General features: G+C 63.9%; 37 protein-coding genes and 1 tRNA gene. 13 read left to right on the top strand and 25 right to left on the bottom strand.

All coding sequences use genetic code 11. The annotated features are described in order from the left end of the window. A partial coding sequence (locus EII26_RS10445) for an IS30 family transposase (protein WP_124889106.1) occupies positions 1-444 on the top strand: 444 nt, incomplete at its 5' end. A gap of 158 nt (positions 445-602) precedes the next feature. Here the strand turns inward: EII26_RS10445 and EII26_RS10450 are convergent. Continuing rightward, a tRNA-Ala gene (locus EII26_RS10450) sits at positions 603-678 on the bottom strand. Positions 679-1,138: 460 nt separating this feature from the next. Between EII26_RS10450 and EII26_RS10455 the strand changes: the two genes are divergently transcribed. Next, positions 1,139-1,609 carry a ferritin-like domain-containing protein gene (locus EII26_RS10455; protein WP_255415962.1) on the top strand — a complete coding sequence of 157 codons (471 nt, stop codon included), beginning with the start codon at positions 1,139-1,141 and terminating at the stop codon, positions 1,607-1,609. Between the two features lie 96 nt (positions 1,610-1,705). Here the strand turns inward: EII26_RS10455 and EII26_RS10460 are convergent, their stop codons facing one another. The 15 genes from EII26_RS10460 to EII26_RS10530 form a co-directional block, all read right to left on the bottom strand. After that, complete coding sequence (locus tag EII26_RS10460; protein ID WP_342447312.1) at positions 1,706-2,497, bottom strand: amino acid ABC transporter ATP-binding protein; 792 nt, start codon at positions 2,495-2,497, stop codon at positions 1,706-1,708. Further along, positions 2,470-3,312: an amino acid ABC transporter permease gene (locus EII26_RS10465; RefSeq protein ID WP_199735180.1), complete on the bottom strand. Its 843-nt coding sequence runs from the start codon at positions 3,310-3,312 to the stop codon at positions 2,470-2,472. The genes EII26_RS10460 and EII26_RS10465 overlap by 28 nt, the downstream gene beginning before the upstream one ends. Positions 3,313-3,346: 34 nt before the next feature. Then, entirely contained in the window at positions 3,347-4,177 is an 831-nt protein-coding gene (locus EII26_RS10470) for a transporter substrate-binding domain-containing protein (protein ID WP_158612277.1), read from the bottom strand. Positions 4,178-4,346: 169 nt separating this feature from the next. Beyond that, positions 4,347-6,383, bottom strand: coding sequence for an excinuclease ABC subunit UvrB (uvrB, locus tag EII26_RS10475; RefSeq protein WP_233572713.1), 2,037 nt, complete (start codon positions 6,381-6,383; stop codon positions 4,347-4,349). A gap of 114 nt (positions 6,384-6,497) precedes the next feature. Then, entirely contained in the window at positions 6,498-8,525 is a 2,028-nt protein-coding gene (gene ftsH / locus EII26_RS10480) for an ATP-dependent zinc metalloprotease FtsH (protein WP_124889110.1), read from the bottom strand. Positions 8,526-8,751: 226 nt separating this feature from the next. Then, positions 8,752-9,336, bottom strand: a complete 585-nt coding sequence (hpt, locus tag EII26_RS10485; RefSeq protein ID WP_446718758.1) for a hypoxanthine phosphoribosyltransferase — start codon at positions 9,334-9,336, stop codon at positions 8,752-8,754. Further along, a complete protein-coding gene (gene tilS / locus EII26_RS10490; RefSeq protein WP_124889111.1) occupies positions 9,321-10,442 on the bottom strand; it encodes a tRNA lysidine(34) synthetase TilS in 1,122 nt (373 codons plus the stop codon). Before tilS ends, hpt begins: the two co-directional genes overlap by 16 nt. Before the next feature lie 6 nt (positions 10,443-10,448). After that, on the bottom strand, positions 10,449-12,515 hold the full coding sequence (locus tag EII26_RS10495; RefSeq protein WP_158612278.1) for a lytic transglycosylase domain-containing protein: 2,067 nt from the start codon (positions 12,513-12,515) through the stop codon (positions 10,449-10,451). Between the two features lie 66 nt (positions 12,516-12,581). Further along, on the bottom strand, positions 12,582-13,427 hold the full coding sequence (locus EII26_RS10500; RefSeq protein ID WP_158612279.1) for a 4-(cytidine 5'-diphospho)-2-C-methyl-D-erythritol kinase: 846 nt from the start codon (positions 13,425-13,427) through the stop codon (positions 12,582-12,584). A gap of 76 nt (positions 13,428-13,503) precedes the next feature. After that, the gene (locus tag EII26_RS10505; protein WP_124889114.1) at positions 13,504-13,737 is read right to left on the bottom strand and encodes a Veg family protein; all 234 of its coding nucleotides are present in this window, start codon (positions 13,735-13,737) and stop codon (positions 13,504-13,506) included. Between the two features lie 172 nt (positions 13,738-13,909). Continuing rightward, positions 13,910-14,227 carry a hypothetical protein gene (locus EII26_RS10510; RefSeq protein WP_124889115.1) on the bottom strand — a complete coding sequence of 106 codons (318 nt, stop codon included), beginning with the start codon at positions 14,225-14,227 and terminating at the stop codon, positions 13,910-13,912. Continuing rightward, positions 14,224-14,994: a hypothetical protein gene (locus tag EII26_RS10515; RefSeq protein WP_124889116.1), complete on the bottom strand. Its 771-nt coding sequence runs from the start codon at positions 14,992-14,994 to the stop codon at positions 14,224-14,226. The genes EII26_RS10510 and EII26_RS10515 overlap by 4 nt, the downstream gene beginning before the upstream one ends. An 85-nt stretch (positions 14,995-15,079) precedes the next feature. After that, positions 15,080-15,865: a hypothetical protein gene (locus tag EII26_RS13145; protein ID WP_158612280.1), complete on the bottom strand. Its 786-nt coding sequence runs from the start codon at positions 15,863-15,865 to the stop codon at positions 15,080-15,082. Positions 15,866-15,993: 128 nt separating this feature from the next. Further along, the gene (locus tag EII26_RS10525) at positions 15,994-16,971 is read right to left on the bottom strand and encodes a tetratricopeptide repeat protein (protein ID WP_158612281.1); all 978 of its coding nucleotides are present in this window, start codon (positions 16,969-16,971) and stop codon (positions 15,994-15,996) included. 167 nt (positions 16,972-17,138) lie between these two features. Then, positions 17,139-18,176 carry a FlgT C-terminal domain-containing protein gene (locus tag EII26_RS10530; protein WP_158612282.1) on the bottom strand — a complete coding sequence of 346 codons (1,038 nt, stop codon included), beginning with the start codon at positions 18,174-18,176 and terminating at the stop codon, positions 17,139-17,141. Positions 18,177-18,437: 261 nt separating this feature from the next. On the opposite strand from EII26_RS10530, the gene EII26_RS10535 reads away from it, so the two are divergent. The 7 genes from EII26_RS10535 (at position 18,438) to EII26_RS10565 (ending at position 26,114) form a co-directional block, all read left to right on the top strand. Next, the gene (locus tag EII26_RS10535) at positions 18,438-18,809 is read left to right on the top strand and encodes a desulfoferrodoxin (protein ID WP_199735182.1); all 372 of its coding nucleotides are present in this window, start codon (positions 18,438-18,440) and stop codon (positions 18,807-18,809) included. Between the two features lie 4 nt (positions 18,810-18,813). After that, positions 18,814-19,299, top strand: coding sequence for a ferritin (locus EII26_RS10540; RefSeq protein ID WP_124889121.1), 486 nt, complete (start codon positions 18,814-18,816; stop codon positions 19,297-19,299). Between the two features lie 75 nt (positions 19,300-19,374). Beyond that, positions 19,375-19,914: a flavin reductase family protein gene (locus EII26_RS10545; RefSeq protein ID WP_124889122.1), complete on the top strand. Its 540-nt coding sequence runs from the start codon at positions 19,375-19,377 to the stop codon at positions 19,912-19,914. Positions 19,915-19,929: 15 nt separating this feature from the next. Continuing rightward, complete coding sequence (locus EII26_RS10550) at positions 19,930-20,742, top strand: TIGR02757 family protein (protein WP_199735184.1); 813 nt, start codon at positions 19,930-19,932, stop codon at positions 20,740-20,742. A gap of 172 nt (positions 20,743-20,914) precedes the next feature. Then, entirely contained in the window at positions 20,915-23,437 is a 2,523-nt protein-coding gene (gene ptsP / locus EII26_RS10555; protein WP_124889123.1) for a phosphoenolpyruvate--protein phosphotransferase, read from the top strand. Next, positions 23,434-24,381, top strand: coding sequence for a 1-phosphofructokinase family hexose kinase (locus tag EII26_RS10560; RefSeq protein ID WP_124889124.1), 948 nt, complete (start codon positions 23,434-23,436; stop codon positions 24,379-24,381). Before ptsP ends, EII26_RS10560 begins: the two co-directional genes overlap by 4 nt. A 14-nt stretch (positions 24,382-24,395) precedes the next feature. Further along, positions 24,396-26,114: a PTS fructose transporter subunit IIC gene (locus EII26_RS10565; protein WP_124889125.1), complete on the top strand. Its 1,719-nt coding sequence runs from the start codon at positions 24,396-24,398 to the stop codon at positions 26,112-26,114. 34 nt (positions 26,115-26,148) lie between these two features. Here the strand turns inward: EII26_RS10565 and mutL are convergent, their stop codons facing one another. The 4 genes from mutL to mutS all read right to left on the bottom strand — a co-directional run bounded on the left by mutL (position 26,149) and on the right by mutS (position 33,319). Next, positions 26,149-27,978, bottom strand: a complete 1,830-nt coding sequence (mutL, locus tag EII26_RS10570; protein ID WP_124889126.1) for a DNA mismatch repair endonuclease MutL — start codon at positions 27,976-27,978, stop codon at positions 26,149-26,151. Between the two features lie 53 nt (positions 27,979-28,031). Further along, positions 28,032-29,048, bottom strand: a complete 1,017-nt coding sequence (locus EII26_RS10575; protein ID WP_124889127.1) for a ParA family protein — start codon at positions 29,046-29,048, stop codon at positions 28,032-28,034. Continuing rightward, positions 29,045-30,253, bottom strand: coding sequence for an ATP-binding protein (locus EII26_RS10580; protein ID WP_124889128.1), 1,209 nt, complete (start codon positions 30,251-30,253; stop codon positions 29,045-29,047). The genes EII26_RS10575 and EII26_RS10580 overlap by 4 nt, the downstream gene beginning before the upstream one ends. A gap of 477 nt (positions 30,254-30,730) precedes the next feature. Beyond that, positions 30,731-33,319, bottom strand: a complete 2,589-nt coding sequence (mutS, locus tag EII26_RS10585) for a DNA mismatch repair protein MutS (RefSeq protein ID WP_233572710.1) — start codon at positions 33,317-33,319, stop codon at positions 30,731-30,733. 183 nt (positions 33,320-33,502) lie between these two features. On the opposite strand from mutS, the gene uxuA reads away from it, so the two are divergent. The 4 genes from uxuA (at position 33,503) to EII26_RS10605 (ending at position 36,771) form a co-directional block, all read left to right on the top strand. Next, positions 33,503-34,585 (top strand): mannonate dehydratase, encoded by a 1,083-nt coding sequence (uxuA, locus tag EII26_RS10590; protein WP_124889129.1) that lies wholly within the window; start codon positions 33,503-33,505, stop codon positions 34,583-34,585. 49 nt (positions 34,586-34,634) lie between these two features. After that, the gene (gene dinB / locus EII26_RS10595; RefSeq protein ID WP_124889130.1) at positions 34,635-35,717 is read left to right on the top strand and encodes a DNA polymerase IV; all 1,083 of its coding nucleotides are present in this window, start codon (positions 34,635-34,637) and stop codon (positions 35,715-35,717) included. Positions 35,718-35,858: 141 nt separating this feature from the next. After that, positions 35,859-36,302: a MarR family winged helix-turn-helix transcriptional regulator gene (locus tag EII26_RS10600; protein ID WP_124889131.1), complete on the top strand. Its 444-nt coding sequence runs from the start codon at positions 35,859-35,861 to the stop codon at positions 36,300-36,302. 64 nt (positions 36,303-36,366) lie between these two features. Then, positions 36,367-36,771: a pyridoxamine 5'-phosphate oxidase family protein gene (locus EII26_RS10605; protein ID WP_124889132.1), complete on the top strand. Its 405-nt coding sequence runs from the start codon at positions 36,367-36,369 to the stop codon at positions 36,769-36,771. Positions 36,772-37,280: 509 nt separating this feature from the next. Here the strand turns inward: EII26_RS10605 and EII26_RS10610 are convergent. The 5 genes from EII26_RS10610 to EII26_RS10630 all read right to left on the bottom strand — a co-directional run bounded on the left by EII26_RS10610 (position 37,281) and on the right by EII26_RS10630 (position 42,666). Beyond that, positions 37,281-37,757 (bottom strand): GNAT family N-acetyltransferase, encoded by a 477-nt coding sequence (locus EII26_RS10610; RefSeq protein ID WP_233572711.1) that lies wholly within the window; start codon positions 37,755-37,757, stop codon positions 37,281-37,283. Positions 37,758-38,131: 374 nt separating this feature from the next. After that, positions 38,132-39,064 (bottom strand): NAD-dependent epimerase/dehydratase family protein, encoded by a 933-nt coding sequence (locus EII26_RS10615; protein WP_124889133.1) that lies wholly within the window; start codon positions 39,062-39,064, stop codon positions 38,132-38,134. Positions 39,065-39,106: 42 nt separating this feature from the next. After that, positions 39,107-40,291 (bottom strand): glycine C-acetyltransferase, encoded by a 1,185-nt coding sequence (locus tag EII26_RS10620; RefSeq protein ID WP_124889134.1) that lies wholly within the window; start codon positions 40,289-40,291, stop codon positions 39,107-39,109. Between the two features lie 236 nt (positions 40,292-40,527). Continuing rightward, a complete protein-coding gene (locus EII26_RS10625) occupies positions 40,528-41,412 on the bottom strand; it encodes a DnaJ C-terminal domain-containing protein (RefSeq protein ID WP_233572712.1) in 885 nt (294 codons plus the stop codon). 156 nt (positions 41,413-41,568) lie between these two features. Then, entirely contained in the window at positions 41,569-42,666 is a 1,098-nt protein-coding gene (locus EII26_RS10630) for an NADH:flavin oxidoreductase/NADH oxidase (protein WP_124889135.1), read from the bottom strand. Positions 42,667-42,998 lie beyond the last annotated feature (332 nt).

Raw genomic sequence — 42,998 nt, forward strand, 5'->3', positions numbered from 1 at the left:
ACCGTCCTGGGCAAGCCAGGTTCTGGGGGCCTGGTTACTGTGGTTGACCGCACAAGCCGCTTGCTGCTGGCGGCAAAGATCGAAGACAAGACTGCGTCTGCTGTTCAAGCTGCCCTGATCCGTCTGCTCAAGGGGATGGAGTGCCGTAGCCTGACGACAGACAACGGAAAGGAGTTTGCTCGACATAAGGAGATAGCCACAGCCCTGGGGGCTCCTGTCTACTTTGCCCATCCCCATAGCCCCTGGGAACGGGGTACAAATGAAAACACAAACGGACTCATTCGCGAATATTTGCCCAAGGGGCTCGATTTTCGAGAGGTGCGGAACGATGTTGTTCTACGGATTGTAGAACGGCTGAACAACCGTCCCAGAAAGTGTCTCGGCTTTCGTACCCCGAATGAGGCTTTTTTCAATTTGCCTGTTGCGTTTAGATTGACAATCTAGCAGGGAAAATACTTCTCATAGCTATAAGCTACCTGAACCCCCGGCCGAGCCGGGGGTTTTCAAAACACAACGAAAAGGGCGTTTTCCTCGTAACAAGGAAAAACGCCCTTTTCTCTAATCTTTTCATCGACCGCTTAATTTTCGGTCGAGGATATCCTTGGTGGAGCTAAGGGGATTCGAACCCCTGACCTCTTGAATGCCATTCAAGCGCTCTCCCAGCTGAGCTATAGCCCCACGGCAAAACAGGAGAAATTATAGGGACAACAGAGGTTTTTGTCAAGAACAAATTCCACCCACGGATGGCCTTTCGGGGCAGAATGTACTATTGCAGCAGCCAAGCGATCTGGTTCCCACACCAGATGCCTTAAGACGCCTCACTCCGCCCTCATCCCCTTCGCAGATAACGGATACAACGGCAGCTTTTCGTTGCGCCTCGCCCCATTTCGGCTCTTCATCGGAGAGCGTGACAAACCGCAGCGAGCCCCTCAACCTTTTCTTCGGTTGTGCCGGCTGCTTGTCACCAACTTCGCAGATCTTAGGAACGTCGCTGAACTCGGGGCTATCGTTGGTGGACATCAAAAGCCAGCTATCAGCCTAAACACAAAGCCTGCACATAGTTCAGAAATGAAATTAGGTATAATACAGGCGGGGTTTCACTGTCTTCCCCCAAAAAGCCGAGGGAGAGATGACTGGAATGGGAGAGCCTTTTCGCGTATCCGATCTCTTGGATACCTTGATACGACTTGAGGAAAGGGGCAGCGCCTTCTACGAGGACCTGGCCGCGAGGACAAAATCGGAACGGGCGCGGGCGCTCTTCGAAGAACTCAGCAGAGAGGAACGAGAGCACGAAGCCCTGTATTCCGCCCTCAAAAAGGAGTTCGGCGATGGCGCTCCTCCGGATTCGGACCGTATCCGTCACCTGGACACACTGATTCGCCAGAGCTTTGCCTTCGAGGAGTTCAGGCCCATCCTCAAGGACTCCGACAAGGCATGGGAACAGGCCATCGATTTCGCCATACAGCTCGAAAAGAACACCGCGGCCTACGTCCGGGAGATCCGCAGCATCCTCCGGACCGAGGCCCCGGAGGTCTTCGAGGCCATTCTGGCCGAGGAGGAACGGCATCTCAGAATGCTGGCGGACTACAAAAACGAGGCTGGATTCTGAAAAGGGAGAGCCCGACGGACCGAAGCCCGGGGCTCTCCCCAACTCTATCCAGGACCATCCGGCCGGAGCTCTCGCCCTCCATCGCCAATCGAGCGGTCAGCGGCGCAGGACCTTGGACAGAAAATCTGCGGTACGCGGCTCCCGCGGCCGGTCGAAGACCTCCTCCGGCGTCCCCTCCTCGGCGATGCTTCCCCGGTCCATGAAGAACACACGGTCGGCAAACTCCCGGGCAAACCCCATCTCGTGCGTGACCAACAGCATCGTCATGCCGTCCCCGGCGAGCTCCTTCATCACCGCGAGCACCTCGCCGATCATCTCGGGATCGAGCGCGGAGGTCGGCTCGTCGAAAAGCAGCACCTCCGGACTCATCGCGAGGGCCCGGGCGATGGCGACCCGTTGCTTCTGTCCTCCGGAAAGCCTTTCAGGCCATTCGTCCACCTTGTCCTCCAGCCCCACGCGCCGCAGCAGTTTCTCCGCCAGGGCGTCCGCCTCCTTGGGACCGCACAACCCCAACGAGACCGGAGCCAGCGTGATGTTGCGCCTAACGCTCAGGTGAGGAAAGAGGTTGAAGTGCTGAAAGACCATGCCCATGTGCCGACGGACCCGGTCGATATTGCAGCCGGGAGCGGTGATATCCTCTCCCCGAAAGAGAATGGTGCCGGAGCTCGGCTCCTCCATCCGGTTCAGGCAGCGCAGAAAGGTGCTCTTGCCCGAGCCCGAGGGACCGATGATCGCCAATTTCTCCCCTCTCTCGATCGTGGTTTCGATGCCGTTCAGGACGGATACCCCGCCGAACTCCTTGCTCAGGCCGCGAACCTCGATCAGAGGCCTGCCGCCCCCAGCCGCACGCTCCCCCATCCTCAGGACCTCCGGCTGCGATGCAGCCACTTTTCCAGCCTGCGGACCAGCTCCGTCAGAACCAGCACCATCGCCAGATAGATCAGGGCCACCATCACCAATGGCTGGGAATGCTCCAGCGTCAGCGCTTGGATGTTCTGTCCGGCGCGCGTCAGATCGTCGATGCCGATATAGCCGGCCACCGAGGTCTCCTTCAGCAACGTGATGAACTCGTTGAACAGCATGGGCACGACGTTCCGGAACGCCTGGGGCAGGACGATGCGCAGCATCGTGACCCGATAGGACAGCCCAAGGGAACGTCCGGCCTCCATCTGCCCGGGATCGACGGCCTCGATCCCGCCGCGGAAGATCTCCGCGACGTAGGCCCCGGAGTTCAGGCCGAAAGCCAGGATGGCTATGTGGAGGGTGTTGACGTCGCGTGCCGTGGCGAATATGGAGAAGTTCCAGATCAGAAGCTGCACCATCACCGGCGTCCCACGCAGAACGGTGATGTAGAGGTTGGCGAGGGCGTTCAGAAGGCCGATCCGCGCCCCCCCTCGATAGGCTACTCGGATCACGCTGATGACCAGACCGAGAACGAGACCGATCAGGGTGGCAAACAGCGTCATGCTCAGGGTGGCCTTCAAGCCGTCGAGCAACATCCTGTAGCGCCCGTCCAGGATGAAATTCTGATGGAACTTCTCCCCGAAATCCCTCCAGGCACCGGGAGAGAAGAAACCGCTGTGGATCAGGATCGCGACGAGGAGCACCCCGCAAACGAGAAGGCTGGCGTCACCCCGTCCGGGCCGGCTCCATCCACGGGACACCCCCCTGTCGCCGAAGTCGAGGGGGGAGGGGGACGTCATCGGAACGCGCCCCCCTCCCCCAGATTCCATTCCGTCATTTTCCCGCGGGGGCCTCGTAGTCGTCCGCCCGGACCACGGCCACCTGCCTGGCTCCCTCGACATAGTTGGCCGAGAAATCCATGTTCTTCTTCCGATCCTCGGTGACGGTGATCCCGGCGCAGATCATGTCGACCTTGCCGGAGGACACGGCCATGGGGAGCGCGTCGAAGTTCATGTTCTCGATCACCAATTCCTTGTCCAGACGCTTGGCGATCCCTGCCGCCATCTCGATGTCGATGCCGATGTAACCGCTGCCCACCTTGAGCTCGTAGGGAGCGAAGCCGGCCTCCGTCCCCATGATCAATTTGCCGCCTCTGGCGCCCTTGTTCAGGTCGATGTCCTCCGGTTTGACGGAAAAATCGCCGTTGTACTTGTCGATGATGGCCGCCAGGGTTCCGTCCGCCTTCATCGCGGCAAGGGCTTCATCGACCCGCTCACGAAGTTCCGTGTTCCCCTTCCTGAAGCCGATCGCGTAGCTCTCCTCGGAGAGCGACTCATGCATCAGGGCCAGGTTTTCCACACTTCGCAGGAATCTTTGGGCCGGGGCCTCGTCCATGATCACCGCCCGAACCTTCCCCTGACGCAGTGCCGCAATTGCGTCCACGTACTTCTCATAGGTGGTCAGCAGCGCCTTGCTGTCCTCGCCCAGCAGGTCCTCGGCCAGAAAATGACCGATCGTACCGCGCTGCGCCGCCAGCTTCTGATCCTTCAGCTGATCGATGCCCGTCAACTTTTCCGCACCCTGGGAAGCGCCGGCCAAAAGCACCAGCACCGCCCACAAGGTGAACACGGCAAAACCTCCAAAAGCCCTCCCCGATTTTCTCATGGCAACCACCCTTCCCTGCATCGGTATCGGTCCCGAAACCAGGCGACAAGATCCTCACGCAACCCCGTCGCGCTTATGAGTTTGCATTATAGCATCCAAAAGGGATAAAATATACCAAAATAAACTTTTCGCTCCCCATGCAACATCGATACACTCTCACGACATCCCGTCACGGCCTTTTTCGGCGGCGGCCTCCGGCTCTCGGACTCGGCATGCGGCCCCTTCCCGTTTCCTCCGGCGCCCCGCCGCGGGACTCCGCAATCAGGTCGCGCAACGTCGCGGCGCGTTCGAAATCCAGCCGCTCGACGGCCTCCCACATCGCGCGCTCCAGCTCCGCCACCGACAGTTTCGGGGCCTCGTCGGGCTTTCGGTCCCCCCGTCCGGGGCCGTCCAGCGAGTAGGCCTCCAGCAGCTCCTGCGGGAGAAGGCTCTTGACCTCCTTCTCGATGTTGCGCGGGACGATGCCGTGCTTCTCGTTGAAATCCATCTGCTTCCGGCGGCGTCGTTCCGTCTCCTCCACGGCCCTGCGGATGCTCTCCGTCTCCGCATCGGCATAGAGGTAGACCGTGCTGTCCACGTTTCGGGCCGCGCGCCCCATGATCTGGATCAGGGACCGGTAGGACCGCAGATACCCCTCGCGGTCCGCATCGAGGATCGCGACCATCGTCACCTCGGGCAGGTCCATGCCCTCGCGCAGCAGATTGATGCCCACCAGCACCTGGACGTCCCCTTTGCGCAGATCGCGGATCAGCTCCGCGCGCTCGAAGGTGTTCAGCTCCGAGTGAATGTAGCGCACCTTGAACTTGAGTTCCCTCAGGTAGTCGGCCAAGTCCTCGGACGAGCGCTTCGTCAGGGTCAGCACCAGTGCGCGCTCTCCCTTTTCCGCCACCGTGCGCAGGCGCTCGATCAGGTCGTCGATCTGCCCCTTGGCGGGCAGAACCACCACCTCCGGGTCCGGAATGCCGGTGGGGCGGATCACCTGTTCCACGACCTGCGTGGAGTGCTCCAGCTCATAATCGCCCGGCGTGGCGGAGACGAAGACCGCCGTATGCAGGTGTCCCTCGAACTCGTGCCACTCCAGCGGACGGTTGTCCAGGCAGGAGGGCAGACGGAACCCGTTGTCCACCAAGACCGTCTTGCGGGCGCGGTCGCCGTTGTACATGCCCCGCACCTGGGGCAGCGTGATGTGGGATTCGTCCACGATCATCAGAAAATCCCGGGGGAAGAAGTCGACCAGCGTGCCGGGCGGATCGCCGATGTTCCTGCCGTCGAGGTAGACGGAGTAGTTCTCGATTCCCGAGCAGTACCCCACCTCGGAGAGCATCTCCAGGTCGTAGCGCGTGCGCATCCGGATGCGCTGGGCCTCCAGGAACTTGCCCTCGTTGGCGAAGCGCTCCTCCATCCGGGCCAGCTCCGCCTCGATCAAGGGCTTGGAGCGCTCGATGGCGTCCGTCTGGGTGACGTAGTGCTGGGCGGGGAAGATGGACGCCTCCGGCATCCGCTCCACCAGCTTGCCCGTCAGCGGGTTCACCAGGTCCACCCGCTCGATCTCGTCGTCGAAGAAGGTGACGCGGATGCAGTTCTCGTCGTAGGCGGGAAAGATCTCGATGGTGTCGCCCCGGACGCGGAACTTCCCGGCCTCCAGCACCGTATCGTTGCGCTCGTAGTAGTTCTCCATCAGGTGCTGCAGAAAGGCGCGGTGCTCCCAGCGGTCGCCCTCCGCGAAGGAGAAGATGGCGTTTTCGTAGTTCTCGCGCTTGCCCAGGCCATAGATGCAGGAGACGCTGGCCACGACCAGGACGTCGCGCCGCTCGATCAGAGCCTTGGTCGCGGCCAGCCGAAGCCGTTCGATGCGTTCGTTGACGGAGGCATCCTTCTCGATGTAGGTGTCGCTGGACGGGATATAGGCCTCCGGCTGATAGTAGTCGTAGTAGCTGACGAAGTAGTGGACGGCGTTTTCCGGGAAGAACATCTTGAACTCGCTGTAGAGCTGGGCCGCGAGCGTCTTGTTGTGCGCCAGAACCAGGGTGGGCCGGTTGACCGCCGCCACGACGTTGGCCATGGTGAAGGTCTTGCCGCTCCCCGTGACGCCCATCAGCGTCTGGAAGCGGTCCCCGCGGTTCAGCCCCTTCGTCAGGGCTTCGACGGCCTCCGGCTGGTCGCCCGATGCGGGCCAGTCCGAGTGCAGGACGAAATCTTTACGGATCAATGTCATGGCCTCCCAATCGAGACGAATTTCAGTTGAGACGAAGAGGGCGGGGGCCAGAATGATGCCGGCCCTCGCCCTTCATTTTAAAGCATCGACGTCCGCGCTCGCGAATCAGCCCACAAGGCCGTCCTTGGGCAGACCGTCGGTCCGGTTCTCCGGCAGAGGGGGCACCTCTCCCTCGGCGACCGCCGTCTCGGCGGTTTCCTCCGTATCCCCCCTGGGCTCCTCCGCCCCGGAAACGGACTCGGAGGAAGCCTCCTCCGTCTTGGAGACCGAGCCGTTCCCGTTCCGCCGCTCCGGCTTCGGAGGCAGTTCCTCCCCGTTCATCAGAGCGTCGAACTCCTTGCCGTCCAAGACCTCCCGCTCCAACAGGACGGCGGCGATCCGGTCCAGAAGTTCCCGCTTCTCCGTCAGGATCTCCTTGGCCTTCGCGTAACAGGAGTCGATGATCGCCTTGACCTCCTGGTCGATGGCATAAGCCACCTCCTCGCTGTAGTCCCGATCCTCGGAGATGTCGCGTCCCAGGAAGATCTCCTCGTGCTTCCGCCCCAGCTTGACCAGCCCCAGCCGCTCGCTCATGCCGAGCTCCGTCACCATCTGGCGCGCCGTCCGGGTGGAGCGGTCCAGGTCGTTGGCCGCTCCGCTGGTGACGTCGCCGAAGACCAGCTCCTCCGCGACGCGGCCGCTGAGCAGGATACTGATGCGGTTCAGCAGGTCCGAGCGGGACGTGAGGAAGCGGTCCTCCTCCGGCAGCTGGAGCGTATAGCCCAGCGCGGCGTGCCCGCGCGGGATGATCGAGATCTTGTGCACGGGGTCGCTCTCCGGCAGCATCTTGGCGACGATCGCATGCCCCACCTCGTGGTAGGCGATGATCTTCTTCTCCTTATCGCTGATCAGGCGGCTGCGCCGCTCGGGGCCGGCCATCACGCGCTCGATCCCCTCCTCGAACTCCTCCATGCCGATCTTCTCCCTGTCGTGCCGGGCGGACAGCAAAGCCGCCTCGTTGACGAGGTTCTCGAGGTCCGCGCCGACGAAACCCGGCGTCCTCCGGGCCAACACCCCCAGATCGACGTCGTCGTCCAGCTTCTTGTTCCGAACATGCACCTTCAGGATCGCCTCGCGGCCGTTGACGTCCGGACGGTCCACCACGATGTGCCGGTCGAAACGCCCCGGGCGCAACAGTGCCGGATCCAGAATGTCCGGCCGGTTCGTCGCGGCGATCAGAATCGTGCTGCTGTCGTCCTCGAAGCCGTCGAGCTCCACGAGAAGCTGGTTCAGGGTCTGCTCGCGCTCGTCATGACCGCCGCCGAGTCCCGCGCCCCTGTGCCGCCCCACGGCGTCCATCTCGTCGATGAAGATGATGCAGGGCTGGTACTTCTTGGCCTGGTCGAACAGGTCGCGCACACGAGCCGCCCCCACGCCGACGAACATCTCGACGAAATCCGAGCCGCTCACACTGAAGAAGGGCACGTCCGCCTCGCCCGCCGCCGCACGGGCCAGAAGCGTCTTACCGGTACCGGGAGGTCCCAGCAGCAGCACGCCGCGCGGCACCTTGGCCCCCAGCTTCGTGAACTTCGCCGGATCCTTGAGGAAGTGGATGACCTCCTGCAATTCCTCCTTCGACTCGTCGCATCCCGCGACGTCGTCGAACGTCACCTTCGGACGGTTGTCCAGAAAGAGCTTGGCCTTGCTCTTGGCAAAGGACATCACCTTCCCGCCGCCGCCCTGCATGTTGTAGAGGAAGAAGATCCAGACGCCGATCAGCAGGAGGGTCGGGAACAGGGAGGAGAGCATCGTAACCCACCAGGAGGTCTTCTGGGGCGCTTCGATATTGACGATTGCCCCCTTCTTGGCCGCCACCTCCGCCAGATTTCCGACCTCCACCCCGTAGGTCAGGAAACGGGTGCCGTCCTTGAACTCCCCCTTCAGGACGGCGGAGCTGGATTCGCCCGGCAACGTGTTGTTGCGGATCTGAAGGCTGCGGACCCTTCCCCCATCGAGCTCCGACAGAAAAGAGCTGTAACTGATCTCGGTGTGCTGCTTCTGGACCTGTTCCGGGGTAAGGAACATGTTGACCACGCTGACCACCAGAAGAATGAGGATCAGGTAAAGGCCCAGATTTTTTACTATTCGACCCAAAACATCGCCGCCTCTCCAACAAGCTCCCCCCCAAGGGGGCGGAAACCGAAAAAGTATCCAAAAACACTACGTCGTGCTTTACAATGCAAGCAACGCCGCCCACCGCGGAACAAACCGACGGGCACGCAACGGACGGAACGCGAACTTTATGATTTTATCATCAAGCCCCCGGAGGCTGAAACGAGAAAACACGGATATATTCGCCCCGGGAAAGCGTACGGCCCCCTCAAAACTCCACGGCCCGGATATCCGGAAGATGGCGCCACCTTCCGGCGCAGTCCAAACCATAGCCGACGACGAAGGCATCCGGCAGCGAGAAACCGCAATAATCCACATGGACGGCCACCTCGCGCCGCGCGCTCTTGTCCAGCAGCACGCAGGTCCTCAGACTGGCGGGCCTGCGCGCATGCAGGAGCTCCAGAAGGTAGGAGAGCGTCAGTCCCGTGTCGATGATGTCCTCGACGATCAGGACGTCCCTGCCCTCGATGCTGCTGCCGATGTCGCGAAGAATACGGACGACGCCGCTGCTTTTCGTCGCGTTTTCGTAGGACGAGACGGACATGAAGTCGACCCGTACGTCCAGATCCTCCGGCATCCGCCGCACGAGGTCGCTCAGAAAGAAGACGGCACCGTTCAGGATACCGACGACAAGCAATTCCTTGCCCCGCGCATCCGACGCAATCTGAGCGGCCAGCTCGGAGACGCGCCCGGCGATCTCCTCGCTCGAAAACAACACCTTGCCAATTCGATATTCCTGATTCACCTTGTCCCCAGCCTCCTCGACAACCTCGGTATTCACGATTTTCGACACAGGCCGCCCCCCTCGGGACGGGGCGCCGCCGAACGGGCCCAGGTGACCCGGCGGGCGTCGCCACAAACCGTTATTCCCCCGCCCCAGGCGAACGAGAACCGTTCTCTGCCCTCCAGCAGGCGGGCGAGCTCAAGACTCCGGACTCGGGAGAGGGCGGTCAGCCCCAGCCGTCGCGCCAGCGCGCGGATCAGAAGCACCCGGTCCGAATCCGGCAGACCGGCGAGACGGCTCCGGGCAATTCCGGCAGGAAGGCCCGATTCTTCCACCCCCGCGGCCGCAAGCAGCTCCGTCCCGCGCCGTTCCTCGTCCTCGCGGTACGCGCGCATCTCCTCGGCGAAGGCCGCCAGATGCTCGACGGCCCGTTCGTTGACCCGCTCCTCCACGAGAGGCAGAAGGCTGTGGCGCAGAAAGTTCCGCGTGTGCCTCAGATCCTCGTTCGAGCGATCCTCCCTCCAGCAGAACCCTCGACAACGCAAAATGTCCCTGAGGAACTCCCTCCCCAGGGACAGGAGCGGACGAAAAAAAATGCCTCGCCGCTCGGGCATTCCCACACTGCCGCGCACTCCGGTGCCGCGCAGAAGGTTGAAGAGCACGGTCTCGGCAACGTCCTCGCGGTTGTGTCCCAGCGCAACCCCGCAGGCGCCGCATTCTTCGGCCAGGTCGGACAGGGCCTCGTAACGCATCCGCCGCGCGGCGGACTCCAGCGACTCCCCCCTTCGGGCGCCGCCGGGCACGTCGACCCGGGCCTCCCGAAATTCCACCCCCCAGCCGAGGGCGGCCTGACGGACAAAGCGCGCATCCTCGTCGGACTCCGCCCCTCGGATGCCGTGATTCACATGAGCGGCCACGACGGGCCCCGCATAGAAGGTCCTGAGGAGCCAGAGCAGCGCCATGGAATCCCCCCCCCCGGATACCGCCGCCAGAACCGGCCCGGAGGGAGGCAGCCAGCCCTGACGCCTCCCGACGCGTTCCAGGCGCTTCGCCAGGGAGTGCAGGGAGAGCGGGTAAGGGATATCCCGGCCCCGCTCCCGTTCTCGCTCAAAGGGCGTCAGGCGTCCCCACGCCGAACGATAGAGCGAGTCGCGATCCTCCCTCCGATCCGCCATCGGCCCTCAGTCCACGGTCTCCGTCTCGTCTTCGAGGGGAGCGGCCTCCGGGGCGTCCTCCGCCGCAGGAACGGCGATGTCCCCGCTCGCAAGTTCCTCCGTGCCGTACAGCATACGATAGACCGCCAGATTGCCGGACACCTTCTGGACGTAGTCGCAGGTCTCGTTGAAACGGACCTCCTCGATCCAGCGATCGGGGGACATCTTGTCCCTGCCGTCCTTCAGCCACTTTCGCGCGTTGCCGGACCCCGCATTGTAGGCGGCCATGACCCAATCCTTACGGGCGAAGGACTTGCTCAGCCAGGCCAGGTGCGAGGTCCCCATCGCGATGTTGTCCGCAATGTCGTAGATATTGTATTGCTTCAACCCCATGCGCTTGGCCTCGCCCTTGGCCGTCCCCGGCATGAGCTGCATCAGCCCCGACGCCCCGGCCCAGCTCGTGGCCCTGGGTTTGAAGGCGCTCTCCTGCCGCATGACGGCCCAGACGAAATGGTTCTCGACCCCATAGGTCCCGCAGGCCTTCTCCACCTGGGTTCGGAAGGGGCGGGGATAAAGCGCCTCCAGATCGGAACGGTAAAGGGTCGTTCCCGAGGTCATCAGGCCGGTCATTCGGCGTGCCTGTTCGTAGGCCTCCTCCAGCCCCAGCCAGCGAGCCAATTTCAAGGAACGATAGAGATCCCGCGCCGAGGTCCCGGGGGCCTGGAGCCTCAACCGCGCGTAGAGGACGAACCCCCAAAGCTCCAAATCCCGGGGCTTGGAAGCCAATGCGGGATTCTCCCCGTCCAGAATTTTGATCGTCCCGGGACGGCCCATGAAGGTGTAGATGGAGAGAGGATGGTTGCGGGCCAGGGCGTCCAGGGTCTTTTCGGCCTCGGCCGCCTTGCCTGCGGCCCGCTCCGCATGGGCGATCCAATAGAGAATCCGGGCCTTCCGCGAGGCATCGGAGCCGGGCGCATAAGCCTGTCTCCAGAGACGGACGGCCTCGCTGGGGTTTTTGGCGTTCAGGCTCGCCCAGCCCCGGCGCCAGAGCACCTCGAAGGCGTAGGCCGTGTCCGGGTACCCCCGAAGCAGCCGGTCCTCCAGCTTCCCCTTTTGGTCCTCGTCCACAAGGCCGCTGAGCACCAGCAGAGCACGGGCCTGAGGCTTGCCCTTGCGCGCCTTGACGATACGCTCCAGCACAGGGACGGCATCCTTCTTGTCGTCCCGCGCGAGGATTCCGATGCGCCGCACGGACGACTCCGCGTAGGCGTTGCCGGCCTCGGCCAGGGACCCCCACAAGGCCAGCGCCTCCGCCCTGCGTTTCAGCCGATGCAAGGACCAGGCACGGTAATACGCGGCCCTCCGGCCCTCCGCAGAGGCGATCGGGACGGACGCCAGCCGTTCGACCGCCGTCTTGTCGTCCTTCTTCAGATGGGCATAGACCCCGAGGGCAACCCGGACCGACTGAGGCCAAGGCTTCTTATGCAGGGACAGGACCTCGGCAGCCGCCTTGTTGCCCGCCTGAAGCTTCAGGAGGCTCAGGGCCTGCGCGGTCCGATCCCCCGGCAGGCGGACAAGCCGCGAGAGAACATAAATTCGGCGCTCCTTCGTATCCGCGGCCTGGAGCATCCGCTCCAGGGCCACCTGCACCGCTCGGGGCTCTCCGTCCTTCCGGAGACGATACTGAGCCGAGGCGATGTAGTATCTCAGGTCCTTCGGCGCGGACCTCCAAAGCCGCTCGGAGAGGGCAAGGGCCTCCTCCGTCCGCCCCGTCCTCTCGTACCCCAGAAGCAGCGTCATATCCGCATAGGGCCGAACCGACTGGGGGAAGGAGGCGCCGTGAGCCTCCAGAACGGCGACCGCTTCGGTCCACTTGCCGCGCAGGCGCAGAGCGTTCGCCATCAGGGCATGCTCCCGGGGCGAGGCATCCCGCTTCGAGGCATAGGCCTTGTCCATGGCAGCCCAGGCGCGCCGCCAGAAGAGATCGTACATCGGGGTGTCCGCCGCCTCGACCCCATGGACCCCACAAAGCAACGCCAGCAGCGCCGCACAGGCGAGCCGGCAGACCTTCGTCTCAAAGAATTTTTTCAGCACTGGCATCTCCTTAACGGTATACGATTCGTCCCCTCCCCCGGTACTCCGCCGAAAGGAGGAAACCGGTCAATGAAACGACGGCAAATACAGGACCTGCCGGACCCAGTCGGGCCAATCGGGAGCGCGTCCCTCCCCCTCGAAGAGGGCAAAGGCGGCCCCGCCGCTGCCCGTTATCCCCCAAGCCATGCAGCCCAGCCGCTCGAAGCGGTCGAAGAGCCGACGGTAATCGGGGAAACGCTCCAGGAGGGGCGGCGCAAAATCGTTGGGGAGGAGCCCCACGCGCTCCCCCCTCCCCAGCGCCTCATGAAGCCGCATCGCCTCCGCGCGGGCATCGGGCTCGGACAGCGGATAGCCATCGGGATGCCGAAGATCCAGGTCGCCGTAGGCATTTTTCGTCCCCACGCTCCAGTCGGGAAACACCACCCACCCCCGGAGGGGAAGGGGGACGACGGGCTCGATCCGATCCCCGATCCCCGCCACCAGGGCTGCGGAACAGCCCGAGAAGAGAAAGGGCACGTCCGCCCCGGTACGGCGCACGACCTCCGCCCATCGTCCTTCCCCCCCATCGGCCGCAAGCCATCTCAGGAGCGCCGCCGCATTGCCGCTTCCCGCCCCCAGCCCGGCCCCCGGATAAAGGCTCTTGACGAGCTCCACGTCCAGGCAGGGGACGGAAAGACCGGCGCTCCGCGCCAGTCGAAGAGCCTTGAAGACGATGTTCTCGCCCTCGAGCGCCATCCCCTCCACCCGAACCCGATCCTCGCCCACGGGGTCGGGCAGGACGGATACGCGGAGCACCTCGCCCGAGGGAATCCGGAGGAACAGCGAGACGAGATTGTGATAGCCGTCCTCCCGCCGTCCGGTCACCCGAAGGGACAGGTTCATTTTCGCATAGGCGGGCAGAATAACGCGCATGGCACTCACTCCTCGGTTTCGGAAAGGCCGACCGGGGCGCATAAAAAATACCCCCGACCAGCCGGGGGTATTGTACCTAAACGCGACTCACAATTTCAAGTTCGACCTCTCGGGTCAGTATCTCCGCGTAGCTGAAGGAGACGGTGCTCGCCCTCGATTCATCGTACAAGGTGAAGAGCTTGGGGTAGACATCCAAGAGAATTCCCTCCGTCTCCTCGGTCCGGTTCCTCCCCTTGGACGTGCGACAGCGGACCAGCTGTCCCTTATAGGAAAAGATTTCAGCTTTGATGGACGTGAGCGTTCTCGGCACGAAACATCACTTCCTCGACCTCGACTTCTTTTAAGTATAACACAAAGAGGAGAAAGAGGAAAAAAGTACGATCATCCGAGCCGCACGTCAAGGACGCGACGGGCCTTACGGGGCACCCGAAGCCTCGTGCATCTCAAGCCCCTCCGCAGTCCCCGCAGGGCGGATCTCGAGTTCAGCTCCCCTGGGCCGGGACGTGATCCGGCAACGGATGGCCGCGCAGAATCACCGGCGTATGGATGACCATTCCCCTCGGCATGACATACCGGTTTTCCCCCTCCCGATCCAGCAGGACGGGATAACCGTCGCGCGTCACGGTTCCCAGCGCCTCGGGATTGCGGCGGGGACGAACGTCCATCGTAAAGCCGTCCCCGCAATCGGGAACGGTGATGACCGCGGGGGCGGCCGAAACCGGAGGATGGGCGGCAAACGCAGCTCCCGCCAGGGCGAGCGCACCGACGAGGGCGAGACGGAGCCGAGCCGAGCCGCTCATCGGGACGGGACCACCTCTCCCATCCAGTAATACCCCCACTCGGTGGCCTGCTGGGCCAGCACTGGCATGTCGGCCTCGTACCAGACGAACCGATTGCGTTTGACCATGCGGGACATCTCATAGAGCTGCCCCTTGAGGGCATCCACCGGGCGCTGAGACTCCCGGGGGGTTATCTGAAACCAGCTGCGCCCCGTCCAGACGTAAATCGCCTTCGGAAAGTTGCCCTTCCAGGCGACGGGAACGGCGGGGTTGTGCAGGACTCCCATGCGATCGACGCTGCTCTTCCAGTTTCCGATGGCCATGAAGCGGGGGTTGAAGCTCCAGTCCGGCACCCAGGTGGAGTGCGTCCCGCCCCCCGCGGAACGGGACGGCGGCAGCGAGGGCTGACGGACGACCGAGGCATTCGGCGGAGGGACCTTCACGAACGACGAGATCTGGGCCGGCCGAACCCATGGGGTGATCCCCGCCATGGAGGGGACCACCGATCCGACGATGTAGTTGGTCGGGTTCAGATTGGGTCCTGCGGATGTACCGTACACCCAGACGCCGTCCCGGTTCTTCGTCACCGGATAACCGTCGAAGGTCACGTACCAGTTCTTGGGCATGTTGTAGGGACGGTACACGTAAAACTGCATCCCCGCATAGGAGGGCTGAGCGACCAACAGGGGCTCGGCCACGTAGACCTTGCCCTCCGACACGGCCGGGCGGGCCAGGGCGGCAAGGGCCAGACAGAGGATAAAGCCGGAACGCCGAAAGAATACGGGCAACACGATCACTCCCAGTTACAGCTAGAACATGCCGCCGGGACCGGAACGCAGCGCCGCCCCGGCAGCTCCCTCGATCTTCGCCCCCTCATCGGGCGGGGACGATCTGTCCCATCCATCGGTAGCCCCAGAGCGCTGCGTGCTGGGCCAGGACGTTCATGTCCTGATCGGTCCAGACCAGGTTGTTCCTGTTGGACATACAGGTCAGCTCGTACAATTTGCCGCGCAGCACGTCCACGGGGGACTCCCATTCGTCAAGGTCGATCTGGTACCAGCTTCTCCCCGTCCAGGCATAGATCACGTCGGGACGGCGCCCCTTCCAGGCGACGGGAACCGCGGGCTTGCTCAGCACCCCGATACGGTCCACGCTCCTCCCCCATCCCCCGATCGCCACGAAATTGGGATTGCGCACCCAGCAGGGCACATAAACGGGCGTCATGACGGCAACGGGAGCGACCGGGACCACAGGCGCGACGGCCGCGACCGGAGCGACGGCCGTCCTGACGACCGGAACCGGCGAGACGACGGGAGCACAGACGGGAGCGGGAACCCAGGGGACCAACCCCGCAACGGAGGGAACGACCGACCCCACGATGTAGGCGGTCGGGACGATCGACGTTCCGACGCAGGAACCGTAGACCCAAATGCCGTCGGCATTCCTGAATACGGGATACCCGTCGTAGGTCGCGTACCATCCGGAGGGGATGTTATAGGGACGATAAACGTAGAACTGCATCCCCGCATAAGCGGGCTGGGTGATCAGAATGGGATCCGGGGAGCTCACCCACACCTGCGCCGCAACGGCACAGGTGGCAACCGCCAACACCATGGCCAGCGCCCAAAATGCCTTGAGCACCAAACGTCCGACTCTCATCTCTCATCGCTCCTTCTCTGAGATAGACCTCCAAACAGCTCCTCGGGCCCCTCGCCCTGCCTGAGGAGAAAGCCCCTGCGAAATCCTTTTCGCCCGGGACTTCCCCCAAACCCATGTTTTCAATGCTTTCAATGCGTCTCCGACGGCGACGGAGGAAGGTGGACGGGCTGGTCCCCCGAGACGGCGCCCCCCTCTATCGAGGCCCCGTCGTTTCCGGGCAGAGGGGGCCGATAAACCGGCCCCTCTGCCGCCGAAGCCGGGGACGGGGGGACGCTCGGCGCTCCGGTCCCCGCACCGGGCATCGGCGGCTGATAGACGGGGGAGGCGCCCGGCCGAACGTCGCGGGGTTCGGCCGGGGCCGCCAAAGGCGCCGCGTGGACGGAGACCTCCCCCACCGAAGGCGATACGGCCTCGGGGGACAGGGCGACACCGATCGGCGGAGGCGCAGCCAGGGGAAGAACCCGAGACTCCGGAGGAGTGTAGACGGGATCGCCGCCCTCCATCATGCGCTCCCGGCCGGGCGGAACGTAGACCGACGGCTGCCAGGCATCCCCACCGAAAGATGCGGCACCGGGCTCCGGAGGAACGTAGAGCGGCACCTTGGGCAGCTCCGGATCGATCGGAGGCCGAACCGGCCGACGCCGCGCCTGAGGCGCATCGGGAGGGATGATGGCGATGCCGTGGTCATTCGTGGGGACGGGATAGATGCGGGCCGGCCGCCGGGGATCCCACAGGGGAACCCGATCCCCGTCCCCGGGATAGGCGACCACCCGGGAAAACGGCTCGAAGCCGGGGTCGAGCGCCATCGCCTTTCTGTAAAAGAATTGGGCCTGCTCGAACTGGGCGGTCTTCTCGTGGTACATCCCATACCAGTACCAGGCCTCCGGATTGCGCCGCTCCTCCTGAACTCCCTTCTGAAGCCAGGGACGCGCCGCCTCGTAGCGCTCCTGCCGCATGAGGGCGATGCCCTGCTGCAGGGAGGAGAGACGGGGGTGCGGGGCCGCCTTCTTCTTGTTGGCCGCCGGTGCCGGTCTGGGCTTCTTTCTCGCTTTTTTCGGCTTGGGGGCCGGTTTTTTGATCGGAGCCCTGCGCACCGATTTTTTCAAGGGTGGGGGCGGGACGTCCGCCGAGACGTTTCCGTTGGCAAAAATCGGCGCGCAGTCAAGCGCCACGAGGCACACAAAGAGGCACAAGAGGACGCCCCAAAACCTCGGTCTCCTCACACACCGCATTTCAGCGCTGCTTTCCCGCCGTCTCTCGACCGTCATGACGTTCAGCTCCTCGGCCCCGTGACCTTGATGACGATGTCCTTCAACTGTATGGGCTCCTTCCGGTTGTCCTTCACGACGCGAACGACGGAGTTCCGCTCCTGAACGGAGATCACCTTCACCTTGCCGATCACGTTCCGGAGCACCACGACGGGGTTCTCCGGGTCGACGGTGACGTAGGTATCGCCCCGGACGACCTCCAGGACATCCCCCACACGCAATGCGTCCTGGCGCCCGATCGAGATGATGAACTCCCGCTTGCGGCGCTTCGACCTGGCGGTGGGGGACAGGATCCGCCCCACCGTCGTGAAGGACGGGGAGAAGGTATCCCTCCCCTCGGCCGCCGCCGTCGGGTCGTTGCGCCTGAGGGCATTGGCAACCTGCCCCATGGCCTGAGCCTGAGCGTCCTCGATGGCCTTCTTGAGGGCGTGCCACTGCGAGGAGGTCCGGAACTGCTCCCACGTCGGGCGGCTCATCCGCTGTCCCCGATCCTTGCCCCCGGTCAACCCCAGAAGGTCGAGCCCATCCTTGAAGGGGAGCGGGAGGGAGACGAGAGCCGCGTCCAGCCAGTAGAGCTTATCTCCATCGAAGGTGAAGCGCTTGTCGGCCCCCTCGGCGACCCTCATGGCGAACTGCTGCGCGCGGACGGAGTCCATGATGCGGATCCGCAGGCTCACCCTCCCCTTCTCCAGTTTGCCCAGGACGTTGCGCTCCTCGAACACCGCGTCGAAGAGCTCCATCTGGAGCGCCATGTCCCCCGGACGGCGGGGCATGGCGAACCAGCGGTTCATGCCGGTTTCGTCCAGCACCTGAACGTCGATCAGGGGGGACCGCTTGAAGAGCACCTCCAGATAATCCGTCATCTTGCGTTCAAGGACGTCGTAAGGGTAGAACTTGCTCTCCCACACCTGCATTCCCGTGGAGTTCTCCGTGGGCAGGATCACCACGTGCAGACGCCGCGGCTCCGCCGCCATGCAGACGGAGACCAGCGAGAAGAACAGGGACAGCGCCAGACAGGATTTTAAAAGCCCCTTCTTTTTCATGGGTTTTCGGGTCACTCCCAAGTCCAAAGATGCAAAAAGCCCAAGACGCTCCGCCTCGGGGACCCCGGCGCGGGAGCGATCTGCAGAGCCTTGGATCATTTCTTCGTCTTTATTGTATCGTATCCGAGGCTTAAATCACGGGTCGATTTTCTCAAGTCCGTATTTTTTCGCCTTGTGCCAAATCGGAATTTGATGTACTCTTTCGGACGAGGGAAACAGGTACTCCAAACACCAGACAAGTACGGAAAGGGGCGTTTCTTAATGGAGAGACTGAGTATACTCAAATGTGACAAATGCGGCTGCATGGTGGAGGTGCTCAACACCGGCTGTGGAGAGATTTCCTGCTGTGGAGATGCCATGAAGCTGCTGAAGGAAAACACCACCGACGCCGCTCAGGAGAAGCACGTGCCCGTGTTCGAGGGCAGCGAGGTCAAGGTGGGGAGCGTCGCCCATCCGATGGCCGAGGAGCACTACATCGAGTGGATCGAGGTCATCTGCGGCGACAAGATCTGCCGCCGTTTCCTGAAGCCGGGCGAGGAGCCGAAGGCCGAATTTTCCGGTTCCTGCAACTGCTCCAAGACCATCGCCCGGGAATACTGCAACCTGCACGGACTTTGGAAGGGAGAGAAATAGCCCGATGATCTCTGAGAAAATGGTGGCTGCGATTAACGATCAGATCAAGGCCGAGTTCGATTCCGCCTATATCTACCTGGGCATGGCCGCGTATTTCGAGGACAGCAACCTGCCCGGCATGGCTCATTGGATGAAGAAGCAGTATCACGAGGAGCTCGAGCACGCCGAGAAGCTCATCGAGCACCTCTACGAGCGGGGAGCCCGCGTGAAGATCGCCGAGATCGCCAAGCCGAGGGAGAGCTACGACGGCCCTCTGAGCGTCTTCAAGGAGTCCCTCAAGCACGAGCAGTACGTGACGGACCGCATCCACAAGCTGATGGACCAGGCGATCCAGGAGAAGGACCACGCAACCTGTTCCATGCTCAAGTGGTTCGTCGACGAGCAGGTCGAGGAGGAGGCGAACGCCGACGCCATCGTCCACAAATTGGAGTTTGTCGGAGACTCCAACTCCAGCTTGTACCTTCTGGACAAGGAGTTGGGCGCTCGTTAGCCGTCCGTAAGAATCGCTTCAATTTGAGGGAACAGCGCTCGCTGTTCCCTCGTTTTCGTATGGGAGGCATCGGCATTGAACGAAAACGCGAACGCACAAGTGGACATCAACGCACTGTTTACCTTCGGATACGGTCTCTACATCGTGGGAACCGCATGGGAGGGACGGCTCAACGGACAGGTTGCCGACGCCGTCATGCAGCTCACGGCCGAGCCCATCTGCCTGGCAGCCTGTCTGCACAGGGACAATTACACCGCCGAGCTCCTGGCCAAGAGCAAGAAGTTCTCCGTCTCGGTGTTCAGCGAGGATGTTCCCCTCCCCTTCATCGGCAACTTCGGTTTTCGGAGCGGGCGCGAACACGACAAATACGCCAACTGCAAATACGAGATGGGGATGCTCGGGGTCCCGCTGGTGACGGACCATACGGTCGCGGTGGTGGAGGCGGAGCTCCTGGACGTCACGGACGTGCACACCCATCGCCTCTTCATCGGGACGGTCGTAAGCGCACGCCTGCTGAACGACAAGACTCCCTTGACCTACGCGAACTACCACAAGATCAAGAAGGGCAAGTCCCACGTCAACGCCCCTTCCGCGGTGTTCAACACCATCCGCTGACCCCCGTCCGAAGCCGTGAAGAGTCCCTCCCAGGGAGGAATTGCCTCCCAAGGTTTTGCCTCGCTCAAACCCTTCCTGGACGGGCTCTATTTTGCCTACAACCGCAGGGAGCTGGTCCGTCCGGACCCGCTCCTCTTCCTCTACGATTACGACGACCCTCTCGACCGCGAGGTCGTGGGACTCGTCGCCTCCTCCCTGGCCTACGGCCGCGTCGCGCAGATCCTGAAGAGCATCGCCCGGGTTCTGGCCCCGATGGGACCGCATCCCCATCGTTTTCTGCTCTCCTCCGGCCGGGCCCGCCTCCCCAAGGATTTCAGGCACCGCTTCACCACGGCCGGAGATATGGAGGGCCTGTTTCACGGCATCGGCCTGGCGCTGAAAACCTACGGAAGCCTGGAGGCCCTCCTCCTGCACTGTCTGGAGCGCAATAAAGGGATGCTCGACGCCCTGAACGCCTTCTCCGACGCGCTCGTTCCCAGACGGCGGGGCTTTCCGCTTCTGACCGCCCCAAGGGACGGAAGCGCCTGCAAACGCCTTTTCCTGTTCCTGAAGTGGATGGTGCGGAGCGACGACGTCGACCCCGGGGGCTGGCGGGTTTTGTCCCCCCGCGATCTCGTCATGCCCACCGACACGCACATCCACGCCATAGCGCTGAAACTGGGGCTGACGACCCGAAAAACGGCGAACCTGGACACCGCACTCGACATCACGAGGGCGTTCCGGGAGATCTCCCCCGACGACCCCACGCGGTACGATTTCGTCCTGAGCCGCTTCGGAATCCGTAACGGGCTGAGCACCGACACGCTTGCGGAACTGCTGCACGGCTGACTGTCCCCTGTCCTCCGTATCGGGCAGAGCCGCCTCACGATCTTGAAGTCCCGCCACGGCGCCGGAGGCCAATGGAGCCCGGCTGCTATATAATCTTTCCAGGGACTCCTTCTTGAATCTTTCAAATTTCTATCTTCCCTAAAGAACTCGGTTCCGAAAGGAGGCTTTCTGTATGACGGACGGAAATTTCCCGCTTATTTCGGACACTCTCGTGAGGGTAGGGGCGTCGCCGGGAGACAAGTCATCCGCAATCCGGGAGGTCGGTACGCTGCTGCTCCACGCCGGATACGTCGAAGCCCCCTATCTGGCGAGCATGGAGGGACGGGAGAGGGCCGCCGACACCTTTCTGGGCTCCGGAGTCGCCATCCCGCACGGAAAGGTGGAGGACAAGGGATACGTTTTGCACGACGGCATCGCGGTCCTTCAGATTCCCCAGGGGGTGGAGTGGAATCCCGGCCAGACTGCCCGGCTCGTCGTGGGCATCGCCGCCAGGTCCGACGGCCACCTGGACATACTGAAGCGGCTGACGCGGCTGATGCAGGAGGAGGGAACGATCGAACGCCTCTCGTCCACCGACGACGCGTCGATTATCGTCTCGGCCCTTATGCAGGAAAAAACGGGTGGAACCGGGGAGACCGCGGCGGAGGACCTGGAGGTCCGCGCCGAATGGGTGGTCGACTACCCCTCCGGCCTTCATGCTCGCCCCGCCTCTCTTTGGGTCAAGGCCGCCAAGTCCCTCGAGGGGCCGCTGAGGCTCCGCCGAGGCAGCGAGACCGCGGATCCACGCAACATGCTTGCCCTGCTGAGGCTCGGCATAAAGGCCGGAGAGACGATCGTGATCTCCGCCGGCGGGCCCAAGGCCGAGGAGTCGGTCCGCCGTCTCAAAGAGACGATGGCCGCCCTCTCCGCGCAGGAGAAGAGGGATTTCGAACGGGCCGCCCAAAAGGCCGAACCCGCGGCCCCCAAAGACGCATGGCTCCCCCCAAGCGGCAGCCCCGCTCTGAAGGGCGTCTCGGCGAGCCCCGGCATGGCGGTGGGGACGATTCTGAAGATCGGCGCCCGTGCAATCGAGGTGGAGGACGAGCCCGCCTCCCTGGAGGAATCCTCCCGTCTCCTCGATACGGCCATTGAGGAGGCGAAACGGCAGCTCGAGGACGTCATCGAGGAGACGCTCCGTCGTCTTGGGCAGAACGAGGCGGCCATTTTCAAGGCACACCTCGGCATCCTGGAGGATCCCAGACTTCTGACCCTGGCCTCCCGGACCGTCGTGGCCGGGCATGGTGCGGCCTGGGCCTGGCACCACGCCGTGGAAACCCTGGCCAACGAGCTCGCGGCAATCGACAACCAACTGCTGGCCGCCCGCGCCTCGGACATGAGGGATGTGGGACGCCGGGTTCTGAGGGCACTGCGCAAGGAGAAGGGGGACGAGCACGCAGAGGGCATGACCGGTCCGGATGGCTCTCCGATCATCGTGCTGGCCGAGGACCTGTCCCCCTCGGACACCGCCGGCCTGGACCGCGAACGCGTCACCGCCCTCGTCACCGCCCTCGGGGGCCCGACGTCGCACACTGCGATCATCGCACGGACCCTGGGGCTTCCGGCGATTGTCGCCCTGGGCCGCGACATTTTGAATCGGCAGGCCTCCACGGCGATCGTCGACGGCGATAGCGGCAGGGTCTGGCTGGATCCGACCGAAGAAGATCTCCAGGCGGCCCGGGATCGAATGCACGCCCTAAGGGAAAAGGAGGACGCTGAACGGGCCGCTCGGCTAGAGCCGGGAAGGACCACGGACGGACACGCCGTCACCATCGCGGCGAACGTCAACCGGCCGGATCAGGTTGCGGAAGCCCTCGACATGGGCTGTGAGGGCATCGGCCTGATGCGCACGGAATTTCTCTTCCTGGACCGAGACACGGCCCCCGACGAGGAGGAGCAGTACGGAACCTACCGCGCCATGCTGGATGCGCTGGGCGACAAACCGATCATCGTCCGCGCCCTCGACATCGGCGGGGACAAGCGGGTCCCTCACCTGAACCTGCCCCACGAGGAGAACCCATTCCTCGGAGTGCGTGGCATACGCCTGCTGCTCCGTCATCCGGAGCTTCTGCAGCCGCAGCTGCGCGCTCTCTACCGCGCCGCAAAGAAGGGCGGGAATCTGTCCGTGATGTTTCCCATGGTCGGGACCCTCGATGAGATACGCCGCTTCCGGACGGTCTGCGAGGAAGTGCGCGGCTCCTTGGACGCTCCGAGCATCCCCCTCGGCATCATGATCGAGGTCCCCGCCGCGGCCCTTCTGGCCGAGGAATACGCCCCCGAGGTCGATTTCTTCTCCATCGGAACCAACGACCTCACCCAGTACACCCTGGCCGTCGACCGCCAGAACCCCGAATTGGCCGTCTCGGCCGACGCCCTCCATCCCGCCGTCCTGCGACTTGTCAAAAGGACGGTCGATGGCGCCGATAAGCACGGCAGGTGGGTGGGCATCTGCGGCGGCATCGCCGGAGACCCGTTCGGGGCGTCGCTCCTGGTCGGGCTGGGTGTGACGGAGCTTTCGATGACCCCAAGGGACATTCCGGCCGTCAAGGCCCGCCTTCGCGCGAACAGTCTGGACAAGCTCAGAGAGCTGGCAGGACAGGCGCTCGCCCAGAGCACCGCCGAGGCCGTCCGCGCACTGGAGCGCGAGGTGCTGTCATGAGGATCGCGACCGTGACGATCAACCCCGCGATCGACATGACGATCGGCCTGGACGAACCGCTCGCAAGGGGGTCCGTAAACTTGGCCCGGTCCGTGACCGAGGCGGCGGGCGGCAAGGGGATCAACGTCGCCTCGTTCCTGGCCGATTGGGGTCTGCCCTCGTCCGTAACGGGGCTGCTGGGCTCCGACAACGTCAGGATATTCGAAGCTCTGTTCCAAAGCAAGGGGCTGGACGACCGCTTCGTAAGGGTGCCGGGCAAGACGCGTACCAACGTGAAGATCGTGGACGGCGACGAGACCACCGACGTGAACCTTCCCGGGCTCCGCGCGGACGAAGCTGCGCTTCATGGCCTGAAATCCGTCCTGTCGGATCTCGCCGGCAGCGGCCCCTGTATTTTCTGCCTCTCGGGCAGCATTCCCGGGGGCTGCGGGACGGAATTCTACGCGGAGCTGATCGCGGAGCTCCGGGAGAGCGGCTCCCGCGTGATGCTCGACACCAGCGGAGCGGCACTGAAGGCGGCTCTGGAGGCACCGGTCAAGCCTCTTTATGCCAAACCCAATCTTGACGAACTTTCGGTGTGGACCGGCCGGCCCATCCAAGCGGAGAGCGACCTCGTCCCCGTAGCCCAGGCGCTTCTGGCGGGGGGAATGGAACTGCTCGTGGTCTCGATGGGAGGCGACGGCGCGGCGTTTTTCTCCGGGGAGGGAGCGCTGCACGCCCGATCACGAGTGAATCGGCTCTCGAGCACTGTCGGAGCGGGCGATTCCATGGTCGCCGGCGTTGTCGCAGCCCTGGAGGAGAACGGGGACCTCGAACGCATCGCGCGCCTGAGCACCGCGTTCGCGGCGGCGCGGGTCGACGCCGATTTCACGGGGACCCTCCGGGATCATGGGGCCATCGAGACGATGGCCTCCTCCGTCGAGCTCAGGACGATAAAACGGTAAGGGAGTGAGGCATCGTGGACAAGACCAGGCTGTTCCTGATCATCAATGAAAGGGCCTCCGCGCTGAGGGGCATCCTCGCGGCCGAGGCCCTCAAGGACGCGGCGGAGCGGAGGGGAAGCGCGCTGGAGGCCGAGGTGAGGTCCAACGGCGAGACGCTCGTCTCCTTTGAGGGATCGCCCGGCCCCGAGGACCGCGTACTTCTCATCGGAAATCGGGACGACGCCGTCCCCGGGCAGGCGGAGATCCTCCCCGGCCTGAACCTGGATTCCGTGCTGGCCGACCCGTCGGCGGCCCTCGATCGGATTCTCGGAAGCGCCGTGCGGGCGCACTCTGCGGAGAAGAAAGCGGATCGGGAGCTCATCGTGGCGATCACCTCCTGTCCAACCGGCATCGCGCACACCTTCATGGCCGCCGAGGGACTGGAACGGGCGGCGGAGGCCATGGGATACACAATCCGCGTCGAGACCCAGGGTTCCGTAGGGGCCGGGACGCCCCTGACGGCCGCGGAGATCGCCGAGGCCGCCCTCGTGATCATCGCCGCGGACAAAGAGGTGGAACGAGGCCGCTTTGTCGGCAAACGCGTCTTCGCCTGTGCGACGAAGCCTGCAATCACCGCAGGTGAAGCCCTGATCCGTCAGGCCTTCACCGAGGCACAACTTCAGGGAGGGGGATCGGAAAGCCCGTCCCCTGCCGCCGTATCGGAGAGGAAAGCGGGCCCGTACAAGCATCTGATGACGGGTGTTTCGTTCATGCTCCCCTTCGTGGTCGCCGGCGGGCTCCTGATCGCACTCGGGTTCGCTCTCGGCGGCATCTACGCCGGAGACCCTTCCCACGCGGGAACGCTCGCACACGCGCTCTTCACCATCGGGGCCACCGCCGGCTTCTCCCTGATCGTCCCCGTGCTGGCCGGCTACATTTCCTATTCGATAGCCGATCGCCCCGGAATTGCGCCCGGGATGATCGGCGGCGTCCTGGCGGCCAACCTCAACGCCGGATTTCTCGGCGGCATCGCCGCGGGATTCATCGCCGGCTACGCCACGGACTTCCTGAACCGCGTCATACGGCTCCCCAAAAACCTGGCGGGCCTCAAACCGGTGTTGATTCTCCCGCTTCTGGGGACCCTGATCACCGGGCTCTCAATGCAGTATGCGGTGGGGGCTGCCGTGGCCCGGGCGCTTCAGGCCCTCACCAACTGGCTCCAGAGCCTGCAGGGAACGAGCTCGCTCATCCTGGGGCTGATTCTGGGAGCGATGATGGCCATCGACATGGGGGGACCGATCAACAAGGCCTCCTATGCCTTCGCCACCGGGCTCATCACCTCCCAAATCTACGGCCCCATGGCCGCGGTCATGGCGGGAGGGATGACTCCTCCATTGGCCCTGGCACTGGCATGCCGTCTCTTCAAAAGCCGCTTTACCCACGACGAGCTGGAGGCCGGAAACGCCGCCGCCGTTCTGGGACTCGCCTTCGTGACGGAGGGGGCCATCCCCTTCGCGGCCCGGGACCCTCTGAGGGTCATCCCGGCCCTCGCCGTGGGTTCCGGCCTGGCCGGGGCGATCTCCATGCTGGTCGGGGCGGAGCTGAAGGTCCCCCATGGAGGCGTCTTCGTTCTGACGATACCGGGCGCGGCAACGCATCTTCTGGGCTACATCGCCGCTCTGGCCGCAGGCACGGTCGCAAGTGCCCTGTTGCTGGGCATGCTCAAGAGGCCGCTACAGGCTCCCGGGGGATAAGCACCGATCCCCCACAGAGGATCGAGAATCCGCACTACTCCCTGCCAAAGTGGCCGACCAGCCGCTCCGTCCTGATCTCGAGGAGCGTCGGGCGGCCATGCGGGCAAAAATAGGGCTGGACGCAGGCGTGCAGGTCCCGCCAGAGGGCCAGGGATTCCTCATGGGACAGGCGCGTCGTCAGCTTCACCGCCGCCTTGCAGGCCATCGTCGCCCAGGTGCGCCACAGGAGCTCCGCCACGTCCCCCTCCCCCTCCTCTCTCAGGGCGCCCAGAGAGGCCCGAAGCAGGGCCTCGGGCTCCACCGCCTCCCCCACCGAGGGGACGGACCGAAGCCGCGTCCCGCCGTCGCAGAACTCCAGATCGAAACCGAATCGGGCCAACGTCTCCCTATGCTCCTCCGCCTCCAGGGCCAGAGTCGGGGGAAGCGGGACCGGGACCAGGAGCGGCTGAACGCCCCCCTCCCCCTCCGCGGCGGCGCGGATGCGCTCGTATCCCACCCGTTCGTGCGCCGCGTGAGGGTCCATGAGGACGAGTCCGGCCGGCGTGTCGAACACCAAGTACCCCGAGCCCATCTGTCCCATCCAGACGATCTCCCCCCCGGGGACGGCATCCGACGACTCCCGTTCCGGGAGCGGCAGGGCCGGCCCGGGGCATGGGGCCTCGGGCTCCACCGGCCGTTCCGGGCCGAAGGGAGGGGGGGCGATACGGGAGAAGGGTGAGGAGCCGACGGAGCCCGCCTCGCCCCGGGCGAACGGCGCTTGGGGCCGCGCCGTTCGGGGCGGCGGGGCGGACGAAAAATCGTCGCGGAACCCCCACCCGCCCCGCGATATCGCGGCGGCGCGGGTGACGGCAGCCCCTCCGGCCGGCGCGGAGTCCGTCGACCAGGTGCGCCCCTCTCGGACCGTCACGGGCGCGGGAGCTCCCAGCAGGGCGGCCGCCTCCCTCAGGGCCTCGAACACCTCCCCGGGGTACCGGAAACGGATCTCCGCCTTGGCCGGGTGGATGTTGACGTCGACGAGGGAGGGGTCGATCGAGAGGAAGAGCGCCCAGTTGCCCGTCAGCTCGCGCGCGGCGGCGCTCACCGCCCCCTTCACCACCGGGTCCGTCACGGCACGCCCGTTGACGAAGGCGGCGATGTCGTTGCGCCCCTGCCGGGGCTGCCACCAGCATTCCAGGCTCAGGTGCCCCGCCTCGGCCGTCACGGTCCGGATCTCGGGCTCCGCCCCCCAAAGCCGCTCGACCGCCCGGCGGCGGTCCCCGCTGCCGTCGGTGGAAAGCACCTCCCGCCCGTCGTGCTCCAGGACGAAGCTCACCTCGGGGCGGCAGATCGCGTACTCCCGCATCAGGAGGGCGGCCCGGCGCAGTTCGCCCGCGGCACTCTTCAAAAACTTGCGGCGCGCCGGCAGATTGCCGAAGAGCTCGTCCACCTGCACACGCGTGCCGGGGGTACAGTTTGCGGCGACGTGCTCCGACACGCGCCCCTCCGAGGCCCGGATCAGGCCGCCCGCCTCCCCCTCGGGACGCGAGCGGATCTCCACGGAGGCGACGGCCGTCAGGCTGGCCAGGGCCTCGCCCCGATAGCCCAGGGTGCGTATGGCCTCCAGATCCTCGATGCCGCCGATCTTGCTGGTCGCGTGGGGCGTCAGGGCCAGGGGCAGATCGTCGAGTGCGATGCCGCACCCGTCGTCCTCGACCACGATGCGCAGCCGTCCGCCATCCCAAAGACGCACCCGGATACGGCTCGCGCCGGCATCCAGGGCGTTTTCCACCATCTCCTTGACGGCCGAGGCAGGGCGCTCCACCACCTCCCCGGCAGCGATGCGAGCCCAGACGCTCTCCGGAAGTTCCTTAATCCGCGGTGCCATTCCATCTCACTCTTTTCCAAGCTGATATATTCCGCTCCCCTCAAGCCTCCTGCTCAAAGCTGAAGGCCTATTTCCCCGGCAATCTTTTCCGCCAGAAGCCTGAAATCCTTCCTGGCGTCCTGGACGGCATTCGCATGACTGCCGATGGCGCCATCGGCGGAGGTGAGGTTGAAAATGGGTTTACGGCACTCCTGAGCCATAGGGATCAGGCTTCGGTAGTGCTTTATGATTGCCAGGCAATAGGGATCCTCTTCCTGAGAAATTTTGGGGATATGCTCTTCATTCAGGACATGTTTTCGGTAGCCCCCCGGAATGCGCTGCACCCATTTATCATAAGCCTGCACGGGGCGCTCCAACCTCACGCCATGCTGCTGGCAAAGATAGCCGATGGGCTGCATTTTTCCTTCAGGCAAATGAAAATCCGGATAAAGACGGGCCTCCCCGCTTTCCCTCCAGTTATCCAAACGCTTTTTCCAAAGGTTTTTCCAGGAGCGCAAAGCAGGGCCCAAGTTGCCCAATCCCTGCAACGAAAACAAATCCGCTCCCAGGGGAATGGCCACATAGTCCGTCGCCAATAAGGCCGAGCGGTTGATTGCGCCGAGATTCGGGCCAATATCGACCAAGACCAGATCGGCCCGGACCGCTCGGGCAGCCATCTGCATGACCTGCCAGAAGGAGCTGAGAATTCGCATCGGACGATAGAGATTGTGATCCCCCATACTGTTGGGCCATTCCATGGACAAGCTTTCCTCGTAACCGGAAAGGCGCACGTCGCCGGGGAGCAGATACAGATCGGGCGCGATCCTTCTAAGGTGCGGCTCCGCGATGTCACCGACCCCAGCCAGAGGTTTGACGCACTGAAAAACCGTCGAGCCCGGCTTTTCCTCCTCCCAAATCGCCTCGATCTCCTCCTCCGTCAGGAATGCCGCGGTCAAATTGGCCTGCGGATCGAGGTCGGCAGCCACGATCCTTTTCCGCAGGCTGGCAAACATCCAGGCCAGATGGTAAATAAGGGAGGTCTTGCCCACGCCGCCTTTGTTGTTGAAGAATGTGAGCACGGGCGAAATCATGATTTCCTCCTGAGCGTGCATACGACCGCGCTCTGGCTCGTCTCAAACTCCAGAGGAGGATTGCCGTTCCTTTCCGCCTCTCTCCGAGCCGTGGGGATCCCTCTTCCGAAGGCCTGGATAAAACCGAACGTCTTGAGCACATCCGCGATATTCGGATTACGATAATCCGTGATCCCCGGCCTTCCGAAGTTTTCGGAGGTGACATTGCCATAGGGCCCCCCCGGGCTGTGAATCTCTATTCGATCATCGAACCAGTACACTCGCACAGGCGCGTTGGTACTCTCATACGTGCGGTGCAACACGGCATTGTACAAAATTTGCTGTATCGCCGCCGGGGGATACGGCATGCCGATCCGGTGTGTCGGGGCCGAGGCGATGTCCACGGCAACGCGATTGTGGGCTCTCAGCTTCTCCTCGGCACGGCGGAGCATTTCGACGACCGCCCCACCGATTTTTTCCTCATCGACTACAGGATCCGCCAATTCGGTCCCATCGATCCGCAAGAATTGGATGCAGGCCCCCGGCAAAAAATCCTGGGGGCTTTTCCCAAGGGCGAACAACCCCAGAACGGTCGGGATCGCATTTTCCGGAGAGACGATCATCTTACAGGACGCCAACCGCTCCTCATACGTTCGATTGTTCTCCTCCAGCACGTCCGGAGCGAAGGCCGACGGCAGATATTCGTTTTCAAAAATCGACCGGGACAGATCCGTAATTCTGGCCGAAGGCACGGGGTAGATGTCGAAAGGAAGGTTTTTGTATCGTCTCCTCTCGATCAAGAGCCGTTCCTCCTGCTCGTTGGCAATGGCTCGGCGAGGCCCTGTGCGAATCCAGATTCTTCCATCGTACTTCACGGGCGGCATATCGGAGGGCATGACGGTCACGACCGCCAGCTCCGCCCCCCTCAAAACGCGCTTTTCCACAGAAAGCACGGGCAGGGGCAGAATATTTCCATCCGTCTTGATATCCGCCAGGGCAAGCAAAAGCCGATCGGTCACATGCAACCCGGAAGGCTCCCCATCGTCCTTCGCGCCGACAAAAAGAACGCCGGGCTCATTGTGATTCGGCAAATCGTTGGCAAATGCACAAACGGCTTGACGCACCTTCCTGGGCACGTCCCCGTTGAAGGATTCTTTACGTTCGATCCTGTCGGACTCCAGAGATTTCAGCAACTCTAAAAGTTCTTCATCCGAATATCGTCTCATCACAGCACCTTTGACCAAGTGAAAAGTTTTTTTCGAGGCCTTGCACCACCGTGCAGACCTTGGGAAACGCTGATTTAATCCATGAAGCACCCCGGTGGTACCCCAGCTTGCCTGTTTTGAAGAGGAAGCTTACCGGGGCCGCCGCTATCCCCAACGGGAGCCTTCCGGCAACCGTTCGCTCCGCTCACGGGCCGATCAGTCTCGGGATAGCGGCGTGGGGGCTTGGGGGCGAGGGCGTGGCGTGCGGCCGACTTACGGGAACCGTCAGGTTCCCGGCGTCGCAGCCGCCGCCCTGTTGCCCCAGGGCACCGTTGCCGTGGGGCAACCCCATATTAATTTTTAGGGAAGCGCTGTAGACTTTTGCCTATAGATGTTTTGCATATTTACTTTTGAAAAATATGCGATTTTGTTTTAATCAGCGCTTCCCTTGGTGTTTCCCCGATCCGTTGCGTATCGGCCTGCTTTTATGCCTCCATCCTAACCCAAAGTGCCATTCCGGGCCCTCACGCTCTTTTCCTTCATCTTGTAGAGCACCTCCAGCGCTCGCATCGGCGTGATGTTGTCGAGGTCCAGCTCCGCCAGCTCCTCCACCACGGCGTCCGTCTCGGGCGAGAAGAGCAGGAGCTGCTGCCGCAACGCGTTCTGCGGCAGGGGGTCGGGAATGGACGAGCGCTCGAACCCCTCGCGCTCGAAGAGCTCCAGCAGCTCGAAGGCCCGCCTCAGAACCGGCTTGGGCAGCCCCGCGAGGCGCGCCACCTCGATGCCGTAGGAACGGTCCGCCGGGCGCGGCACCACCTGGTGCAGGAACAGGATGCCCTCCGCCCCCTCGGCCACCGCCATGCTATAGTTCCGCACCCCCTCCAGGCGATCCTCCAGACAGGTGAGCTCGTGGCAGTGCGTGGCGAACAGCACCCGAGGGGACGCACCGCAGCCGCCGTGCAGGTACTCCAGGACCGCCCAGGCGATGCTCATGCCGTCCCACGTGGCCGTTCCGCGCCCCACCTCGTCCAGGATGACCAGGCTGCGGTCCGTGACGTTGTTCAGGATCCCGGCCGTCTCCAGCATCTCCACCATGAAGGTGCTGTTGCCCCGCACGAGGTCGTCGTGGGCGCCGATACGGGTGAAGACGCGGTCCACCAGGCCGAAGGACGCGCTCTCGGCCGGAATCCACAACCCCGCCTGCGCCATGACCGCCAGAAGGGCCGTCATGCGGAGCCAGGTGGATTTGCCCGCCATGTTCGGCCCCGTCAGGATCACGATACGCGCCTCGTCCCCGCCCAGGACCACATCGTTGGGCACGAAGGTCGCGTCCGTCAGGGTCGTCTCCAGCACCGGATGGCGGCCGCCGCGGATGGTCAGGCCCATGGAATCGTCCACCGTCGGACGGACGTAGCCGCGCTCCCGCGCCACCTGGGCGGAGGAGGCCGCGCAGTCCAAGACCCCCAGCAGGCGTCCCGCCATCTGGATGTCCGCCCCATCGGCGATCACGCGCTCGACGACCCCCCGATAAAGCTCGGCCTCGACGCGCGCGATCTCCCCCTCGCTGCGCAGCATCCTGTCCTGAAACGCCCTCAGCTCCGGGGTGACGAACCGCTCGGCGTTCACCAGGGTCTGGCGCCGCTCGAAGTGCGGCGGGACCGTCTCCAGCCCGGACCGGCCGATCTCCAGATAGTAGCCGAACGCCCGGTTGTAGCCGGACCGGAGTCGGGGGGACCCCGTCGCCGTCCTCTCTCGCTCCAGGTACTCCGCAAGCCACGCCTCCCCCTTCTCGGAGACCTCGCGCCAGGAGGCGAGCTCCCCGCTGAAGGAGGAGCGCACGACCGGCCCCGCCCCCAGGGCGCGGGGCAGCTCCTCCTCCAGGGCCTCGTCCAGATGGACGCGCAGGGGTTCCAGGTCCGGCAAAGCGTCGAAAAGTCCGGCAAGCGGCTCGGGAAAGGAGAAGGAGCGCAGGCTCGGCAGCAGGCGCAGCGTGTCCCGGACCGCGGCGAGATCCCGGGGCGTCCCCGTGCCCAGGGAGAGCCGGGACAGCGCGCGCTCGGCGTCTCGGGCGCCAGCAAGCGCGTCCTGCAGGGCGCCCAGACGCGCAGGGTCGCCCACCAGAAGGCCGATGCAGGCCTGGCGCCGCTCGATGGCGGGGATATCCATCAGCGGCCGCAGCAGCCATTCCCTCAGGGTACGACGCCCCATGGGGGTCCGACAGCGGTCCAGGCACGAGAGCAGCGAGACGGAGCCGCAGGAGAGCTCCGGCGTCAGTTCCAGGTTTCTCTGGGCCGCCGCGTCCAGGCCCATCCGGTCCCTGGCCCGCAGCGGCGTGATGCGCAGCACGTGGCGCACGGCACTGAACTGCGTCGCGGACAGATAGTCCAAAACGGCCCAGGCCGGCCCCGTGCAGGGATCGTCATCCTCGATACCGAAGGACGCGAGACGGCCCCCCCCCAGAGCCGACCGCAGGCGCTCCGCGGACGTTCCCGGGCGGAAGGGCTCCGGGGCCGCGGGCAGCAGGGCGTAGGGCTTCAAAAAAGCGGGAATCGTGCGGAGCGTCGCCGGGTGCAGCACCTCGCCCGGTGCGAAGGCGGAGAGCAGCGCCGCAGCCTCCTCGAGCGACAGGGTCCCCGCCTCGAGACCGCCGGTCTCGACGGACAGGAGCGCCAGTGCGACGCGGCCGTCCTTCAAGGGAAGGACGGCCGCCAGGCGTCCGGTGTCGCCGCTCTCCTCCGGAACGTAGGTGCCCGGCGTGACGAGGCGAACGACGCGCCGCTCCACCACGCCCTTGCCCGTCGGCTCCCCGATCTGCTCGCAGATGGCGGCGCGGTATCCGGCCTTGATGAGCCGTCCCAGGTAGAGGGAGAGCGCGTGGTGCGGCACGCCCGCCATGGGGATCTTCCTGTCGGCGTCCCGCGCCGTCAGGGCGATGTCCAGGACCGCCGCGGCGGTCCGCGCATCGTCGAAGAACAGCTCGTAGAAATCGCCCATGCGGAAGAGCAGCAGCGCGTCGGGGTACTCCGTCTTCCACCGCCTGTACTGACTCAGCCACGGAGTCATCTTGATGTCGTCGGGTATGGTCACCGTCTCGTCTCCTCGTCTTCCCCGCGCACCAGGCACGGCTCGTTCTTACCATTTTACTATAGTCCGTCCTCCGTCTTGTGGACAGCCCGTTTCCCGTGGGCTATCATGGGCCTGTCCGGACCCCATCCGCGAGGCGATGGGGCCGGCGGCCTTTGCACGCATCGTTAAAGGAGAGGATAGACCATGAAAATGACGTTTCGGTGGTACGGCGAGGGCAACGACGCCATCCCCCTGCGGCACATCCGTCAGATCCCCGGCTGCACGGGCCTCATGGGGCTGCTGGACCAGTACGCCGCCGGAGAGGTATGGCCGCTCGAGGTCGTCCGGGACTATGTGGACCACGTCCATCGGGCCGGGCTCGAGGTCGAGGTCATCGAGAGCGTGAACGTCCACGAGGACATCAAGCTGGGCCTTCCCGGCCGGGACCGATACATCGAGAACTACAGCAGGACCATCGAGAATCTGGCGCAGTGCGGCGTCAGGGTGATCGTCTACAACTTCATGCCGGTGCTCGACTGGTTGAGGACCGACCTGGCCCGGGAGATCCCCGAGGACGGGTCGAACTCGCTCTACTACGACGAGGAGGAGCTCATGGGCATGACGCCCCTCCAGATCGTGGAGAACACCGCCCGGGGCTCGGGCGGCTTCTCCCTTCCCGGCTGGGAACCGGCCCGTCTGAAGGAGCTGGACCGGGTCCTCGAGCTCTACAAGGACGTGGACCAGGACCAGCTGAGGGCCAACCAGAAGTACTTCCTGGAGGCCGTGATACCGACCTGCGAGCGGTGCGGCGTCCGCCTGGCCATCCACCCGGACGACCCCGCCTGGCCCATCTTCGGGCTGCCGCGCATCGCCCACGACCTGGAGGGCTTCGACAGGATCGCGAAACTCGTGGACAGCCCCGCCAACGCCCTCTGCCTCTGCACGGGCTCCCTGGGCTCGAACCCGGACAACGACGTCCCCGCCATCATCCGCCACTTCGGCTCGATGGGCCGTGTGGCCTGCGTGCACGTGCGCAACGTCAAGCACCTGGGCTACCGGCGGTTCCGGGAGTCGTCCCACCTGTCGAGCGACGGATCGCTGGACATGTACGCGATCGTCGAGGCCATCTACGAGACCTGCCCGGACGTCTACGTCCGTCCGGACCACGGCCGCATGATCTGGGACGAGAAGGGCCGCCCCGGCTACGGGCTGTACGACCGCGCGCTGGGCATCGCCTACCTCAACGGCCTCTGGGAGGCCATCGACAAGGAACGGCGCGGCCGCTAAAAGGGAAAGGGAGAAGCGGGGCGCGGCCGCTGCGCGCAGGGAAAGCGGAATGTCCGGCATGCGCAAGATCATCCACATCGACATGGACGCCTTCTACGCCTCCATAGAGCAGCGGGACGATCCCGCGCTCCGCGGGAGGCCCCTGGCCGTGGGCTATCCCGGGGAACGGGGCGTGGTGGCCGCCGCCAGCTACGAGGCACGGGCGTTCGGGGTCCGCTCGGCCCTGTCCTCTCGGGCCGCCCTGGCCCGATGCCCTCAGCTCGTCTTCGTCCCGGCCCGATTCGACGTCTATGAAGCGATCTCCCTTCAGATACGCCGAATCCTCCTCGACTACACGGACAGGGTGGAGCCCCTCTCCCTGGACGAGGCCTACCTGGACGTGACGGAGAACCGGCCCGGCATCCCCTTCGCCACGCGCATCGCCCGCGAGATCAAGCGGCGTATTCTGAAGGAGACGCATCTGACCGCCTCGGCCGGGGTCTCGGTCAACAAGTTTCTGGCCAAGATCGCCTCGGACTACCGAAAGCCCGACGGCCTCTTCGTGGTCCTGCCCCATCAGGCCGAGACCTTCGTCGAAGGGTTGAAGATCGAGCGGTTCTGGGGCGTCGGCAGGGTGACGGCCGCGGAGATGCACCGGCTCGGCATCCACACGGGGGCCGACCTGAAAAAGTACGAGGAGCACGAGCTGGTGCGCCTGTTCGGCAAGATCGGAAGCACCTACTACCGGAACGCCCGTGCCCTCGACGATCGGGAGGTGGAGCCGGACCGGGTGCGCAAATCCGTGGGGGCGGAGAACACCTTCGCGGCCGACATCGACGACGGGGACGAACTGAGGGCAAGGCTCCGCGACGCCGCCGTCGAGGCCTGGGATCACGCCGGACGGATCGGCTTCGTGGGACGCACCGTCACCGTGAAGGCAAAGTACGCCGACTTCGAGCGCATCACGCGCAGCCGGACCCTCCCCCGTCCGGTCCGCGACTTCGCCGCGCTCTGGGAGATCGCCTGCGGCCTCCTGGACGCCGTCGACGTCAGCCAAAAGAAGATACGCCTGCTCGGCCTGGTCCTGAGCAACCGCGAACCGCCGGACCGCTCGACGAGCTCCCAGCTGGAGTTCGACTTCGGGGAGAACTGAAGCCCGGAAAGGCGACTCCTGCCGAACTTTTTGCGGAGGTTCGCCGCCATGACCGACCGAAGTTTCGATCGAATCGCGAAAATCCCCCGTCCCTCTTTGTCCCTTGACAATTGTTTTATATCAAACTAAAATGATCCCACGATGCGCATTGGAGACGATATCGTTCAGACCATCTCGGACCTGCGGGCCCTGGCCCATGCCTTTATCCTCGAATGCCTGGAGGAGGAGGGCATTGTTGGGCTTGTCCCCTCGCACGGGGCCGTTCTGGCGACACTTTACCGCGAGGGGCCGTTGCCCATGAAGGCGATCAGCAACCGCATCCGCAGGGACAAGAGCACCCTTACCGTTCTGGTGCGCAAACTGGAGGAGCTGGGCTACGTGGCGCGGGAACCGGACGAAAAGGACAGCCGCGTCGTCCTCGTCCGCCTGACGGAGAAGGGCCTCGCCTCCCAAGCCATTCTCGAGGGCATTTCCCGCCGCTTGCAGGAGCGGGTCTGGGGCGACTCCTCCGAGGAGGAAAGGGAGATGGTCTGCCGTGCTCTGACAAGGATGATCGAGCGGATGGGAAGGGTCCCGCAATCCTGACAAAGGGATTTTTTTCGCATTATTAGTTTTATATCAAACAAAAAAACGACGGAGGCGAAGCACGATGATCGATCTGGAAAAAATTCTGAGGGCGACCCCCAATGGAGTGCTGGCAACGCGCAATGGGGATGGAGTCGCGACAAGGGTCTTTCAGTTTCTCTTCATGGAGGGCAAAAACAGGGTCTACTTCTGCACGGAGAGCGACAAGCCCGTTTACGCGCAGCTGACCGCCGAGCCCAACGTCTCCTTCTGCACCTGGGCGAGCGACTGGAACCCGGTGCTGTCCCTGAACGGCCGGGCCATCTTCGTCGACGACATGTCGTTGAAGCGGCGTGCGCTGGACGAGTATCCCCTGATCCGGGATATCTTCAAGACCCCGGACAACCCCGTCTTCAAGATGTTCTACATCGAGGTGCAGGAGGCCCGAACCTTCTCCTTCGCCGAGGGAACACAAAGCCAAAATCCGTGAAATCAAAACCGCCGGCCGATTCCATTTCCAAATGTTCTCAGGCGACAAGCGGCGAGCCGGCGAACGCGACGATCAGGCAGGCGACCAACGGGCGGTGTCGACCACCTAGCTGCGTCGTCCGCTGTACGAATCGCCCATAAGCGAGAAAGCAAATCCTTGGATTTGCGTTTTCGAGCCTGAAGGCGTCGTCAGGGGGGCGAAAAGCTCCGCTCCTCTCTTTCAGGACGAAATGGTATCGGCGGATGGCCGGCTCCTTCGGCCTGAAAGACCCCATGAGCCGGCCATCCGCCGATACCGGGCATGAAGCTAGTTGAAAATTGGATCCGTTTGGCATTCGACTAAAAATTCGAGCTCCAACGTCGCCCCATGAGAGAAAAAGATTTTCTGAAGCATGCGATAAAGGCAAAAGGCGCTCGCTGCCGCTGCCTAAACTCGATTGCCAAACGGGTCGCGACCGGATGGAGCCTGGAGGAAGGCGGTCTTTATACAGACCGATATTGCCATCGTGACTATAGAGACCTTTTTAAATAAACCATGTCAACCAACTGTTGCCCGTCTTCATAAATAGGGTGGTCGTAATTGTCTATAAAAAAGTTCTTAACAACATGCGATTTTTCGAAACCGCATCTCTCGTAGAAACGGAGAGTACCAGGGCAATCGCCTGTTCCGACATATAACTCGTTGCCCAGTTTTCCGTAGTAATCGGCGATAAATGAAACCAGACGTTGTCCATATCCTTTGCGTTGGTATCGAGGAACGGTCACGATATTTTTGATTTCGTATACGCCGGGTCGCTCTTGCGTCACAATGCAAATCGCCCTGATATCCTGATCACACAAGGCAAACATGTCGCCGCGATACAAATATTTCTCTATCATGCTCACCTGTTCGTCTGCGATAAGCAGCAAATCCATGTACTTCGTTTTATCTCCATCAATAATCTTTACAAATTCCATTTTTTCTTTTCCTTGTTTTTCTTTCTGCACATGCAATTCTATATTTTAATCGACAACAGGAATTGCTTTGCCCTGTACAGCCCTTTCTCCTGTCCTTTCCAGTCGTATTTCACCGATGTCCGCCTCCTGTCCTTAAGCCAGTAGACCACCTGTCGTCCCTGTTGGATCGAAGCCCGTTCGGAGGGCACGCTCGGCGGCAGGACCGCCATCCCGGCCAAGCAGCACAGAATTCTACGGAAACGCAACGCCTTGATCGAATCCGAGGGCTTTTACCAAACGGCTTCTTGCGCCAACGACAGACCGTCGCCGGAGATCGGAGCCCAGCCGGGGGCGTCCAAAAGACTGAAACGGGAGCGGGACCGCCGACGGCCCCGCTCCCTTCGTTCGTGCCCCTGCCGGAAGCTCTAGCGCTCCGGGACGCGTGCCAGCATGTCCCGCGTCATGGCGTCGAGGTCGTACCTGGGCGCGAAGCCCCACTCCTCACGCGCAGCGGAACAGTCCAGCGAGTTGGGCCACGAGTCCGCGATGGCCTGTCGCTCCGGGTCCACGTCGTAGTCCAGCTCGAAGTCCGGGAGGACCTTGCGGATGGACGCCGCGATCCCCTCGGGGTCGAAGCTCATGGCCGAGATGTTGAAGGCGCTGCGGTGCCGCAGTTTTGCGGGGTCGGCCTCCATCAGGCGAACCACCGCGTCCAGCGCGTCCGGCATGTACATCATGTCCATGTAGCTGCCCGCCGCGATGTAGCTGGTGTACCGTCCCCTGGCCCGCGCCTCGTAATAGATGTGGACGGCATAGTCCGTGGTCCCCCCGCCCGGCAGGGCCTCGTAGGAGATCAAACCGGGGAAACGGAGGCCGCGCGCATCCACCCCGTACTTCAGGTGGTAGTAGTCGCAGAGGAGCTCTCCGGCCACCTTGCTGACGCCGTAGATGGTGGTGGGACGCTGGATCGTGTCCTGCGGCGTGTTGTCCGCCGGCGTGTTCGGACCGAACGCGGCGATCGAACTGGGGAAGAAGACCGAGCACCCCCGCTCGCGGGCGACCTCCAGCATGTTGTAAAGCCCCCCCATGTTCGTCTCCCAGAGCTGTTGGGGATTGGCCTCCCCGCGCGCCGAGAGGATGCCGGCCAGGTGCATGACCGTATCCGGCTTGAAGGCATCCAGCAGCGACGCGATCGCCCCCCGGTCCCGAACGTCCAGCAGCGCGAAGGGCCCCGAATGCCCCTCCTGCGCCTTGAAGTCCGACGCCATGACGTTGGCGTCCCCGTACAGCCTGCGCAGATGCGCCACGAGCTCCGTGCCGACCTGGCCTCCGGAACCGGTCACAAAAATCCTCTTCATCCGTTTCGATCCCCCGTCCTCACGTCACGGCCCCGACGGGGCCTAACCGACAATTCCCAGCTCGCGCCCCACCGAGGCGAACAGCGCCACGCCCTCGTCCAGATCCTCCCGACTGTGCGCGGCGCTGACCATCACGCGAATGCGCGCGGTCCCCTTGGGAACCGTCGGGAACACGATCGCCGTGGCGAAGACCCCCCGCTCGAACAGGGCGGCGCTGAAGTCCTTGGCCGTCTGGGCCTCGCCCACGATCACCGGCGTGATGGGCGTCTCGCTGCTGCCGACGTCAAAACCGTGCTTCTTCATCTCCGCCTTGAGGTATCGCCCGTTGTCCCAGAGCTTCCTCACCAGCTCGTCGCTCTCCTCCATGATCTCGATCGCCGCCATGTTGGCCGCCACGTCCGGGACGGTCATGGCGCTGCTGAAAAGGTTGGGACGAGCCTTCTGACGCAGGAAGTCGACCAGGGTCGCACTTCCGGCGACGATGCCGCCGACGACCCCGAAGGCCTTGGACATGGTCCCGATCTCGATGTCCACCCGGCCATGCAGGCCGAAGTGGTCCACGATTCCGCGCCCGCCGCGGCCCAGAACGCCCTCCCCGTGGGCGTCGTCCACCGCGACCATCGCCCCGAACTCCTCGGCGGCCGCGACGATCTCGGGCAGTTTGGCGATGTCTCCGTCCATCGAAAAAACGCCGTCCGTGACGATCAGCCTGCGTCCCGGCGCGGAGGCGTGCTCCTTGAGCTTGGCCCTCAGGTCGTCGATGTTGGAGTGCTCGTAGCGCAGGGTCTTCGCCTTGGAGAGCCGACAGGCGTCGATGATGGAGGCATGGTTCAGCGCATCGCTGAAGATCAGGTCTCCCTCGCCCGTCACGGTCGGCATCACGGCCAGATTGCCGCAGAAGCCGGACTGGACGGTGATGGCGGCCTCGGTCCCCTTGAAGCGGGCCAGCTTCCTCTCGAGCTCCAGATGGATGTCCATCGTTCCGGCGATGGTGCGCACCGCCCCCGGTCCGACGCCATAACGGTCGATGATCTCCTTGGCGCGCCTGCATACGCGCGGGTCGTTGGCAAGCCCCAAATAGTTGTTGGAACAGAGATTCAGGTACCTTTTGCCGTCGATCTCGATCCGGGCCCCCTGCGGCCCCGTCAGAGTGCGAATGTTTCCGTAGAGCCCCTCCCGCTTCATGCGGTCCAGCTCCTCCTGCATGAACGCCATCGAAACAGCCATTGCGCATCCCTCCCGGTTCGACTGTACGTCATCCACCCCCAAGACGGCCGCCACAGCGCATGACGACATCCGAGGGTTCTTCGGTCCGTTTTCAGTTTGTCACGGCAGCGCGAGAAGGTCAAATATATTCACCGGAGTGAATTTCCCGCCCCGGTCCCGAAGTGCGGCGCCCCCCGGGGAATCGGGACACGTCCTCGATTCCCCGGGGGGCACCGCATCGCTCGCCATGCTCGGCGTCACCCTCCGAGCTTTGCCAGCTCCTCCCACAGTTCCCTCTGGCGCTCCGTCAAATGCCGGGGCAGATCCACCTCCACCCGCACGAACAGATCGCCGTTTCCTCCCCCTCGTTTCGGAAGCCCCTTGCCGCGCAGCCTCAGGCGCTGACCGCTCTGCGTCCCGGGCGGAACTTTCATCGAGACGCTGCCCGACAAGGTCTCCACCTGCACCTCGTGCCCCAGCACGGCGTCCCAGGAGGCAATTCTCATGTTGCGCGTCAAATCATAGCCGTTGACCTGGAATACGGGATGCGGCGCAAGGTGCAGATTCACATAGATGTCGCCGCCGCCGCTCGCCTTGCCCGGAAGCCGGATCCGCGATCCCTCCGCGATACCCTGGGGAAGGCGGACGTTGATCGTCCGCTGTCCGCCATCCGCCGAACGCATCACCAGAGTGTGCGTGCCGCCGCGGACCGCGTCCTCGAGCGTCAGCTCCAGGTCCACCTCGCTGTCTCGGCGCACCGGCGCGCGGGCGTGCGTCCCCCCCGAGAACATCTCCGAAAAGCCGCCGCCGAAGATCGTCTTGAAAAAATCGCTGAAGCCGCCCATATCCCCGCCGAACTCCACGCGCATTCCGCCGCCCTGCCAGCCGGGCGGTGGGGCAAAGTCCTGGCCCTGCTCCCAGTTCGGCCCCAGGGTGTCGTAACGCTCGCGCTTCTCGGGGTCCTTGAGCACCTCGTAAGCCTCGTTGACGTCCTTGTAGCGGACGTCGGCATCCTTCTCCTTCGAGACGTCCGGGTGATACTTCTTCGCCAGCTTTCTGTACGCCTTCCGAATCTCGTCCGGCGTCGCGGTGCGCGGTACCCCCAGAATCTCGTAATAGTCCTTGTACTGAACGGCCATCATTCACCAGCCCCTATTTGACCAATGTTAACCTTGCGAGAGAGTATAACATTGCGGCAAAGGGGCGTAAATAACGAAAACTACGGACTAGAGCGCTCCCAAGGCGGGAAACGCACGGCAAGGGCGTTTCATGGCCGGACCGAGCCCGCGCCGGAGCGCTCACCTCCCGGTCTCGAAGATCGACACCCCATGCGGGGCCGCACGCAGGTACTGGTTGGGTGCGGCAACACGCGCGCCCAGACGGGCCGCGGCCAGCCAGGGCCAGTGGGGGTTGAACAGCATTCCCCGCCCTACGGCGACCAGGTCGGCCTGCCCCGAGGCGACGACGTGCTCCGCAAGGTCCGGTTCCGTGATCAAGCCCACCCCGATCACCGGCATGGAACAGGACGAGCGGATGGCGGCTGCCAGGGGAATCTGATAGCCGGGATAGAGCGGGATCTCCTGCCTGGGCGAGAGCCCGCCGGAGGAGACATGGATGAACCGGCAGCCTCGCGTCTCCAGCTCGCGGGCGTAGACGGCACACTGCTCGACATCCCAGCCGCCGGGTACCCAATCCGTCGCGGAGACTCGGACCCCCAGGGCAACGGACTCCGGAACCTCCTGCCGCACCGCCTCGAAGACGGAGAGCGGAAACGCCATGCGGCCCTCGAGAGTCCCGCCCCATCGGTCCGGCCTGGCGTTGCTGAGGGGCGACAGAAACTGATGCAGCAGGTAACCGTGCGCGCTATGGATCTCGATGAGGTCGAAGCCCAGATCGACGGCCCGACGAGCCGCGCGGACAAAGTCCGATCGCACCCGCTCCAGCTCGGTCTCGGAGAGCGCTCGGGGTACCGGAAAGCCCCCGTCCCATGGCAGGGGGGACGGCGCCACGACGGGCCAGCCGCCAGCCGCCTCCGGTACGCTCCCGCCCCCCTGCCATGGCGGCAGAACCGAGGCCTTCCTTCCCGCATGCGCCAGCTGGACGCCGAGCGCCGCGGAACCGTGGGCGCGCAGGGTCCCGATCAGGCCGCGCAGAGCCTCCTCCGCCTCGTCGGACCAGAGCCCCAGGTCGGACGGCGAGATGCGCCCCTCCGGGCTCACGGCCGTCGCCTCGAGGATCAGCAGTGCCGCCCCGGAGCCGGCGAGCACCCCATAGTGGATGCGATGCCAGTCCGAAGCCTTTCCCTCCGTTGCGGAATACTGATCCATCGGCGGGATGACGATACGATTCTTCAGGGCCAGCGGCCCCAGCCGGAAGGGCGAGAACAATTTCGACATTACCGTTACCTCCGTGTCATCATCGACAACAAAACCAGGCTGCATTCAATCCGCCTGGGCCGAATAGCGCCCCCCAACGGAACGCCCGCGGTTCCCCGCCTCAGGCCGTCCCTCGGTCCCCAGAGGAAACCGTCCCCGATTATAGCACCGTTCGGCTTCGAGAAGCAACGCGCCCCCGAATGGAATGTCGCCGGACTGTGATAATGTCATCCCTTAGCGGGACCGAGAGAATGTCCCCCCTCAGGACAGGAGCCTCTTGGATAATGGAGGCATGAGGAATTCAGGTGACTTGAAATTGCCCGTCAAGCAAGCGCGCAAGGTATTCGTCCTGG

The organism is Fretibacterium sp. OH1220_COT-178 (assembly GCF_003860125.1).
Classification (GTDB): Bacteria; Synergistota; Synergistia; order Synergistales; family Aminobacteriaceae; genus CAJPSE01.

Coding starts and splice junctions, on each gene's coding strand:
- EII26_RS10455 (WP_255415962.1), top strand. CDS start 1,139: ATGGGAGAGCCTTTTCGCGTATCCGATCTCTTGGATACCTTGATACGA.
- EII26_RS10465 (WP_199735180.1), bottom strand. CDS start 3,312: ATGACGTCCCCCTCCCCCCTCGACTTCGGCGACAGGGGGGTGTCCCGT.
- EII26_RS10470 (WP_158612277.1), bottom strand. CDS start 4,177: ATGAGAAAATCGGGGAGGGCTTTTGGAGGTTTTGCCGTGTTCACCTTG.
- tilS (WP_124889111.1), bottom strand. CDS start 10,442: ATGGCGGATCGGAGGGAGGATCGCGACTCGCTCTATCGTTCGGCGTGG.
- EII26_RS10500 (WP_158612279.1), bottom strand. CDS start 13,427: ATGCGCGTTATTCTGCCCGCCTATGCGAAAATGAACCTGTCCCTTCGG.
- EII26_RS10510 (WP_124889115.1), bottom strand. CDS start 14,227: ATGAGCGGCTCGGCTCGGCTCCGTCTCGCCCTCGTCGGTGCGCTCGCC.
- EII26_RS13145 (WP_158612280.1), bottom strand. CDS start 15,865: ATGAGAGTCGGACGTTTGGTGCTCAAGGCATTTTGGGCGCTGGCCATG.
- EII26_RS10530 (WP_158612282.1), bottom strand. CDS start 18,176: ATGAAAAAGAAGGGGCTTTTAAAATCCTGTCTGGCGCTGTCCCTGTTC.
- EII26_RS10535 (WP_199735182.1), top strand. CDS start 18,438: ATGGAGAGACTGAGTATACTCAAATGTGACAAATGCGGCTGCATGGTG.
- EII26_RS10540 (WP_124889121.1), top strand. CDS start 18,814: ATGATCTCTGAGAAAATGGTGGCTGCGATTAACGATCAGATCAAGGCC.
- ptsP (WP_124889123.1), top strand. CDS start 20,915: ATGACGGACGGAAATTTCCCGCTTATTTCGGACACTCTCGTGAGGGTA.
- EII26_RS10560 (WP_124889124.1), top strand. CDS start 23,434: ATGAGGATCGCGACCGTGACGATCAACCCCGCGATCGACATGACGATC.
- mutL (WP_124889126.1), bottom strand. CDS start 27,978: ATGGCACCGCGGATTAAGGAACTTCCGGAGAGCGTCTGGGCTCGCATC.
- EII26_RS10575 (WP_124889127.1), bottom strand. CDS start 29,048: ATGATTTCGCCCGTGCTCACATTCTTCAACAACAAAGGCGGCGTGGGC.
- EII26_RS10580 (WP_124889128.1), bottom strand. CDS start 30,253: ATGAGACGATATTCGGATGAAGAACTTTTAGAGTTGCTGAAATCTCTG.
- uxuA (WP_124889129.1), top strand. CDS start 33,503: ATGAAAATGACGTTTCGGTGGTACGGCGAGGGCAACGACGCCATCCCC.
- dinB (WP_124889130.1), top strand. CDS start 34,635: ATGTCCGGCATGCGCAAGATCATCCACATCGACATGGACGCCTTCTAC.
- EII26_RS10600 (WP_124889131.1), top strand. CDS start 35,859: ATGCGCATTGGAGACGATATCGTTCAGACCATCTCGGACCTGCGGGCC.
- EII26_RS10605 (WP_124889132.1), top strand. CDS start 36,367: ATGATCGATCTGGAAAAAATTCTGAGGGCGACCCCCAATGGAGTGCTG.
- EII26_RS10615 (WP_124889133.1), bottom strand. CDS start 39,064: ATGAAGAGGATTTTTGTGACCGGTTCCGGAGGCCAGGTCGGCACGGAG.
- EII26_RS10620 (WP_124889134.1), bottom strand. CDS start 40,291: ATGGCTGTTTCGATGGCGTTCATGCAGGAGGAGCTGGACCGCATGAAG.
- EII26_RS10625 (WP_233572712.1), bottom strand. CDS start 41,412: ATGATGGCCGTTCAGTACAAGGACTATTACGAGATTCTGGGGGTACCG.
- EII26_RS10630 (WP_124889135.1), bottom strand. CDS start 42,666: ATGTCGAAATTGTTCTCGCCCTTCCGGCTGGGGCCGCTGGCCCTGAAG.